Origin of the sequence: Empedobacter sp. UBA5036, assembly GCF_002415215.1 — a bacterium.
GTDB classification, from domain to species: Bacteria; Bacteroidota; Bacteroidia; order Flavobacteriales; family Weeksellaceae; genus Empedobacter; species Empedobacter falsenii_B.
In genome coordinates, this window is sequence record NZ_DICC01000019.1 from 1 (window position 1) to 57,671 (window position 57,671).

Genomic DNA, 57,671 nt, shown 5'->3' on the forward strand with positions numbered 1-57,671 from the left:
CTAATAACCATTTACCAATAATAATTAACTAATAAACAATGAAAACACATAAAGATTTAGAGGTTTGGAAGCTTGCAATAGATTTTGTTTCAGAGATATACTTAATAACAAAACAATTTCCTGAGGCTGAAAAATTTGGTTTATCTACTCAGATGAGAAGAGCTTCTGTGTCTATACCAAGTAATATTGCAGAAGGTGCAGCACGCCAATCGGATAAAGAATTTATACAGTTTTTATACATTTCATTAGGTAGTTCAGCGGAATTAGAAACACAATTAATTATCGCTTTTAATTTAAATTTTATTAAACAAAATCAATTAGATCAATTAATTTTGAAGCAAGAACAGATTGCTAAAATGTTAAATGGTCTTATAAAATTTATAAAAAATAAGAACTAGAGGCTAGTGACTTGCGAGGAGTAATTAGAGAGGAGTGACTAGTAACCAGTAATTAGTAACTAATAACCATTTTACCAATAACCAATTCATTATTAACTAATAACTAACAATTATGACAAGATTATTCGACATATTATTCTCTTTTTTTGGTCTACTATTTTTATGGCCAATCGGAATTATACTATACATTATCGGTTTATTCGATACAGGTTCACCTATTTTTATGCAAGAAAGAGTTGGGAAAGGTAAAAAACCATTTAAACTGATTAAGTTTCGTACAATGGATGTCAATACTAAATCGGTTGCGTCACATTTAGCATCTCCAGCACAAGTTACAAAATTTGGTGCTTTTTTACGTAAATCTAAATTAGACGAATTACCTCAATTAATTAATGTATTAAAAGGAGATATGAGTTTAGTTGGAGCGCGACCTTGCCTTTTTAATCAAAAAGAATTAATTGCTGAAAGAGAAAAAAGAGGTGTGTTTAATTATTTACCAGGAATTACAGGTTTAGGGCAAGTGAATAATGTAGATATGTCAACTCCTGAAAAATTAGCGGAGTTAGACGCTGAAATGTACCAAACATTATCTATAGGAAGTTATTTTAAATACATTTTGGCTACCGTTACAGGAAGTGGACAAGGTGATGCTGTAAAGAAATAACATGATATAATAAAATAGATAAGGCTCCATTAGGAGCCTTTTATATGTTGACTAATTTAAAAAATTCATATAACTTAATTTCTCGTGCCTCGCAAATTCTTAAAATTGTTTTTAAACTGATATTGTAATTTTCATCTTCTTTAATTAATCTTACAGTCTTTTCATCAATTCCATGAGAAGTTGCAAAAGAAAGGTTACTTTGACTATCTGCTAACCAATTGTCTCTTATAAACTCTACAATTTTTCTGTTTTTATCTTTCATTTAGACAAATGAAAGAGTTATTTAAAAAAATAATTCGGATTTATATCCGAATGTCGAATATTATTATTATATTTGTTATCAGATAGTTAAAAAATAAAGTAAAAATACTTTTATCTCGCATTGGAAAACTGGTAATTTTTGTAGCAACGAGAAAATAAGTAAATTTGCTCACGACCTAGGCGTGGGCTCTCTTATTGTTCCTTTGGGTATGCCAGTACCTCTAATGCTTTAAGAAGAGTTCCATGCCTTTCTTGTTTTTGGTCGTTTTCTTCCATCACATCCGCATAGAACTTCATATAATATGCTTGGTTTTATTCCTCTACAAATCAAGTAAAGTACTCTCTCTAAATATGTATTTCTTATAATAGAAATGCACAGATGGTTATTCGATTCAGTTAGAATTGTAAGATGTATATAGTAGATGTTAGATATTAGTATTGAGATTTTAGAATTGTAAAATGTAGTAGTTGTGATGTATAGTGTAAAATGTAGAAAGTATTATGTATTAAGTACAAAGTAGATGTTAGATTTGAGAAATTAGATTTGAGAAATTAGATTTGAGAATTTAGATTCGAGACGCGAAATTCGAAATTCGAGGTGCGGGATTTGAAAATTTATATGACAATGAATTTGAATATTGAAAAAAGATGAAGAAAATGTCATATGATTTGGAGGCGAGTGTCAAAAAGTTGAAAGTCATGGTTAAAATGTTTTACTGTTTGCGTAGCAAATGATTTAAAATATTGAATGGCTGAAACTTATTTTGACCGTCGAAAATCAAAGACAAGAGTTTTTTGATTACTTTTTTGCTCATAAAAAAGTGATAGAAAGTATTTTACATTCATTTTTATTCATGGGTTATTATTGTTTTCAAATGAATTCATATGCCCTTCGGGGAAGTCTTGACACAAAAACGAACCAAAAAAGTCAAGACCGCGATTTTCGACGTTCAATTCCCATTTCACGCACTAAAAAGATTAAATGATTCGCATACGCTCACTAATCTTTTTTACGCTTGTTTCAATGGATTGAAGCTCGTCTGCAAATCGTATGTCGCTTTGGAATTTGTTGTTAAAAGGGATTTGAATATTGAAAAAGGAATTAAAAAAATCCGACGATTTAGGATCGAAATGCAATTCAACTCTAAATTATTGGAATAAAAAAAGTTGGAGTGTCTGAGTGGAGCGAGTTGCCAACTTTATGGAAATAATTTATTTAGTTGAATCATTGAGAGACTACTGTCGGCATCTTTTTTTGTTTCGTTTTTTGGATGAGCAAAAAATGAAAGTAATAGATTTCTCGATACATCAAAATAACAAGGAGATGAGGTTCTGAACATAATTCCGAGAATAAGAGGATAATTAGTAGTTATTTATTTATTGCTTTTTATTCATGAGTTATTATTGTTTTTAAATGAATTCATATACCCTTCGGGGAATTCTTGATAAAAAAACATTTGAAATTAAAAGGAGAAGCTCCAGTGGAGCTTAGGTATATTACTTTTTGCTTGATCAAAAAGTAATCAAAAAATCAAGTCTATGCTTACAAGTCGGTCAATAACGGCTATTCGCTAAATGCTTTAGAACATTCGCATATGAAATGCGAACATAAATCATTTTTAACGCTCACTACGCCGAATTGACGCTCGACTTTTCAGCAATGACAGTTTATAAATTCATTGTTGAAAGTGGATTTGAATATAATAAGAATAAATACGTAGAACGTTAAACTTAGACCGTAAACCGTAAAAACAAAGTTGGCGCGATGTACAGGAAAAGGAGTGGCTTTTAAAACTAATGTTGAATTAAAAAACGATGTAAAATTATGAAAGAGTAAACAGATTCACACTCTATCCCCCGAAGACACCATAAGAAGAAAGTAAATGATCTTCATAAAATGATTAGTGTTAATTTTTTTCATTTATTAATGTAATTTTTAAAACTTGTTGGAGGGGGAATTTTGGGTGTAACTTAAAAAGTAGTGTAAAAACAATATTTATTCATTTTTTATTCATGGGTTATTATTGTTTTTAAATGAATTCATATGCCCTTCGGGGAAGTCTTGACACAAAAACATTTGAAATTAAAAGGAGAAGCTCCAGTGGAGCTTAGGTATAAATTGTTACAAGTTGATTAATAATTATATGTTCATTTTTTATTCATGAGTTATTATTGTTTTCGAATGAATTCATATGCCCTTCGGGGAACCTTGATGAAAAAACATTTGAGATTAAGAGGAGAAGCTTGATAAGCTTCGGTATATTACTTTTTGCTTGATCAAAAAGTAATCAAAAAGTCAAGACTGCGATTTTCGACGTTCAATTAGCATTTCACGCACTAAAAAGATTAAATGATTCGCATACGCTCACTAATCTTTTTTACGCTTGTTTCAATGGATTGAAGCTCGTCTGCAAATCGTATGTCGACTCTAAAATTCGTTGTTATAAGTGAATTAGAATATTGATAATAAAAAACACGTAAAACGTTGAGCGTATTACGTAAAAAAATAAACCCCTTTCCCCAAACAAAGTTGGCGCGATGTACTGGAAAGGATGGCTTTTAAAACTAATGTTGAATTAAAAAACTATGTAAAATTATGAGAAAATTTTACTTCAAATTCAGTAGGCAATTGTATGCTGAACTACTGAGATTATTTTGTGCTATACCTTTATATGCACAAATAAAAACCATGACTGACATGGTAAATGAAATTCGGACCTTAGTGGTGGATATACTACTAGTAGGAAGGAGAAATAGTGAACAAAATTATTAAGCGATAAAGACTCACATTTAATTCCCCGAAGACAACTTATAAGAGAGTGAATGATCTTCATAAAAGTAGTGTTAATTTTTATTTCATTTATTAATGTAATTTTTAAAACTGTCCAAGGGGAATTTGTGGGTTTATGCCTGATTTCATAATGACAAAATTCGTTGTCAAAATCGAATTAGAATTTTAATTAGAAAAAACACGTAAAAGGTAAAACGTAGAACATAAAACTTGATAAAAAACATTGTGGTTAGATAAATTAAATGTTAAAAAGAGTTAAAATCCTGTATCGTTGTATATCGAAAATGACACTTTTCTGTATTGGTTGTGTATCCGCGCTATATCCATTCTGTATCCATTGTATATGCGTTCCGTATGGTTTGTTCGAGGTTCGTGTATCGGAAGGGATTGTTAAGATGTAGTATGTATTAAGTAAAAAGTACAGATTAGATGTGAGAATTGTAATATGTACAATGTAAAAAGTATGATGTATTTGAGGTTGAGAATGAGGTTCTGAAGATAATTTATGATAATAAGAAAATGATTATATGTTCATTTTTGTCTTGACACAAAAACATTTGAGATTAAGAGGAGAAGCTCCAGTGGAGCTTAGGTATAGTGCTTACAAGTCGGTCAATAATGGCTATTCGCTAAATGCTTTAAATCATTTATGAAATGCGAACAGTAAATCATTTTTAACGCTCTTTACGCCGAATTGACAATCGACTCTTCAGCAAGGACGTTTTTAGAATCCGTTGTTATAAACGAATTTGAATGTTTAAATAGGAATAAAAAAAAACGACGATTTAGGATCGAAATACAATTCTACTCTAAATTATTGGAATAAAAAAAGTTGGAGTGTCTGAGTGGAGCGAGTTGCCAACTTTATGGAGATAATTTAGTTAGTTGAATTACCTGAGCCATACCATGGCTCCTCCTTTTAATTTCAAATGTTTTTTTAGATGAGTAAAAAAATGAAAGGAAGAGCTTTTTCGACAAGCTAAGAATACCAACAAGATGAGATTCTGATACAAGCCCAGAATGACAAAATCTGTTTTTAAAAATGAATTTGAATATTAATAAGAAAAAAGACGTTGAGCGTATAACGTAATGCATCACGTAAAACATAATTAAAAACCACCTTTATTTATGCTAGAAAAAGAATATGAATTATTGAAAGAAGGCGATCCCAAAGCTTTGGAGCAAATCTATTCACGACATAAAAGACTACTTTTTTGGATTGGTAAACAAATAATTGATGATGAATTTGTTGTAGAATGTTTGGTACAAGATGCTTTCCTTAGATTATGGGAATATCGAGATAACATAGAAAGACCTGAACATATCTTTTATTTCACGCGACTTGTTTTGAAACAAAGTTGTTATTCGCATTATAGAAGATCTAAAAATAAATTTTTTAGGTCAGTGCATTCATTAGATAGTTACGAGAATTATGAGAATTATTTGACTGTATACGATCCTTTAGAGGTTGAAGAAACCATAATGGATAAAGTAATACATGACCAACATTATGAAGAAATTAGAAAAATATTACCCTTATTAAGTGGTGAAAGAAAACATTTGATTGAACTCTGTTTGAAATATGGATTCAGATACAAAGCGATTGCCAATGCAATGGGGAAAAGAGTTTCAGAAACGAGCAAGGAGATTAGAAGTGCGATAGAGGATGTTAAGAACCTTATAAATAGTCATGATGTATTCGTGTCTAAAAAAGAAATAGTTTCTGAGGAAAAGGAACAAAATCAAATGACCGAAAAACAATCGTTGATTTTAAAGCTTCGATTCGAGAAGAAACAATCGTTTACAACCATTGCTCAGACATTAGAACTTTCTCAGAAAGAAGTGCACAATGAATTTGTAGTTGCTTATAAATTGACACAACAAAACAAGTTTAAACCCCTAAATAACTGAATATGGAAAATTCTACAGTTTTTTTAACACGTAAAATACAATTAATTGCTGATTTACCGACTCAAGAAGAACGAAATGAAGTTTTGAGTACGCTTTATAAATGGCAAAATAGATGTTTTATAGCGGCTAATTTGATTGTTTCTCATTTGTATGTGCAAGAAATGGTGAAAGATTTTTTTTATTTCTCTGACGGAATCAAATATAAATTAGTAGACGAAAACAAAGATGAAGATGGTATACTCAAATGTTCACGGTCGACTACGATCTATCGTGTGCTCTCAAAACGTTTTAAGGACGAAGTTCCAATGTATATATTGTCTAGTTTGATGAATACGTTATACCTATCCTTCAAGAAGGATTGTGTCAGGTATTGGAAAGGTGAACTTTCATTAAAAATTTTTAAACGAGATATAGCAATTCCTTTTAATATAGCGAGGATAAGTAAATTCTCGTATGATACAGATAAAAAATACATTTATTTTAAACTTTATAAAATACCTTTTAAAACGTATCTTGGAAGAGATTATATTGATAATTATAAGCTATTGGAGCAAATAGTAAATAAAGAAATTAGAATTTGTAGATCGCATATTAAATTAGAAAAAAATAAAATATTTTGGGTATTCACTGTAGAAATTGAAAAAGAAAAAAATCAATTACAACCCGATATTATTGCAGAAGTTTCTTTGTCGTTGGAATATCCGTTGGTTGTAAAAATAGGTAGATCTCAGCTAACCATTGGTAGCAAAGAAGAATTTTTATATAGAAGATTAGCGATACAAGCTTCTCGTAAAAGAATACTAAAAGGAGTGCCTTATTGCAAAGGAGGGAAAGGAGAAGTAAGAAAATTAAAAATAGCAAAAAAATTAAAAAATACAGAGAGTAAATATGTTCATCATCGGCTACATGTTTACAGTAGAATGTTAATTGATTTTTGTGTTGAAAAAAAAGCAGGAACGATAGTTATTCTAGATCAAGAAGAAAAAATAGAAATTGCCAAAGAAGAAAGATTTGTCCTAAGAAACTGGAGTTATTATGAACTCATTAATAAAATAAAATATAAAGCTGATAAAGCAGGTATTGAGCTTATAACAGCTTAAACCATAATTTAGGAGGGTGATTTGTACACCCATAGGGTGAGGTGATTGTTAACGCTCATCAAATGTGAAAAACATATACAAAGGGGGATTTTTGAGATTTTATTGAAACTTGCTAGATACTCCCAACATAAAGGCAGGATAAAGGCAGGATAAAGGCAGGATAAAGGCAACATAGTGGCAGTAGGGTGGCAGTAGAATATTTGTAAAAGGTTTTTGATATGGGATTTACGATGTAAAATGTTTTTATGAACAATTAGATATGAGATATGAGATTCTTTGAAAGTTCTGAATGACAAGGAATTTGAATGTTTAAAAGGAAATTAAAAATCCGACGATCCAGCAGCACATTATCGTCAGTCTAAATGGCGTTTGAAAAACGTTGCATCGAAGACTTAGACGATGGATAATGAATTAGAAGATTGGCATTAAAACTCTTACGTTAAGAAAATGTTTGAGAGTGTATTAATAAGTTTTTTTATTTTATAAAGTTTTTATGATTAACTAATGAAGTTATAATTATAGTTTTATGTTAAATTTGAACTATTAATACAACTAACCAAATGCAAACTAAAATCTGGCTTTCATCTCCGCATCTTTCAGGAAATGAAATGAAATATATTCAAGATGCTTTTGATAAGAATTGGATCACATCCATAGGTGATAATATTGACGGATTTGAGTTTGATATTCAAAAAGTGTTGAATACATCAAATCCAATTGTTGCATTAAATAGTTGTACATCAGTTTTACATTTAGCTCTTATATTGCTAGGAGTGAAGAATGGTGATGAGGTAATCTGTCAATCGATGACATTCTCAGCAACAGCAAATCCAATTGCGTACCAAGGTGCAACGCCTGTTTTTGTAGATTCGGAAAAAGATACATGGAACCTTTGCCCAATTGCATTAGAAGAAGCAATTAAAGATCGTATTGCAAAAGGAAAAACACCAAAAGCAATTTTAGCAGTGCATTTGTACGGAATGCCATATAAATTAGACGAAGTACATGCTGTTGCTGATAAATATAACATTCCTGTGATAGAAGATGCTGCAGAAGCATTAGGTTCTACTTTCAAAGGTAAAGCTTGTGGAACGTTCGGTCGTTTTGGAGCCTTATCATTCAATGGGAATAAAATTATTACAACTTCAGGAGGTGGAGCGTTAGTTTCCCACACACAAGAAGATAAAGATAAAGCGGTATTTTTAGCAACACAAGCACGCGATAATGCACCTCATTATCAACATTCACATATTGGGTATAATTACCGTATGAGTAATATTACTGCGGGTATCGGTCGTGGACAAATGGAAGTTCTACCAAGTAGAGTGGAAGCTCGTCGTGCAATGAATAAATTCTACCAAGAGTTATTTGCGGATATTGATGGCGTAACGGTATTTACAGAACCAAGTTCTGACTATTTCTCTAACCATTGGTTGTCAGCAATTTTAATTGATCCAAAAGTAGCAGGGAAAACGCGTGAAGATTTACGTTTAGCTTTCTTAGAAGATGATATCGAATCTCGTCCGTTATGGAAACCAATGCACATGCAACCTGTTTTCGCAGATGCACCTTATTATGGAGGAAAAGTAGCAGAAGAATTATTCGAAAACGGATTGTGTTTACCTTCTGGTTCTAATTTAACAGATGCAGAACGAGAAAGAATTGCAGCAAAAGTAAAAGAAGTATTTGGGAAATAATTTTCAACAATATAATACAAATCAAATCCTCTTAAGTTTCTTAGGAGGATTTTTATTTATAAGAATTAGACGTTTTTAATAAAAGTACTCGAATAATTTGTTATAAGTTGATTATCGGTTAAATTTGTAATCAAATTGATCAGAAATTATGATTGACCAAATCAAACAATATATTGAAGAAGTAAAAAACTTCCATTCAACAAATGCTGCTGAAATTGAAGAATTCAGAATTAAATTTTTAGGAAAAAAAGGAATTTTAACGGACTTGTTTACACAGTTCAAATCTGTTCCGAATGAACAAAAAAAGGAATTTGGTCAAGTTGTGAATGAATTAAAAACATTGGCAACAGAAAAATCAACTGTTCTTAAAAATGAAATCTCAAACGAAGGAAAAACTGATTCTTCTTTAGATTTAACGCGTCCTGGAGAGCCTTTTACATTGGGATCTCGTCATCCAATTAACATTACAAAAAATCGTATTATCGAGATTTTTAATCGCATTGGGTTTAGTGTTTCTGAAGGTCCAGAAATCGAAGATGATTGGCACAATTTTACCGCGTTAAATTTGCCAGCGTATCACCCTGCGAGAGATATGCAAGATACATTTTTCATCGAAACTGATCCAGATATTGTGTTGCGTACGCATACATCGTCTACGCAGATTCGTCATATGGAGAAAAATCAACCGCCAATGCGTTTCTTAGCGCCAGGTCGTGTTTACCGTAACGAAGCGATTTCGTCTCGTTCGCATATGATGTTCCACCAAATTGAAGGTTTGTATATCGACGAAGGTGTTTCGTTTGCAGATTTGAAACAAACTTTAAGTTATTTTACAACTGAGTTATTTGGTAAATCTGAAATTCGTTTACGTCCGTCATATTTCCCATTTACAGAGCCTTCTGCGGAGGTTGACGTGTATTGGGGATTAGAAACAGAAACTGATTATCGTATGACAAAAGGTACAGGTTGGTTAGAAATTATGGGATGTGGAATGGTAGATCCTAACGTTTTGCGCAATGTAGATATCGATCCTGAGAAATATTCGGGTTATGCATTCGGTATGGGAATTGAGCGTATCGCGTTATTATTATACCAAATTGGGGATATCCGTTTGTATACAGAAAATGATAAACGTTTCTTAGAGCAATTTCAATCGGAGTTATTCTAAGATAGAAAATATTATAAACAAAAAATCCTGTTCAATTGAGCAGGATTTTTTTATTGGAATAATGTTTTAAATAATATATTAGAGATTATATCCTTTAGTTTTAATTTTCATAAAAAAGCATTTAGAAATTGTCATGCCGAGACATCACTCTATTTATTTACAAAGTAATAATTAATGTAATCGTCCTATTAAAAATGGCCTTAAATCTATGACGTTAAGAAAATAATTGAATGTAACGTTAAAAAGATTTTAGCCTGTAGGGTTTTTAAAATCTTTAGTGAAATGAAAGTATTTTTAGTCTAATAGATTTACAGCCTTGACTTTTTGGTTACTTTTTAGTCAAGTAAAAAGTGACATAAAATATAAGGAATATCTAATTATATGATGTGTTTAATTTTCATAAAAAAGCATTTAGAAATTGTCATGTCAAGCTTGTTGAGACATCTCAATTATTATTTAAGTATTGATTTAACATTTTTCTTATCAATTTGTTGATTGTTGACTTCTACAAAATAATCTTGTTGCCAATTTTGAGTTTTTTGAGCTTGTTTGTTTTCAGGTTTAACCCAATTTGGATATACTCTAAAACCTCGTTTTCCATCTTTTTTAATTGAGGTTAAAATATGTTTTTCAATTAAAATTGATGTCGGAAAAATATAAAAACCTAGTTTCGAATCTTCTTCTGTAGCAATAATATAATAATCAAATACATCATTTTCGTTGAAAGACTCGGTGTGTTTAGCGGCATTTCGTTTCCATAACGTTACAAATTGACCAACTTTTTTAGGGGTAATTTTCGCTTTTCTAAATTTGAATGATAATTCTTTCACTTCGAAATTATAACCAACATATTCGTCACATTCTGCATCTTTTTCAAGAGTTGAAATGGATAAATTCATTGCTTTTAGAACAAAATATTCGAATTGTTGAATAATTTCAATCATTTATTTCAATTGTTGATAGAAGTATAAATCATAGGTTGGAAATAAATTTGGATAGAAAATTTTTCCTAAATCATTCAAAATAATATCTGGACGAAGGATTCCTTGTTCAAAATAATCATTCGAACCTTTTGCATTCATTCGTTTGTTGTAAGCATATACATTTCCTTTCTTAAACGCATCAAACCACGCATAATTTGGATAAGAAGCTTTCATTTCTGCCAACGTATTTACGTTTGTTACATTAATCCAATAATTTGCAGATTTTCCAGCTGTATAAACTTCTTCAAATGTTAAGCTCAAACTATTTTCACCTGTTTTATTCTTGAAAATATAATTTCCTTTCGCATCGTCTATTAATTTTGCTTGCAACAAATCATTTGTCGGAACGTACCAAATATCGCCATACATTGTATTCACAATTGTTGAAACATTACCTTGACCGTTGGTTTGAATGATATTTTTGATGGAGTCGTAATTATTTTTAACCGTTTCTACACGCTTTTCAGCTTCTGTATCTTTTCCGAATAATTTTCCGAAAACCTTCAAATATTCAACTTGTCCCAATGGGTTTTGCTCTTTGTATTCATCTAAATACAATACTTTTATTCCATTTTGTTCCAATTGTTGATGAAATTTTGCCAAAACAGGATTAGAACTTGCAATAATCAATTGTGGTTTATTTTTTAAGATAATTTCTGTGAATAGTTCGTTTGAATTTCCAACTTTCAAGATTGATTTATTTGCGATTCCTTCTGCTATTTTAGGATTGTAAATAAAATCTGCATCGCAAACTCCTTTGATTAAATCAAGACTTCCTAATTGATCTAAAAACGTCACGGCAGATGAAGTTTCTACCATCACAGTTTTGATTGGCAAGTCTTTTTTATCAAATGAAATCGTATTTCCAGAAGATTTTATCGTGATTGTTTCGTTGTTTTCTTCGATAGAAATATTTTTTGCAAACTGAAAAGTTGTATTTTCTTGTTCAGTTTTAACAGCTTCTTTCGACTGTTTACAACTACTAATGGCAAGAAGAACGAATGAGGTTAGAATAAATTTTTTTATCATTTGGATTGAATTTAGAGCAGGCAAGTTAAGAAATAGGATGAAATCATAAAAAAATATTTTTGTAAGCAATTGATTCGTTGTAAATTAAATTAATGTTTAGAATTTTTCTTAAAAAGATTAGGTTTTTACGATTAAAGTGCTGTATATTTGCATTCGAAAATAAGGGAAAATACTTTCAATTATTTCAAACGGCCGAGTGGCGCAACTGAATAGCGCACTTGATTACGGCTCAAGAGGTTACAGGTTTGAATCCTGTCTCGGTCACAAAAATGCTCAGCGTCAATCGTTGAGCTTTTTTTATGAATGTTAAATTCTATTGTTATCAATAAAAAAGTCCATCTACAAATTGTAAATGGACTTTTTGGATTTTTATTATTTCTTTCTGAAGTAAACTTCAACTGGAACTCCTTCAAAATTGAATTCCTTTCTCAATTGATTTTCGATAAATCGTTTGTAAGGATCTCTAATATATTGCGGCAAGTTACAGAAAAACGCAAATTGAGGCGTTTTTGTAGGTAACTGCGTTACATATTTGATTTTGATGTATTTTCCTTTTACTGCAGGTGGAGGTGTAATCTCGATAATCGGTAACAAGGTTTCGTTTAACTTACTTGTTTTGATACGACGACTACGATTCTCGTAAACTTCGATAAATGTATCAACAGCTTTCAAGACACGTTGTTTTGTAAGAGCCGAGATAAACAACACAGGAACGTCTGTAAAAGGCGCAATACGTTTTAGAATAGCATCTTTGTATTCTTTCATTGTATTGGTTTCTTTCTCCAATAAATCCCATTTGTTGATTAAGATAACAACACCTTTTCGGTTACGTTCTGCTAAATAAAGAATGTTCAAATCCTGTGCTTCAATTCCACGTTCTGCATCAATTACTAAGACACAAACGTCACATTCTTCGATTGCACGAACCGAACGCATGACAGAATAGAATTCTAAATCTTCGCTTACTTTTCCTTTTTTACGCATTCCAGCAGTGTCTACCAAAACAAATTCGTGTCCAAATTTATTGTACAACGTTTCGATAGAATCACGTGTTGTTCCTGCGATATCGGTTACAATATTACGTTCTTCACCTAATAATGCATTGATTAATGTAGATTTTCCAGCATTTGGACGACCTACGATTGTAATTTTAGGTAAACCTTCGAATGGATCAATGTGTTGTTCTTCTGTAAAACAATCTACCACATCATCTAATAATTCACCTGTTCCACTTCCGCTCATTGCAGCGATTGTGTACATTTTTTCGAATCCTAAGTTATAAAACTCATAAGAATCGTCTAAATTTTTGTTGGTATCGACCTTATTCACAACTAAGAATGTAGGCTTCTTAGTGCGTCTTAAAAGGTTGCCAACTTCCTTATCCATATCCGTTAAACCAACTTGATTGTCTACCATGAACAAAATTACATTTGCTTCATCGATAGCTAATTCAACTTGCTTGCGGATCTCTTCTTCAAAGGTATCATCTGAACCAACGACATACCCTCCGGTATCGATTACGGTAAACTCTTTTCCATTCCAATCAGATTTTCCATAGTGACGGTCACGTGTAACACCAGAAGTGTCATCAACGATAGCTTGTCTTTTTTGGATCATTCTGTTGAAGAACGTAGATTTACCAACGTTTGGTCTTCCTACAATTGCAACTATATTTGACATTTTGCAAAGGTATAATTTTTAGAATTATTTTTTACATTAATTTTTTGATTGAGAAAGTATTGTAAATAAAAAAGGTTAGATAAACTCTAACCTTACTCAATTTTTATTTTACAACTTTAAGAAGTTCTTTTTCAGCAACCACTTTTCTAAGTCCAGAACTTGAGAAACGGTGGTCTCTTGAATTGTAGTACAATTCGATTCCTTTTTCTTCACAATATTTACGTCCTGTGAAGTTTTTGTCTTGGTATTCAATCCCTAAAATACGCACATCAATTTTGAAAGATCTCAAAACATCTTCCAAGTCTTCTTCAGTTGCATAAGGAACAATTTCATCGACGAATTTGCAACCTTTGAGCTGAATGTAACGCTCTACAACAGTTTGTGTCGGTTTGTTTTTTTCTGGTCGATCTAATGTTGGATCTGTTTGTAAACCTACAATCAAATAATCGCAATGTTGTTTTGCGTCTTCTAGCATTTTGATATGTCCCGCATGAAGCAAATCAAAAGCACTAAATGTAATTCCGATTTTCATAGTCAATCAGTTTAGTCTTTTATAATTAGTTTTTATTAATCTTCAGATGATCGGTTGTAATCATCTTCAATGCGAATGATGTCTTCCTCACCAAAATACGTACCATGTTGAACTTCGATAAAAATTAGAGTCTCATTACCTATGTTCTGAATACGATGTTTTGCTTTTAATGGAATAATAACGACTTCACCTGCTTTGTATTCATATTCTTTATCATCAAGTGTTACCATTGCAGTACCCTGAACAATTGTCCAAACTTCTGCACGATGATTGTGGTATTGGTAAGACAAACGCCCGCCAACATTCACTTCTATTCTCTTCAATTTATATATATCGGTGTCCTCTAATACATAGTAAGAACCCCAAGGTCTATTTCCTATTTCCATGTTTTACGCAATTTACGGAATATTTAGATGCAACTCTAAAATACTCGATGAATAAATTGTTATGTTCATTCAAAAAAAAAACCTCAAACACATGCTTGAGGTTTTATAAATGTGGTGGTGCCTCCAGGAATCGAACCAGGGACACAAGGATTTTCAGTCCTTTGCTCTACCAACTGAGCTAAGGCACCGTCATTTTGGATTGCAAATATAAGAAGGTTTGTTTATCATTTCCAAAATTATTTTTAAATATTTTCTGTTAATTTTTTAAGCAGTTGATTTTTATTCATTTATTTTTATAAAAAATTACGAATTGGTAACAAATGGAATGGTCAATCACACTTTTGCACATCTGGAATTTTATCAAAGAATGGTATTGGGTTCCGCTTACAATCCTTTATATAATGGTGATTGTTACTATTTTGATCGAAAATCGAAACCCAACAAAAACAATTGCATGGATATTAGTGATTGTTTTTCTGCCATTTATCGGAATAATTCTATATTTTTTCTTTGGACAGAAATTCAAAAAAGATCAATTTTTTAGTCGAATAGATAAAAATCACCAAAAAATCATCAATGAAAAATGGACTGAAATGGATCAATTTGTTCAAGATGATTTAGATAAAGTAAATACAAGAATAGGTTCGTTGTCACAGGTTTATCGTTATTTAAACAATGCAAGAGTTGCTTATCCTGCAACAAATAATAAAGTAAAGTTGTTGACAAATGGAGAAGATAAATTCCCTCTTTTTTTAGAAGCTTTACGAGAAGCGAAAGATCATATTCATCTTGAATATTACATTTTTGATGAAGATCATATTGGAAATGAAATCATTGATATTCTGATTGAAAAAGCTAAAAATGGTGTAGAAGTTCGTGTAACTGCGGATGATTTTGGTTCACCAAAACTGAATAAACATCAATCAAGATTTGATGGAACAGGTGTGGAATTTCAAACATTTTTACCTGTTCGATTTTCTTCTTTGGCAAATTCTAATTACCGTAATCACCGCAAAATTTTGATTGTTGATGGTAAAAAAGCATTTGTAGGCGGAATTAACATTAGTGATAAATACATTAATCAAAATGGTGTAAAAAGCCCAAATAATAAGGTTTATTGGCGTGATACTTCTGTGATGATTGAAGGCGATTCTATCAATAGTTTGCAATTGCATTTTTATCTAAATTGGATGATGACGGAAGGCAAAAAGTATAATATTTCTGATCCAAAATATTTTTATTCAAGTAAAGAAAAGAACGATTTTTCAACGGTTAGTTTTGGACTTTCTTCACCAGGAAGTGATTTACATTCGGCAATGGAAGCCATGGTTTTGGCAATTACTTTGGCGAAAAAGAAAGTGCAATTGTGCACGCCATATTTTATACCAAGTGACGAATTTAAGACAGCGATGATGATTGCTGTTTCGAGCGGAGTAGAAGTGGAGTTGATTATACCTAAAAAAGGCGATTCTATTGTAGTGCAACAAGCGTCATTATCATTCCTAAAACCTTTGATGAAGCGGGGTGTAAAAGTTTATTTATACGAAAAAGGATTTATTCACGCCAAAACAATAACGGTTGATGATAAATTGGCTTTTATTGGAACAGTGAATTTAGATTATCGTAGTTTTATGATTAATTTCGAGATTACTTCGGTGATTGAAAACACGACGTTATTGCAACAAATGAGTGCTCAATTTGATATAGATAAAGAGGATTCAGAATTATTAACTCTTGAAAAATGGGAAAATAGACCTTGGTATTACCGTGCATTTGCATCAATTTGTAGATTGTTAGCACCGATATTGTAAATATTTATTACATTCGATTTTAGATCAAGGTAATATGAAAAAGCTATCTTTATTAACAATTGGAAAAATTGCTATAGGTGCAGTTCTAGCTTATGGTTTTCTAAATTTTATAGATCAACCAGATGTTATGATTGAATCTTTTAAAACTGGATTTTTAGAAGGAATCTTAGGAAAATAAAACAAAAACCTCCACTTCAATTAAAGTAGAGGTTTTTGTTTTTTATTGATTTTTAAAATCTTCGATTTCTTTTCTAATTTCTTCGTATCGACTTCTCAAATCGTCCGAAATATTATTCGGGATATCTTTAATTTTCTTCAATTGTAATGAAATAAAAATCGCAAATAATCCGGTAGAAATAACTGCTAATCCTAGCCATGCAACAGCTGTTAAACCTGCTAATTGTGGAGATGATAATAAAATAAGCGAAATGATTAATCCAATAATAGCTAAGAACAGAGAAATTCCCCAATCTTTTACGCCATAATTTTTTAGGTCGAAAGCATAACTAATTCCAGAAATTGAGCGGAATAAAATTAAAAATCCAACATAATAAGCAAAAACTTCTAAACTTAGAATTGGATTTACAACTAACATAAATCCAACAATAGTTGTAATAATTCCATATGTCAATGTCCAGCCCCAACTATCAATTTCATCTTTGTTCGAAATGGAAAAGATAATTTCTGAAATTCCTGAAAATAAAAACGAAACTGCAAAGAAGACTGAAAGTGCTACATATGATGCAGTAGGAAATGCAAAACAATAAATTCCTAATCCAACAAATAGTAATCCTATGATAAGTAAAATCCACCAATATTTGATAGAATTTTTAATTGATTTGTAAAAAGTACGTGCCATTTTGAAAATTGATATTTTAAATTATGCTCTTAAATTTAAGAAATTTTATAATTAAAAGCATTCTTTTTTGAGTAATTTATAATGAAATTAGATTTCTTAAAATTCAGGATTTATTTCATGCCAGAATAAAATTAAAATACCCTTAACTTTGAAGTTCGCTTAAAAATCAACGAAAATGAAGTATGGAATAGAGGCGGCTTCTATCTACGTTCCGCATATATATTTACCAATAAAAGATTTAGCAATTCAGCGTAATATTGATCCTGATAAACTTGAAATTGGTTTAGGTTTAAAGAGAATGTCAGTTTTAGATGTTCACGAAGATACAGCAACTATTGCTGCGAATGCTTTGTTGAAATTGATTACAGATTTTAATGTTAATCCAAACGAAATCGGACGAATTTATTTAGGAACAGAAAGTGCTTTGGATGGAGCAAAACCAACCGCAACTTATGCAGTACAATTGGTAGAATCTGTTTTGGCAAATCAATTTGGAGAACGACCTTTTAGACATACAGATGTTGTGGATATGACGTTTGCGTGCGTGGGTGGAGTAGATGCGATGCACAATTCTATCGATTATGTTCGTGTAAATCCAGCTAAAAAAGCAATTGTAATTGCAGCCGATTATGCAAAATATGGTTTAGAATCGACGGGAGAATATACGCAAGGTGCTGGTGCAGTAGCGATGTTAATCTCGAATCAACCAGATTTGATTGCGTTTGATAACAATTGGGGAATTGGAATGGAATCTGTTTTTGATTTCTTTAAACCACATCAATCAACTTCTGATGAAGCGATTTTGAATGCTTTAGGAACAACAAAATCTGAAATCGAAATCTTTTCTGATGAACCCGTTTTTGAAGGGCAATATTCTAACGAATGTTATAAAAACAGAGTTAGAGAAGCTTATTTCAACTTTAAAGATGAGGCTAAAATAGAAGGTAAATTGTACGAAAGTTGGCGATATATTGCTTTTCACTTGCCTTATGCATTTCAAGGAAAAAGAATGTTTTCGGATGTTTTTGCATTAGAAAATGATCAAGATAATTCGAATGATAACTTGAAAGTTGTTTCAAAATCGGATGAATATAAAGCCTTAATCAAAGAAAAAGTAGAACCAACTCAACGTGCTTCTTCTGAGATCGGAAATATGTACACAGCTTCAGTTTTTACAGCATTTTTATCGGCTCTACAAGTAAGCGCAGATAGCAATGAAGAATTAAATGGAAAAACAGTTGGTTTTATTGCGTATGGTTCTGGATCTAAATCGAAAGTTTTTCAAGGACAAATTGGTGAAGGTTGGAAGAATGTGATGAATAAAATGGATTTGTTCACTTATTTAAATAAAAGAGAAGCAATTTCTTTTGAACAATACCAAGATTTACACAATAAAAATCTGAAAACATCAATCAATGCTTCAAAAGGATTTGCTTTAGATCGCATTGAAACTGAAATTCCAGATTTGAAAGGTGCAAGATATTATACTTTTAAAGGATAAAATATAAAAAAATCGCTCATTTGAGCGATTTTTTTATACTATTTTCTGCTTCCATTTCCCTCGTTTAAAGAGAATAAATGCTAAAATTGCAATAAACGTTTCCGAAACAGGAATTGCTATAAAAACGCCTTCTTCTTTTAGGTTGAAATGATACGTTAATACATACGTTAATGGAATTTGGAATAACCAAAATCCAACAAAATTAATGATCGTTGGTGTCATCGTATCTCCAGCGCCGTTAAAAGCGTTCATCATCACCATTCCAATTCCGTATAATAAGAAACCAGTTGCAAGAATGTACATTCCTTCTTTTGCAACAAGTTTGATATGCGCTTCCGTTGTAAAAATTGAAACTAAATAATTACTCAATCCATAGAAAATAATACTTACAATCAACATGTAAATGATGTTAAATTTCATGGTCATAAGGACTGATTTTTCTGCTTTTTCGGGATCTTTATTTCCTAAGTTTTGACCAACTAAAGTTGCCGCAGCATTGCTCAATCCCCAAGCAGGTAACATAAAAAACATCATCAGTCGTAAAGCTGTTTGATAACCAGATGAGGCAATTTCTCCACCAGATTGAGCAACAATTCGCGCAAGAATAATCCAACTACAACTAGCAATAATGTATTGTACAATAGCTGGTACTGCAATTTTTACAATATTGATAATTAGTTTAGATTTTGGAACGAAATAACTCCATTTGATTTGAATTAATGAATCTTTTTTCGTTAAACCATACAATTGATAAACCACACCACCACTTCTACCAATTGCAGTAGCTAAGGCTGCTCCTTCTAATCCCATTTCAGGAAAAAAGAACCATCCGCGAACAAGAATTGGACACAAAATAATATTGATTCCGTTAGCTAACCACAAACTTTTCATCGCAATTGCTGCATTTCCAGCTCCGCGAAAAATTCCGTTAATCAAGAATAATAACACAATTGATAAACAACTTGCCATCATTATTTTAGTGAAATTCTTCCCGTATTCTGCGGCTTGTTCGGTTGATCCCATCCAAATCAATAAATCTTTGGAGAATATAAATCCGAAAATACTCAACAGAATTGTAATGATTATCGATAATAAAATTGCTTGCGAAGCACTTTCCGAAGCTTTTTCGGGTTTCTTTTCACCAATTCTTCGTGCAATAATGGCAGTTGCAGCCATACTTATTCCGATTGAAATCGAATAAACAATTGTTAATAAAGATTCTGTAAGACCAACGGTTTGTATGGCGAAAGCGCTTTCTTTTAAATGTCCTACAAAATATAAATCGACCAATGCAAAGACAGATTCCATCACCATTTCGAACATCATCGGAATTGTTAATAGAAATACTGATTTTTTGATTGGTAACGCGGTTAAATCTAAGTTTTCGCTTGAAAAAGATTGTTTAATCAACGAAAAAATAGACCCAATTTTGGCTGTTAAAGACTTTTCTACAGTCATTTTTTTGGTTTTAAAAAAATTAAAAATACTGGATAAATTTTTAAATCAAAATGAATTAAACGTTAAGTTGCCGCGAAGTTTTAAGTATTCATTTCAATTAAAATCTGAGAGGATTTTGCGCAAATTTAAATCATTTTTTTCAATACCAATTTATCTTTTTGATTTTATTATCTTTACCAAAACAGCTATAATAGAGAGAAATGAAAAAAACTGCTTTTATTTTATTTAATGTTGCCCTTATGGTAGGAGTGAATGCACAGAGTTATAAGAAAAAGTATCCAGATACAAAAAAAATTGATCATGTTGATACGTATTTTGGAGAGAATGTACAAGATCCATATCGTTGGTTAGAAGACGATTTGTCTGAGGATACGAAGAAATGGGTGATCGAACAAAATAAAGCAACTTATGCTTATTTGAATGAAATTCCATTACGTACACAATTGAAAAAATCGTTGACGGATATCTGGAATTATGAGAAAATTTCGACTCCTTTTAAAGAAGGAGATTATACGTATTACTACAAAAATGATGGTTTACAACAACATTCAGTTTTGTATCGTAAATTAGGTGAAAACGGAACGGAAGAAGTTTTTTTAGATCCGAATAAATTCTCGAAAGATGGTTCTGTTTCGTTGGCTGATGTTAGCTTTTCTAAAGATGGAAGCTTAGTTGCCTATTCTATTTCAGAAGGTGGATCGGACTGGAGAAAAGTAATTGTTTTGAATGCAAAAGATAAAACACAAGTTGGAGAAACATTGATTGATGTTAAATTCTCTGGAACAGCTTGGAAAGGAAACGACGGTTTCTACTATTCGTCTTATGATAAACCAAAAGGATCTGAATTATCTGAGAAAACAGATCAACACAAATTATATTACCACAAATTAGGAACAGCTCAGAAAAAAGATCAATTGATTTTTGGAGGAGCAGAAACACCTCGCCGCTATGTTGGTGCTTATTTGACAGATGATGAACGTTTCTTAATCATATCTGCAGCCAATACAACAACAGGAAATGAGTTGTATTATCAGGATTTGTCTCAAGCAAATAGCCCAATCAAAACGATTGTGAATAATTTTGATACAAATACTTCTGTGATTGATAACGATGGAGAGACTTTCTACATTTTTACAAATAACAAAGCACCAAACAATAAAGTAGTTAAAGCAACTATTTCTGATTTGAGCGAAGCTGCTTGGAAAATAGTTATTCCAGAAACTGAAAATGTATTATCTGTTTCTACAGGAGGAGGTTATTTATTTGCTAAATACTTAAAAGATGCAATTTCGGTTGTAGAGCAATACAAATATGATGGATCAAAAGTTCGTCAAATTACATTGCCTGGAGTTGGTTCTGCATCAGGATTTGGAGGGAAAAAATCAGAGAAAGAAATCTATTTCGGATTTTCAAATTATATCACACCTTCTACAAGTTACAAGTACAATGTAGAATCAGGTTCTTCAGATGTTTACATTAAACCAAATGTGAAATTTAATTCAGATGATTACATTTCTGAACAAGTTTTTTATACGTCAAAAGATGGAACAAAAGTTCCGATGATTATTACGTATAAAAAAGGATTGAAGAAAAATGGTAAAAATCCTACAATCGTTTATGGATACGGAGGATTCAATATTAGTTTAACGCCAGGATTTAGTCCAGCAACTGCTGCTTGGATTGAAAATGGTGGAGTTTACGCTGTTCCAAACCTACGTGGAGGTGGAGAATATGGTAAAAAATGGCACGATGGAGGGCGTCAATTCAATAAATTGAATGTTTTTAATGATTTTATAGCAGCAGCAGAATATTTACAGAAAAACAACTATACTTCGCCAGATTATACTGCATTATCAGGAGGATCTAACGGAGGATTATTAGTTGGAGCAACAGAAACAATTAATCCAAAAGTAGCAAAAGTAGCATTGCCTGCGGTTGGTGTTTTGGATATGTTACGTTATCATACATTTACTGCTGGTGCAGGTTGGGGCTATGATTACGGAACAGCTGATGATAGTAAAGAAATGTTCGAGTATCTAAAAGGATATTCACCAGTTCACAATGTAAAAGAAGGAACATGTTATCCTGCTACATTAGTCACAACAGGAGATCATGATGATCGTGTAGTTCCTGCGCATTCGTACAAGTTTGCGGCAAATTTACAAGCGAAACAAGCGTGTGATAATCCAGTTTTAATCAGAATTGAAACGAAAGCTGGTCACGGAGCAGGTCGTTCGACAGAAGTTGTGATCAATGAAACAGCTGATAAATATGCCTTCACTTTGTGGAACATGGGAATCAAAAAATTGAAATAAAAGATTAATTTAATTCAGTCAAAACCATCTGATTATTCAGGTAGATTTTTTAATTTTATAGGATTAAAAATTTTAAAAATAATGAACACAAAAACATACGCAGCGTTTAATGAAACTGATCCATTAGCGCCACACACAATAGAACGTCGACATTTACATGCGAAAGATATTTTTATAGATATCGAGTATTGTGGAGTTTGTCACAGCGATATTCATACAGCGAAAGGCGATTGGGGAAAACCAAATTATCCAGTTGTTCCAGGGCACGAAATTATTGGTCGAGTAAAAGAAATTGGTTCTGATGTAACAAAGTTTAAAGTTGGAGATTTGGTTGGAGTAGGTTGTATGGTAGAATCTTGTCAACATTGTCATTCTTGCGACGAAGGTTTGGAGCAGTATTGTGAAAATGGTTTTACAGGAACGTACAATTCTAAAAACTCGAAACATGGTGGAATCACTTACGGTGGTTATTCAGAAAACATCGTGGTAGAAGAAGATTTTGTGCTTCACGTACCCGAAAATATCGATGTAAAAGCTGCTGCGCCATTGTTGTGTGCGGGAATTACAACGTGGTCGCCTTTGCGTCACTGGAATGTAAAATCGGGCGATAAAGTTGGTGTAATCGGTCTTGGAGGTTTGGGACATATGGGCGTTAAATTTGCAAAAGCAATGGGTGCACATGTTGTAATGATTACAACATCCGAATCTAAAGGTGAGGATGCAAAGAAACTTGGAGCTGATGAGGTTTTGATTTCGAAAGATGCAACACAAATGAAAGCGCATGCAAATTCATTTGATTTTTTATTGAATACAATTCCTGTAAAACACGATGTTAATCCATATTTACAATTATTAAAATTAGATAAAACAATGTGTATGGTTGGAGCTATCGAGCCTTTAGATGCTGTTCACGGAGGTTTATTGATTATGAAACGTCGTAATTTAGCAGGATCTTTAATTGGAGGAATCAAGGAAACACAAGAAATGTTAGATTTTTGTGGAGAACATAATATTGTGTCTGATGTCGAAATGATCGATATTCAAAATATTAATGAAGCATACGAGCGAATGATGAAATCTGATGTGAAGTACCGTTTTGTGATTGATATTAAATCATTGAAAGAATCTTAATCTTAGATATAGAAACAAAAAAATCCGCTTAACGAGCGGATTTTTTTTTGAGTTTTTAAGTTCTATTTCGCAACAGAATCTTTTGTTGTTCCTGCTGGATTTACAGTTTTCGAAGAATCTACCGTAACTCCTTCTACAGAATCTGCCGAAGGAATTTCTGCTTTTTCAACATTTACAGAATCTTCAATAACTGTTGTTGGTTCTCCTACACTTGTTGGTTCTTGTTTACAAGAAATTGCTGTGAAAGAAATCGCTGCGAAAGCGAATAACGCTAATTTTTTCATTTGATTTTTTTGTTTAATCTATTCTACAAATTATTTTTTCTCTGTTGTTGTAGTCGTAGTTGTTTCAACTTTTACAGGAGTTTCTTTTACAACTGCCGAATCTTTGATAACAACAGAATCTTTTCCTACAGAGTCAATTTTTACAGAATCTTCGATTGTTGTAATCGTGTCATTTTTTACTTCTGTTTCAGTTTTTGTTTCTTTCGATCCAAATAAATTACAAGATGTTAAACCAAATGCAGTTCCGATTACTCCTAATACGATTACGTTTAATGCTAATTTTTTCATAACTTTAATTTTTTAAATGTTTAATTTATTTTTTGTTTTTGTTGATTTTTTCAATCATTTTGTTGAACCAAAGTTAAGCTGATATCAAAGTTTTTCGAAGCAAAATAGTTGTAAGATGATTGTAATCCAATCATTGAATATTCAACAAATGTTTTACAACAAAAGAAATCATTTAACAACGCATTAATAAAGAAATACAACTCAACATATCAAAAAAATTATTTTATTTGTAGTTGTATTAAAGGACAATTTGTAAAATTAAAATTATTTTACAAAATACTGAAAACCAATTTTATAAATTTTATTTTTTGAGCAAATTTACAGATATAGAAATTTTCGAAATTCTGAAAAAAACGATTTCAAATCGATTTTTGGAAGAAAATTCTGCTCAATCCGAAAATATCTCCGATTGGAAGGGGCAAGAAATTACATCTTTCCAAGACGATTTATTCAATAAAACCAGATCTACCGTTAGCGAAAAGTGGTTTTATACGTATTTTAAGTCAGATTTTCAGAAGCTTCCGCGTATTGATATGCTCAATCTTTTGGCGCAATATTGTGGATATAAAAATTGGGCACACTTTCTTAATGTTCAGAAAATAGAACATTTTGGTCCAAATAAAGCTGAAGAATCGACGATTGAAGCAAAAGAAAACGAAAATTTTTCATCAGAACATATAACTCCAGAAGAATCTGAAATAGAGATTCAAGCAGAAGTTAAACCATCAACAGAAAAAGAAATAATTCCTGCAAAAGAGGAAGCTGTTAAAATAAAACCCAAGCTAAAATTGATTTCGATAATAGCAGCTGCTGTTGTTTTGTTGAGCGGAATTGGAGCAACTATTTATTATTCAATTTTTGGTCAGCGCGAGTACGAATTTTGTTTTGTAGACTCGGATAGACAAGCTGCAATTACCAATTCTGTTGAGGTTACAATTATTAGAGATGGTTTTACACCACTTTATTTATCGACCAAAACAGGTTGTATCAAATTTGAATCGCAAAAAGATACAATCAAGATGTTTGCGAGTTCACCTTACTATAAACAAGATACGTTTAGGGTTAATTTGCATCAATATAATCAGCCAGAAATGCTTTTGTTAGAGCCAGATGATTATAAGATTATGCTGTATTATTATTCGAATTCAGCAAAAGATTTGAAACAACGAATTTCTAAGCTAAATCAAATGATTGCGGATGATGCGTTGATTTATCAAGTCTATGACAATGATTTTTTTGGTGTAGAGATTCTTTCGAAACAACAATATATCAATTTAGTTACTATGCCTACGACGTCGTTAAAGAATTTTTCTTTGATCGAATCGGAAAGGAAAAATGGAAAAATTGTGAAATTAAAATTTAAAATCCAGCAAGATGAGAACGATAAGTAAAATAGTTCAGTTTAGCATGATATTGCTGATGAGTTTTTGGATGATATTTTCGTGCAAAGACGATAAATATAAAGGAGATTACAACCCAGAAGCGATAAAAGGTTACAAAAACGAGGCATCGACAGTAAGTAGTAAAATGGATTCGGTAGAAGCTGTAAATTTTATTGCAAAGCAGAAATTGCGCGAGTTTTTTGAGCTTTCGGCGTTGGCATCTAACACCAATGATACGGTTGTTGATAGCTTGTTGAGAGATCAATTGTTGTCTTATTTTCCTAAAAAAGATACGACCGAAATATTTTCGTTATTGAGAGAACTTCGTTCGAAAAAAGTTACATTTACTTCCGTTTCTAAATTTGCAATTTTACCAAAAGATTCGATTACACCAGACTCTATCAAGCGAATTGCATATACAATTAATTATTTCAATTCGGATAAAAAGTTAATCGAAACCAATAATCATGTTGGTGTATTTGTGCTAAAACAAGAGCCGATCAAATTTCAACGAGAGTTTAAATTCTATTTCAGAACGTTAAATGAAAAACAAGACTCAATTCAGAAGGATTCAATTTCGTCTGGAGTAATACAAAAATCAAGAGGAAAATCGCCGAAATAAGCGTCTTCAATATATTCAATAGGTCTAAAATAAGTTAGACCTATTTTTTTTGAATTAGGTTTACATCTTGCCAAAAACTTATCATAATATCCGCCACCGTATCCGACGCGATTTCCTTTTTTATCGGCAACGAACATTGGAATAAAAATAACATCAATCGCTTTTGAATCAATTTCCGAATACTGAGTGGGTTCTGGAATTTGAAGTGAATTTAAAATCGTTTCGAAACCTTTTTCTACTTTACAATTAATCATATCATCGCCAACAACCAATGGTAAAACCACCTCTTTTTGCTGTTGAAATAGCCAATTTATGATCGGATAAGTATTGATTTCGTTGTTTTTTTCGATAGGTAAGAAAATATGAAAAGTCTGATCTGTAGAAAAATCCAATTGTTTGATGTGTTCAAAAATTTGCTCACTGAAACTATTCACTTCTTCTTTGGTGAATGATTTTCTTAACGTTCGGTAATATTTTCTAGCTTCAGACTTTGTCATTTCTTCGTAGTTTGATACGAAGTTAAGAAATTATTAAAGTAAAAAAGTAGAGAGTAAGAAATTCAATTAATTCAGAAAAACTAATACAAAAATAAAACAAGCGATTGCCATAAATAACAATAAGTTAACAGGTTTTACTTTCATTTTACTAAACAAAGACTTTTTGTAAGTTTTGTGAATTCTCTTCGGTTTTGACATTTTTAATTTCGTTATCAATTCTATTATCTAGATGCAAATATGGTAAAAAGGTTGCTTATAAAAAATGCGGGAAACCGTAATTGTCTTTTATGTGGTTGTGTATTAATCCAATAAATTTTAAAAATAAAAAAATCCATCAAAATTTTGATGGACTTTTTATATAGCTAATGTTTTAATCTATATTTCTTTTACTGTAATTATATTTACAGGGCAAGCTTTGGCAGCACGTTCGCAATTATCTACGATAGAATGATCAGGATCTTTCAACGTGTGGAAACCTTTTTTATCAATTGCTTTTAATAAAACAGATTTACCGTCTTTTTTTGACATTCTGAATCGTTCTGGTGCTAACTCATAACAATAGTTGCATCCGATGCATTTATCGCGCTGTAACGTAATAATGACCATTGATAACTATTTTTTAATGAGAATAAGCGCCTTCTTCAACACTATTTTGTTGCGTTCCTGGCTCTTCTACTTTTACTAATTTGTATAATTTATCAGAAGGACGAATTCTAAATTCCATCGGAATTGTAATCGAATCACCTTTTTTAGCTGTATCAGATTTTACATCTTCCACCATCATTTCTGTAACCACCATTTCTTTGGCTCCAGTTGTTGGTCCTGTTACTAAAATCAAATCTCCAACTTTCAAATCATAGGCATCAATTACAAATTGACCAATGCTTGGTTTTGGGAAGAAATGAACACCTTTTCCGATATAAACTTTTTTCTGAGTTGCCATAGAACCTGGAACAGCAGACCATTCTCCCAATTTTTGACCTAAATAATATCCAGACCAAAAACCACGGTTATAAACAGTTTGCAATAATCCCATCCAGTAATCCACTTTTTCTTTCGAATATGTTTTATCCGCAATAGAATCAATCGCTTCTCTATAAGCACGAATCACAGTTGCAACATATTCTGGAGCACGTCCACGACCTTCAATTTTCAATACTTTTACACCAGCATCAACCACTTCATCCAAAAATTCCATTGTACAAAGGTCTTTTGGCGACATCATGTATTCGTTATCTAATTCGATTTCGAAACCAGATTCTTGGTCGATTACGGTATATTTTTTACGACAGTTTTGTTTACAAGCTCCACGATTTGCAGAAGAATTGTGAGAATGTAAGCTCAAGTAACATTTACCTGAAACAGCCATACACAATGCTCCATGACCGAAAATTTCAATTTCAACTAAATTTCCACTTGGTCCACGAACATCATCTTTGATAATCTGTTCACAAATCTTTTTCACTTGTTTCAAACTCAATTCACGAGACAATACCATTGTATCAGCAAACATTGCATAGAATTTTACTGTTTCGATATTCGTAACGTTAATTTGTGTCGAAATATGAATCTCAATCCCAATTTGTCTTGCATAGGCAATAACCGATTGATCCATTGCAATAACAGCCGTAATATTAGCTTCTTTTGCTCTGTCCAATAAGTTTTTGATTAAAGATAAATCGTGATCGTATATAATTGTATTTAAAGTAAGGTAAGAACGCACACCTTTTTCCTCACAACGTTTTACGATTTCTGGTAAATCGTCCATTGTAAAGTTTATTGATGCTCTCGCACGCATATTCAACTGCTCAACTCCGAAATATACAGAATCAGCTCCATTATCTAAAGCTGCTTGTAACGATTCGAAATTCCCAGCAGGAGCCATCAACTCCATTTTTCCATCTTTGGTCATACGAAAATTCTGATTTTAAGGTGCAAAGGTACAACAAAAAATACAAGTGATTAAGTTATTTATATTCAAGTTAAATTTTTGAAAATGAATTTACTTTGAAGTTTGAGCAAGTTTTTAGCATAATATTTGTTGTCAAACAATAATATGATATACTATGAAAAAAATTATTTTATCAAGTATTTTAAGTGTTGGTTTATTTGCTTCTTGTGCTTCAACTAAAGAATTGAAACAAGGAGAAGAATTGTTAACAGTTGCTCCAGAAACAAGAGAATGTACCGCAGGAGTTGTATGATGGTAAAAGAAGCAAATGCAGCTGAGTGGCAATATTTTTATAATAAGATTGAAGGATTTAAGCATGAACCAGGTTATGAATATCAAATTATTGTTTCAAAATCTGAAATTGAAAATCCACCAGCAGATGCATCTTCATTAAAATATAAGTTAGTAAAAGTTGTAAGTAAAAAATTAGCAACAATGAAATAATTTGAATCTACTTCAAAGAATTTCGAGTAATTTTGTAAAATGTTAATAGAAAGTCTTCAAAATCCAAGGATTAAAAACTTGCTGAAATTGCAAGAAAAATCGAGAGAACGTAAAAATCAAGGTTTATTTATTGTGGAAGGAACACAAGAAAATGAATTAGCTGTAAAAGGTGGTTACGAAGCGGTTGAAATTTATATTTGCGAAGATATTTATAACAAATCAATTGATTTTGGACAGGCAAAAGTATTTACAATTACCAAACAAGTTTTTGAAAAGCTTGCGTATAGAAAATCGACAGGCGGAATTATCGGTGCCTATAAAACGAAATCTTCGACATTAACGGATTTACAATTACCAGAAAATGCGTTGGTTGTTGTTTTGGAAGCTGTAGAAAAACCAGGGAATCTTGGTGCAGTTTTACGAACTGGAGATGGAGCAAAAGTAGATGCTGTAATTGTTTGTGATGAAACAGTTGATTTTTTCAATCCGAATGTGATTCGTTCTTCGGTTGGAACATTGTTTACCAATCAAATTGCATCGGCGAGTAAAGAGGCTGTTTTGGATTTCTTAAAGTTGAAAAATATTCAAGTGGTTTCAACATTTTTGAGAGATGAAACAAAGAATTTATACGAGACTGATTTTACAAAATCATCTGCGATTATTTTAGGAACTGAAGCAACAGGACTTTCGGATTTTTGGGCTGATCATTCAGATTCGTTGATTAAAATTCCGATGTTAGGTTTTGTAGATTCACTGAACGTAAGTAATGCTGCAGCGATTTGTGTTTACGAAGCAGTGAGACAAAGACAATAAGAGATATAATATTAAAAATAAAAGCCACTTCGAAAGAAGTGGCTTTTATTTTTTTAAGTTATCAACCAAATTTTTTCATGCGCTTTGCAGCCTCATTCAACCAAGGTTGATAATTACAGTGTTTTTGTATCGCTTGATAAATTCCGTTGCTATTCGGATCTTTTGGATCAAGTTCATAGATTAATGAATTAATAAATCCGTTTTTTATCGATTGACTTTTGATGTTTTCCAATAAAGTATCTGGGGAAAGACCTTGATATAATTTTTCTTGTAAGTTTGTTAAGACAATATTACGGTAACTCTGATACGTTCTATAATCCTCGTCATTATCTAAATCAATTTTGTCTAATTCTGTCAAAAAATTAACGGGTAATTGTTGTGAAGCAGGATTGTAGTAAGTGTACGAATCCTTGTATATGTACAACAAATTGATAAAATCGTAATTTAAATTCGTTTTTTCTGTTTTGATGAATGAAGAATTAACTTCTAATTTTTCTAAATTTTCGAAAACTTTTTGATGAAACTTTTTGATTTGATTTTTGAAATCTGGCGGAGCAAGTTTAAATAATTCGGTATGTTCAGTTAAGAATTTATCCGTTTTAAAACTTTTGTCAACCAAATAATTGTTTCGATTTTTTCCTATTCCAGAGAATTTGAAATTATTCTCCAAATGTTTTAAATCTGTATTTAGAATCAAACTATCACCTGGAATCAAATAAATTGTAAACTCTTCGCGCTCGATAGAAAGTGTTTTGTAGCCTTCGTCAACTAACTGAAGAGTATCCGAAAAGTTTCCATCAAAATCTAAAGCAAAAGCTTTTTCACGATTATTCAATAATAGATAAATGCTATCTGTTTGCGCATTTGCGATTCGTCCACTAAAGTAGACAAGTTCACCTTTTTCTTTTTTAGGCGAACAACTGTAAATTGTAATTAAAAGTAGTAGGAGAAATCTCCACAACGTCTTCATTTTCATTTTTCTCTCTGCCTCACAAAAGTAGAAAATTATTCTTCGTTTTGATGAATTTCGAAGTAAGAATCTATCTTAAAATTTTCTGGTTTATTTGCTGCCGCAACTGCCAATTTATCAGCTTCTTCGTTCCAATGATGTCCAGCATGACCTTTTATCCATTGAAATTTTACGCGATGAATTTTATAAACCTCTAAAAATCTTTTCCACAAATCAGCATTCTTCTTTCCTTTGAAATTCTTTTGCACCCAACCAAAAACCCAACGTTTTTCCACAGCATCTACCACATATTTAGAATCCGTCACAATGGTAATCTCCGTGTTGGTAAACTTTAGCGTTTCCAAAGCCGTAATGACTGCCAACAATTCCATTCGATTATTCGTTGTTAATCGAAAACCTTGAGAAATTTCTTTTTTGACTTTTTTCTCGGTTTCCAACAAAATACAACCAAATCCTCCTGGACCAGGATTTCCCAACGACGAACCGTCTGTATATGCTACAATCGCCATGTTTTATGGTTTGTAGTTTAACATTGTGTCAATTGTTTGACGCGCAACAAAATGATAATTTGGACGTGCATCTTTGTAAATATTCTTCGCTAAATCTAATTGATTAGATTCTTTTAAAGCTAAATATAAAGGTTCTAAAAATTTACGACGACCAACATTTACCAAGAATTCTTTCGCATTTGTGTTGACTTTATCGTAATGCATTAAAAATGCTTTTTCGAACCAAGCACATTCAATTTCTGGATTTTTTGAATTTGTAAAATCATAAATAGCATCCAAATAAGCTAAATCTTCTTTTGTGTTTTTAGTCGTATCAATTTGACGAATAAAATGAACCCATTCGTTTGTAGATTTCGTAGATATCGCCACTTTTTTTGGTGCAACTTTATTTCTTCCGTTTGTAATATCTTGCTGTAATTGTGCTTCTGCTAAATCGAATAATTTTGAAGTAGGTTTTTTCAAATCTTTTGGCCAACCTATGTTATAAATCCATTCTTGAACAAAAGAATCGTCTCCATTTGTTAAATTAGCTTTCAAATAATCAACAAATTTTTCTGTTGTCATTGTTTGGAATGCATGCGAAGAAAAATATTGATTCAAGAATTTATCAAACTTTTCACGACCATATTTATCTTCTAACATTTTCAAAAATAAATAACCTTTATCGTATGGAACATCAGAAAAAGCATCATCAGGATTTGCTCCTTTCATGTTCACTTTTAATGAAGTATATTTTTCTGGAATATTTTTCATCGACGTTTCCAAATCTTGAAAACCGATTACCGAAATCATATCCGCATAATCTTTTCCTTCTAATTCTTCCATGATTCGACGCTCAAAATAAACTGTAAATCCTTCGTTCACCCAGAAATCATCCCACGTAGAATTCGTTACTAAATTTCCAGACCAAGAATGAGCCAATTCGTGTGCAATCAAATTTGTCATCGAACGATCACCTACAATTGCAGTTGGCGTAGCAAACGTTAAACGCGGATTTTCCATTCCACCAAAAGGAAACGAAGGCGGTAAAACCAATACATCAAATTGTTCCCAAGGATATTTTCCGTACAATTTCTCGGCAGCAGTTACCATTTTTCCCATATCGGAAAATTCCCACGCAGCAGCTTTTAACAAACCAGGTTCTGCATAAACACCCGTTCTGTTGTCGATTGATTGATATTGTACATCTCCAACAGCCAAAGCAATCAAATAAGGTGCAATTGGTTGTGGCATTTTGAAGGTGTAAACACCTTCGGTATTTTTTTCTTTCGGATTGATTGCACTCATCAAAGGCAACAAATCTTTTGGTGTTTTTACTTTCGCATCGTACGTTAAACGAACACTTGGTGTATCCTGAATTGGAATCCAAGAACGTGTTAAAATTGCTTGTCCTTGAGACAATAAAAACGGATGTTTTTTATCGTGTGTTTGTTGCGGATTTAACCATTGTAGAGCATTTGCATCAGGCGAAGTTTTGTAGAAAACTTTTACAATTGTATCATTTGGCGTAACATCAATGATTAAGGCTTGACCTTTAATAGAATCTTTTTCCCCTAGTTTGTATGTTGTTTTTTTTCCATTCGCTAATAAAACTGAATCAATTATTAGTTTTTCGGTATCTAAAATCAATTGTTTTGCTTGATTATTTTCGAATGTATAAGCCGCAGAACCTTTAATTTGATGCGTATCAAAATCGGTTTCGATATCCAAACTCAAATGTTTGATGCGAGCTTTATCTAAATCAGCAAAAGTTTGATTATCCTTTACTTCAGTTTCTGTGCTAGAAGAGATTTGTTTATTGCAACTAACCGCCGTTAAAGCCGTTCCTAATGCGATATAAACTAAATTTTTCATTGTTCTAAGTCTTTTAATATTGTGTTGTAAGCAGCTTCTTTCAGCGCCACTTTATCTTTTTTAACGTCTAAATCTTTGGTTTCGAAAGTAGCTAATAATCGAACTTTTATTTTTCCTGGATATCCTCTAAACCAATTGAATGGGAACATTTTATTCAATCCATGAATCGCCAAAACAGCCAAAGGCGTTTGTGTTTCAATAGCAATGTTAAACGCTCCATCTTTGAAAGGATCCAAATAAATCTTGAATTCTTTGTTGTTTGTTACACCACCTTCTGGAAAAATAAAAATACTCAGATTTTTGTCTAATTTTTTCTTTGCTTCTGGATAAACTAGTGCTTTACTACGTACACTTTTTCGGTCGACAGGAATACAAATTCGTTCGAATATTCTTCCAAAGATAGGGATTTTAAGCAATTCTGCCTTGCCAACAAATACGATTGGATGATGTTTTAGAATCGTCAACATCAACATAATATCCATCACAGAAGTATGATTAGCTATAAAAACATAATTTTCTTTCGGATCGAGTGGAACAAGTTTTTTGTAATCTATTCTGAATCCTGTTCCATACAACACAAATTTGCCCCAATATCTAATTAACGGATAAATATATGGGAATGTTTTTTCGAAACTTGCCAAAGGTAGCACGATAAAAACACCAATTGTTAGGACATAAATTGCGGCTAATAAAATCATCCAAATGCGCCAGATAAGGACGAAAAAACCTGTGATGTATTTCATTGAGTTGGTTTATTGGAGTAAAGATATGGAGAAAATGAAAACTAAACCTATGTTCCTATTTTTTCAAAAACCTCAAAATAGCTTCATTCAATACTTTTGGCTGTTCAAAAGGAACATAATGCGTTGAATTTGGAATGATGAATAATTCTGCTTTTGAAATATTTTGTTGAATTTCTTTTGTATGACTCTCTTTTACTTCATCTTTTTCACCAGCAATAACCAATACAGGATTTTGAATTTTATTTAATTCATTTTTTGTGATATTTGGTTCATTTAACATTAAGTTGATTAAACGTAAATTGGTGTTTTCGGAAGGCTTATTTGCTAAACTTTTCAAACTCCCAATCAGTTCTTCGCTTACTCCATTTGGATTAAGAACTGCTCCAATTGTTACAATTTTATTAACTAATTCAGGATATTTAGAATTAAAAATTAAAGCTGTATTTCCACCATCACTCCAACCAATAAGATTGACTTTATTTAAATTAAGTTGCTGAATTACTTGAAATAAATCATTTGCAAACTCTTCATAAGTGTAAGGTGTATTTGTCAAATCGGTACTTCTACCTTGTCCGCGCGTATCAAGAACAATTACTCGATAATGCTTCGCAAAAAATGGAATTTGTTGATAAAAATCCTCAATACTTCCATTATTTCCATGCAGAAATATCAAAGGCTCACCTTCTCCATATTCTTCATAATAAATCTTCGCATCGTTTATATCAACATATTTTCCTGACTTATTTTTTCCGTAAATCGACCTTTTAGCTTTCTCTTTATGCTGATAGTATGAAATCAATTCTTGTGTTTTTGTATCAATTTCTTCAGACTTTTCCTCATTTATAGTTAATCTATCTTTTGAGTATAAAACTTCTAAGTTAGCGATAAAAACGCCTGCAGAAGCTTCCCAATTTCCTTGACTTTGATACCTAAACAATAAATCCTTTGCTAAAGATTTTTTAGCAGAAATACCAAAAACAAAATCTTCTTGATCAAGTTTTTTATAACGAACTAATTGTAATGTTACAGCAATTTGCTCTACATTTTTGAATCGAAATTTATAAGGAGTTAAATCAATTTTTTGCCATGCAGTTGTAGAAGTTTTATAAATAATATTCTCATCTAAAAGCGATTCTGTTGGTAAACCATTTTTAAATGCGTAAATATTAACTTTCAAAGTGATTTCTTCGTATTTAGAACTTGGAATAATATGAAAATTAAATGCGTTTAGTTTTGTATTTGGGTAAATTTCAAAAATATTTCCTTGTTCAATTGTTGGTACATTTTCATCAAACATTTTAGAAAAAGTAAGCATTGGACGAGTTTTTTGACCAATTATTTTTTCTTTCATTTTTTCTGTTTTCAGTGTCACCTCTGACAATGAAATTGATTTTTCAGTTAATATAACAACAGAACTTTGTTGAATATCATGAACCGATTTTGAAGTTAAATTATAACCTGACGCATCAAAAACTAAATGAGTTTTAGTTAAATTTTCGGGAATTTCGATAGAAAATTGACCATTTTCATCTGTAATTGCTCCAACTTCTGAATTTTCTATTCCAATAGAACAGTATGAAATTGGCAAATTATTACTGTCTTTTACAGTTCCTTTCACTTGAATTTGGGCTTGAACGATTGTACAAATACTTAAAATTAATCCAAAAAAATAGTTGCTCATGACTTTGTTGTTTGCTATATGACGCATTGTTTTTAAAAAGGTTACATTAATCGTTTATTAATTATTTCATAAAATTTTCATCTAAAACGTTATCGTAATAATATTGGTTTTGAGATGAGCATGAAATGATTAAATTTGTTAAGGAAAGAATACTAAAAATATTATGGCTTTAAATACAATCAATCCAACAACTACGAATGCTTGGAATGCGTTAGAGAAACATTTTCAAACGATTCAACATACGTCAATCAAAGAATTATTTGCTCAAAATGCAAATCGTTTTGAAGAATTTTCGATTCAATATCCTTCGTTATTAGTCGATTATTCGAAAAATAGAATTAATGCAGAAACGATTCAACTTTTGGTTGATTTAGCGAAAGAAATGGATGTTGATACGGCAATTCAGCAAATGTTTGAAGGAGATGTCATCAACGTAACAGAAAAACGTGCAGTTTTGCATACAGCTTTGCGCAATCGTTCTGATGAAGAGGTTTTGGTTGAAGGAAAAGATGTGATGCCTCAAATTAATGAGGTCTTAGATCAGATGAAATCTTTTTCGGAAAAAGTAATTTCGGGTGAATGGAAAGGTTTTTCTGGTAAAGAAATTACAGATGTTGTTAACATCGGAATTGGTGGTTCAGATCTTGGACCTGTGATGGTGACGGAAGCGTTGAAACATTATAAAACTCGTTTAAATATTCATTTTGTTTCGAATATTGATGGAACGCATTTAGCAGAAACTTTTAAAGAAATAAATCCTGAAACTACATTATTTATTGTTGCTTCAAAAACTTTTACGACGCAAGAAACAATGACAAATGCTTTTTCTGCAAAAGAATGGTTTTTGAATTCTGATGCGCAAGAAGCTGATGTAGCGAAACATTTTGTAGCGTTATCAACCAATGCAGAAGGCGTTGCAAATTTCGGAATTGATACGGCAAATATGTTTCAGTTTTGGGATTGGGTTGGCGGTCGTTATTCATTGTGGAGTGCGATTGGTTTGAGCATTGCTTTGGCAGTTGGTTTCGATAATTTCGAAGAATTGTTAGAGGGAGCGCATGAAATGGACGTGCATTTCAAAACAGAAACTTTAGATCAAAATATACCAGTTGTTTTAGCGCTTTTAGGAATTTGGTACAACAATTTCTTTGGTGCAGATTCGGTTGCTTTGTTGCCTTATGAGCAGTATTTATCGCGCTTTGCAGCATATTTTCAGCAAGGAGATATGGAAAGTAATGGTAAATATGTTGGTCGTGATGGAAAAAAAGTAGATTATGAAACGGGACCAATTATTTGGGGAGAACCAGGAACAAATGGACAACATGCTTTTTATCAATTAATCCATCAAGGAACAAAATTAATTCCAGCCGATTTTATTGCAGGAGCTAATTCGTTGAATGTTTTAGGCGACCATCATGCAAAATTATTATCAAACTTTTTTGCTCAAACAGAAGCTTTAGCTTTTGGAAAAGATGAAGAAACGGTTGTTGCTGAATTAGAAAAAGCAGGGAAATCGAAAGAAGAAATTGATTTCTTAACTGCTTTCAAAATTTTTGAAGGAAATCGTCCTACAAACTCAATTTTATATCAAGTATTGACTCCAAAAGTTTTAGGAAATTTAATTGCGATGTACGAACACAAAATTTTTGTGCAAGGTGTTATTTGGAATATTTTCTCTTTTGATCAATGGGGAGTAGAGTTAGGAAAACAATTAGCAAATGTGATTTTACCAGAGTTAGAAAATGATGAACAAGTTACTTCTCATGATGCTTCTACAAATGGATTAATCAATGCTTATAAATATTGGAGAAAATAATTTATCAATATAATTACTAAAAAATCCGCTCAATGAGCGGATTTTTTTATGAATTTTTGTGACCAGTTTCTTTTAAAAATAAGGTTAGAATAATGGCAATAAATATTCCAATGATCCAAAACCAAATTGCTTGATGATAATGTACAGTTTTATCTGTAACATTTACAATTTCGTTTCCATATAATTTAGCAAAAACAGGATTAACTAGAGAAGTTACACCAAATGTCAAAAAGTTTTGAACTCCAGTTGCAGAGCCTTTTACATAATCTGGATTAGCTTCTTTGATAACCGAATATGGGATCATTGCGACTCCAGAGAAAAGCCCAAAAATGAAAAATGTAACTTTTATTGGAATTAAATCTGAAAGATAAATGAGTTGTAAAAACATCAGGATCATTCCGATACAACCAAAAAGAATAACAGGTTTTCTTTTTCCTATTTTATCCGTTATATAACCCATTAATGGACATCCAACTACCCAGCCTAGTGACGCCATAGCAGCAGTCATAGCAGCATTGTGAGCATCAAAACCTAAGTCTAATTTGAAAAAAGGAACAGCCCAAGTCATGGCAAAAATTGTTGTCGGTATAAATAATAATCCAGAAATAATACCAGTTAACCAAGAATTTGGATTGCTGAAAATAATTTTGAAAGGTTCAATAAAAGAGGTTTGTTTACTTTTTTCGATCTCTTCTTCAGACGATTTTGGAGTTATGAACAGCATTGCTACAGCTGGAATTATACATAAAACTCCAGCAATTATCCAAAATGTTTTATATCCAAAACCATTTTCTAATAATGGCGCAACCACAAATTGTCCTGCCGCTCCACCAAGCATTCCTATACATTGAGAGAAGCCTATTGCTGTTGCTAAAGATTTTGATGAGAATCCTTTGGTTGCTAAATAGACACAACCAGGAAAAGCAAATGCGCTACCTGCTCCTTGTAATAATCTGCCTGTTGTTCCAGCGAATTGGGAGGAAGCGATAAATAAAATACATCCTATTCCGAGTATAAAACATCCTGCAAACATCGAATATCTTGCACCAAATTTGTCTAAAAATATTCCAGCAATTAAAGCGAATATCGAATAGGTGTAATAATATGTTCCAATGAGAGAAACTAAATTTTCTTTAGAAATGTTGTAATTCTGAGCCAAATCTGTGATCATTAATGAAGGCGCAGAACGAGTTGCGTAATCAATGAAATAAAAGATTAAGCCTAAAACCCATGCAATGATGAAAAGTTTTTTACTTGATTGTGTGATAGATGATGATTGATTCATTATAAATCTTTTAAATGTTTATAATTGGATTTAATCGTTTCCATTACCTCATTCATTTTTCCACCTAACATTAGTTTCGCCATAGATTTTGTCATTCCAATCATTTGATCAAGATCTACTTTTGGAGGCATTGCTAAAGCGTTTGGATTTGTAAATACATTTAATAAATACGGTCCATTATGAGCAAAAGCTCTTCCGATTGCATCAGGTAAATCATCAGGATTTTTAACCGATTCGCTTTCTATTCCCATTGCTTTTCCAATCAAAGTAAAGTCAGGATTTTCCATATCTGTTTCATTGTCAGGTAAACCAGCAACTTCCATTTCCAATTTAACCATTCCTAATGTTCTATTATTAAAAATAATAAGTTTAACAGGTAGATTATATTGTTTGATGGTTGCTAAATCTCCTAATAACATTGAAATTCCACCATCACCACACATCGCAATAATTTGTCTGTCAGGATATGCCATTTGTGCACCAATCGCTTGAGGCATTGCATTTGCCATAGAACCATGATTAAAAGATCCTAACATTTTCCTTTCCCCCGTACCCGTTATATAACGTGCTCCCCAAACACAACACATTCCTGTATCAACTGTAAAAATAGCATCTTTTGTAGCTAACTCATCTAATAAATAAGCTGCATATTCGGGTTGAATGGCATTTTCTTTTCCTTTTTCATGAACAAATGTCATTTTGCTTTCAAGAACTTTCTTGTACATTTCTAATTGACTATCCAAAAAATCTTTGTCTTGCTTAGGTTCTAATAACTCAATTAATTCGTTAATTGTTTCTTTTGCATTTCCGACTAATCCTAAATCAATTTTAGCTCTTCGTCCAAGTTTAGAGCCATCTGAATCAATTTGAATGATTTTTTTATCTGTTGGAATAAAATCTTTATAAGGAAAATCGGTACCAATCAAAATAATTAAATCAGCTTTGTGCATAGCATGATAAGCAGATGGTTGACCAAGTAATCCTGTCATTCCTATTTCATTTGGATTATTGGGTTGAATACTCATTTTTCCTTTGAACGAATATCCAACTGGAGCATGCAAATGACGAGAAAGTTTTATAACTTCTTCATTTGCTTGAGATGCGCCAATTCCACAGAATAAGGTAATATTATTAGCATCATTTATAATAGAAGCAGCTTCTCTTAATTCAGTTTTATTTGGAGTAATAATAGGTTGATTGAAATAGAAATTCGAGGTATAATTACTTTCAACGGCTTCCATTTCTGCAATATCTCCTGGAAGTCCAATAATTGCAACATCTTTTTTTGAAATAGCATGTTGTATTGCTGTTTGTACCATTCTAGGAACTTGTTCTGCTCGAGTAATAATTTGATTATAACAACTACAATCATCAAAAAGTTTAATAGTATTCGTTTCCTGAAAATAATCTGTACCAAATTCTATTGTAGGCAGAGTAGAGGCAATTACAACTAAAGGAGTTCTTGATTTATGCGCTTCATAAACTCCGTTAATCAAATGTACATGACCAGGACCAGAACTTCCAGCGCAACATCCAATCCCATTCAATTCTGATTCGGCAGTAGCAGCTATTGCTCCAGCTTCTTCATGTCTTACATGAACCCAATCAATTTTGTCACTTTGTTTAACTGCAATATTAAAAAAATTGAGACTATCACCAGTTACTGCATAAACACGTTTTATATTCGCTTTTTCTAGTAATTCTACAATTTGATGTGCTACATTCTTTCCCATAATAAAGTATTTTTTTGATTGTGACTAACAAGTTATGAAATTATAGAATGAAAATATTTGGAATAAGTGTTAAATATTTGAACAATAAATTTTTGTAAAATAAAAAAGCCTGTTAAGAAACAGGCTTAAAATTAACACATGAGGACAAAATTTACTCTACTAAATCTTATACGATTAATATAATTCAATATTTGTGCCAATATTATATTTGACATATTAAATATTTAATTTATTTAACCGCTTTTATTTTTCCATTCATTGTGGCAAAATGACCAGGGAAAGAACATAAGAAATCGTATGTACCTTCTTCTAAAGTAAATTTGATTTGATCATTTTCTTTACCACCTAACAATTTTGTGTGCGCAATAATTTCTGATTGTAATTCGGTCGGAATATAATCTGTCGCCTTAGCAGAAGCCGCTGTATTTGCAAAAGCAGAAACATCAGAACCTGGTTTTAACAAAATAAAATTATGTCCCATTGCTTCTTTTGACATTTCACCAGCATTCATTAAGATTAAAGTTACTTCTTCACCAGCTTTTACTGTAAATTCAGTTTTATCGTAGCGCATATCATCACTCGCTTTCAAAACAATATGATTGTTTGTAGCAGGCGTAGCTGTAGAAGTTTCAGCATCTTCTGATGGAGCTGTACTATAATCTATTTCTGGTTGAGTTGATTCATCTTTCTTAGAATCTCCGCAGCTCATCATCAAAATTGCCGCGAAACTCATCAAAGCTATTTTTTTCATTATTTCAATTTTTTGTTTGATGTAAAAATAATGAAATTCAGTAACTTAAAAAAATTTACTCAGTCTAAATAGAACTGATTTTAAACAGATAAATTTCTAAGGAATATCCAAATATTTGTGTGTTTGTAAAGAATAACGCCATTTTGGATTTTCTTTTACATATTCCACAATCAATGGAAGGTTTTTGTCGCGTTTGCTCCACTCTGTTTGTAAGAAAAGCGTACAATCTTTTCCAACTCGAGCAGCTTGTTCTTCAGCAAATTGAAAATCGTGATTATTGAACACAATACATTTCAATTCATTTGCAGCTTCGCAAACTTCGTCTAACGGCAACATTAATTTCTTAGGAGAAAGACAAACCCAATCAATTTCTCCGCTCAACGGATAGGCACCCGAAGTTTCAATATGGATTCTTGCACCTTTTTCGTGTAGTTTTTTTGTCAAATAAGTCAAATCCCACATTAAAGGTTCTCCTCCTGTAATGATGATTGTTTTGGCTTGAGAAGTTGCCAAATCCACCAATTCATCCACATTAGTTAAGGGATGCTTTTCAGCATCCCAACTATCTTTTACATCGCACCAATGGCAACCAACATCACAACCTCCTAATCGAATAAAATAAGAAGCCACACCTGTGTACATTCCTTCACCTTGAATTGTGTAAAAATGCTCCATAACAGGCAATAATTTCCCTTCTTGTATCAATTGTTGTTCTTCTGCAGTTGTTGATGCAATGTGTATCATAATTTTATTTTTTGTTGTTGTATGCCAACAATGTGTTTTTTAATAACATAGCGCGTGTCATTGGTCCAACTCCTCCTGGAACTGGCGTTATCCACGATGCTTTTTCTTTTACATTATCAAAATCTACATCACCAGCTAATCTAAATCCTCGTGGATTAGTTTCGTCATCAACGCGTGTAATTCCTACGTCAACGATAACCGCTCCAACTTTTACCATATCAGCTTTTAAGAAACCAGGAACACCTAATGCAGTGATCACAATATCAGCTTCTTTTGTAAATTGTTCTAAATTTTGAGTTTTCGAATGAGTTAATGTTACTGTACTGTTTCCAGGATTTCCGTTTTTACTCATCAAAATACTCATTGGGCGACCAACGATGCGAGAACGACCAATCACAACTGTATGTTTACCAGCTGTATCAATGTTGTAACGCTCTAACATTTCCATAATTCCGTAAGGTGTAGCAGGTAAAAATGTTTCCATTTCTAACGCCATTTTACCAAAATTCATCGGATGAAAACCATCTACATCTTTCTTAGGATCAATTGCATTGATAACCGCTTCTTGATCGATGTGTTTTGGTAATGGCAATTGCACGATAAACCCGTCCAATGTATCATCATTGTTCCATTTTTCAATTTCTGCAATCAAATCTTCTTGAGAAATTGTATCAGGCAAACGTAATTCTGATGACTCGAAACCTACAAAATGACAATCCTTGATTTTATTGTCAACATAGGTCTGAGAAGCACCATTACTTCCTACTAAAATTGCACCCAAATGTGGTACACGAACTCCTTGGTCCTTGTAATTCTGCACCAGCTCCTTGATCTCTTGTTTGATCTCTTTTGCCAGTTTAATACCGTCTAAAATTTGCATTGTTTTGTTGTGTTTGCGCAAAGATACGGACAAATTGGAAAATAAATCATTAAGTTTTGAGTTGATGATTTTCTGATTAAATAGAAAAACCACTTCGTTGTGAAGTGTTTTTAGCATTATTGATATTTTTTCTGCGCTTCTTTTAAGTAATTAAAAACTTGTGTTGTGTTCATTTTTTTGGAATTCGTGTTAAAAATAAACATGCCCGTTTCGACATTGAAATAATAATCTTTTTCTCCATTTTTCAATTGAAACCATTCCAAGAAACCATTTGTAAGATTAACACCAATCCAATTGATTTGTGAAGTTTTCAAGTCAAAAATAAAATTATCATTCGGATTATTTGTGGTGATATAATGTATTTTGTCGTCCAAAACATATAAAATACCACTTCCTTGAAACGCTTTCATTTTAAAGAATTTTGATTGTTGATTTCCAAAGTTATAACGCAAAACTGCTTTGAAATCAGCATTTGTAGGAACTTGTGCTAACAAAGCATTTTGTTTCTTTTCGCGTGATTTACTTGCCCAAAAAGCAATTCCAAAAATTAACAAAAAAGGCAAAATACAACAAAGTAATGAGATAATATTATCCATAGTAGATTGATTTAGGTTGTGTTAATATACAAAAAAAGCTGTTAGTTTTCTAACAGCTTTTTTGAAATTTTATAAAGTTTGATTTTATTACAAATTACTCATTTTTTCTTCCACTACTTTTCGTTCTTGTGCAATCAAATTATCTTCTTCTGTCGGAAATTGAAAAATTCCAGAATTGATACTTTCAATGCGTGTCAAGACTTCGAAAGAAGCTTTTGCTTTTGTGATATCTTCTCGATTTAGATAAATACGAATAGCTTTCATAAACGTCAAAATATTTTTCTTTTTCAATTCATCAGCTAATAAAAATTGATCGCGTTCTTCGTTTGTTTCCAATAATGTTGATAAACTATTATCATCAATCTTGTAATACGATTGTAACATTTGATTGAAAATAATCAAAAAACCTTCATCAGCATTTCCAACTTCTAACGAAATGATTCGAGCCAATTTTTTGTTTAATTCTTGAATATATTTTGAAATAAAATCTTGTTTAATCATCTTAATCTAATTTTTTAGACAACTTTTCGAAAGTTTTTTTTGCGTTTTTATCTTCGTATAAAATCTTATGAACAGCGTTGATAATTGGCGCTTTTATTTGGTATTGCTCATTCATAATTGCCACACCTTTTGTCGCATAGTAACCTTCGGCAACCATATTCATCTCCAAAATAGCAGATTTTACGGTGTAACCTTTTCCAATCATATTTCCGAACATTCGATTTCGTGAAAAGAACGAATATCCTGTTACTAACAAATCGCCTAAATAAGCCGAATCGTTAATTTTACGCTTCATTGGACTTGCAGTTTTTAAAATATGATTCATTTCTCGAATCGCATTACTCATCAAAACTGCTTGGAAATTATCTCCATAACCCAAACCATGCGCTATACCTGCTGCAATCGCGTAAATATTTTTCAATACCGCGCCAAATTCAGTTCCGTAAATATCGTTTGAAAGTTTCGTTTTGATAAAATCACATGCTAAACAATCCGCAACAACTTGTGCTTTGTTTTCGTCTTGCGCCGCAATTGTTAAATAAGAAAGACGCTCCAAAGCAACTTCCTCAGCGTGACAAGGACCACTTACAATTCCTAATTGTTCTTCTTTTACATCGAATTTATCAAACAAATATTGTCCAACCAATTGATAATGATCTGGAATAATTCCTTTGATTGATGTTACTACAAATTTATCTGTCAACGGAACAGTTAATTTACTCAAACAATCGGCAACGTAAATAGATGGCACAACCAAAAAGATTATATCCGAATTCATGACAACTTCGTTGATATCCGTTGAAATTTTAAGCTTTTCTGACTTAAATTCGACATCAGTTAAATAATTTGGATTATGTCTATTTCGCTCTAAATATCCTTTTACGTATTCATCTTTTACCCACCAGTTGAAAGTTTCAAGGTTTTTATTCAGCATTTTTGCAATCGCAGTTGCCCAGCTTCCATTCCCTATTAATCCAACTTTACGATTAGATAACTCTATCATAATATATGTATTGAATAGACAAAGTTAATTAATTTGTAGCTTAGGTATTTTGAATTTTACGAAAAGAAACTCAATTTTGTAAAAATTTTAACGACTTTGTATAAAAAGCTTTTTAGTGAGACCATTATCTACGGTATTGGCTCTATATTGCCGAGGGTAATTATTTTAGCATTGAATTTTTTTATTATCAAGCAAGTTGATAATTCAGATTTTGCAATGTTTTCTCAATTATATTCTGCGGTTTCTTTCCTGAATGTCATTTTAACATTTGGTTTCGAGACTGCATTTTTCCGTTATGCAACCGAAGAAGGAATGTATCAAAAAGTGTTGAATACAGCTTTTTGGTTTATGGTGATGAGTTCTACTGCAATGCTCGTTTTAGTTTTTCTTTTTTTACAACCTCTGGCAGATTCTGCAAATTATAGCGATCACCCAGAATATATTTTGTGGTTTGCGTGGATTGCTTTTTTTGATGCAATTTGTGTGATCCCTTTTGCAGTTCTACGTTTTAAAAATCGACCAATATTATATACAACAATTCGCGTAATTCAGAATGTTTTTCAAGCAGTTTTGACAATTGGTTTGTTGTATTATGTTTCGAAAGATTTTATGCTAGGTTTAGGTTTTGATAATGCGATTTCCTATCCTTTTATAGCGAATTTATTAGCGAGTATTTTAGGATTTGTATTATTAATAGGCGTTGTACGTCATGTTCAATTCAAATTTGATCAATCACTTTTCAAACAAATGTTTTTGTACGGTTATCCGATTATGATTGCTGGTTTGGGGTATATTTTAAATGAAAATTTCGATAAATTAGTTCAACGACAATTAATAGATCCAGCAGCAGCGGGTTCTTATGGCGCTTGTTACAAATTAGCAACATTAATGACGCTTTTCGTAACAGCTTATCGAATGGGAATAGAACCATTTTTCTTTAAAGTTGCCAAAAAAGGAGATGCAAAACAGACATACGCGAATATTTTGTTCTTTTTCAGTATCATTTGTAATATTGTAATTCTTGGAATTTTAGCAAATATTGACTGGATTAAGAAAATATTTGTTCCAAATTCAACGTATTGGAATGCTTTAGATATTGTCCCAATTATTTTAATTGCGAATTTATTTTTCGGAATTTATTATAACCTTTCAACATGGTACAAAGTAACGGATAGAACAAGTATCGGAACTATAATTTCATTGGTTGGTGGTGCGATTACTATTATTTTGAATGTTTTTTTATTGCCAAAATATGGTTTTATGGTTTCTGCCTGGACAACTTTATTGGCGTATGGTGTAATGATGGTGATTTCGTACATTTGGGGTCAGAAAGTTTATCCGATTCCGTATAAAGTCAATAAAATTGTACTTTACATGGGAATTGCAATTGCTTTAGCATGTACAAATTATTACATTCTCGATTCTAATTTGATTATTGGTAATCTGATTCTAATCGTGTACATTGCGCTTATTGCGTTTGCGGAAAAAAACACACTTAAAAAACTAAGAAAATAAAGATGAAAGTAAAAGTTATCAACATCTCGAAACACGCTTTACCAGAATATAAAACAGCTTTATCGGCTGGAATGGATTTAACTGCTAACATTGATGCACCAATCGAATTAAAACCTTTGGAAAGAAGATTAATTCCAACAGGATTGAGCATTGAGCTACCAGCAGGTTACGAAGCACAAGTTCGTCCTCGTAGTGGAATGGCGTTAAAATATGGTTTAACTTGTTTGAATTCTCCTGGAACAATCGACGCAGATTATCGTGGAGAAATCGGTGTTATTTTAGCGAATGTTTCTAACGAAGCAGTCACAATCAACGATGGTGAACGTATTGCACAATTAGTAATCGCAAAACACGAAACGGTTGAATGGGAAGAATCTAATGCATTAAATGAAACTGAACGAGGAGCTGGAGGTTTCGGAAGTACAGGAAAACAATAAATATTTTTTTATCATTCTGAGCTTGTCGAAGAATGTAAAAAAGAATTAATCCAATCATAAAATATCAATCTAACAAAAAATATTTTTAGAAATAAAATGAAAATTATTATCCCAATGGCAGGACGTGGTTCACGTTTACGCCCTCATACATTAACAACACCAAAACCATTAATTCCAATTGCTGGAAAACCAATCGTACATCGTTTGGTAGAAGATATTGCAAAAGTTTGTTCAGAAAAAATTGACGAAATTGCTTTTGTAATTGGTGATTTTGGAGCTGAGGTTGAAGCTGATTTAATTGCAATTGCAGAAAAATTAGGAGCAAAAGGAACAATTTGTCATCAATTGGAGCCGCTTGGAACAGCACATTCTATTTGGATGGCAAAAGAAGCTTTGGATGGACCAACGGTTGTGGCGTATGCAGACACATTATTTCGTGCAGATTTCAAATTAGATATGGAGTCGGATGGGGTTGTTTGGGTAAAACAAGTTGAAAATCCATCAGCTTTTGGCGTTGTGAAATTAGACGATAACAGTGTTATCACTGATTTCGTAGAAAAACCAAAAGAATTTGTTTCGGATTTAGCAATTATCGGAATTTACTTTTTCCGTGATGGACAAAAGCTATATAAAGAAATCGAATATTTATTAGAAAATGATATTCAAAAAGGAGGTGAATATCAATTGACGGATGCATTAGAAAATATGCGTGCTGCGGGTGATAAATTTACGCTTGGAAAAGTAGACGAATGGATGGATTGTGGTAACAAAGCCGTTACTGTAGATACAAACACTCGTGTTCTTAACTTAGATAAAGAAGAATTTAAAGGAATTGCTGCATCAGCAACGGTTGACAATTCATTAATCATCGAGCCATGTTTTATTGGAGAAAATGTTGTGATTAAAAATTCGAAAATTGGACCTTTTGTTTCATTAGGAAATGGAACAGTTGTTGAAAACTCGAATATTGATAACAGTTTGATTCAAGAAAATTCAATCATCAGTAATGCAAATCTTACAGATACAATGATCGGAAACAATGCCAAATATTACGGTGTTTCGCGCAGTATCAGTTTAGGAGATTACTCAGAATTGGATTTTAAATCTCACGAAGCTTAATAAATTATGATCAAAAAATTAACGTATATCTTTTGTTTAGGAGTTCTTGCAACAGCTTGTAACACTCAGAAAGTAGCAAAAGTAGATAAAGATAATACAGAAGTTGTTTCAGCTTCTTCGAAAATTATTCAGCAAACCTTGTCAAAAAAAACATCATTCAAAGATTTAACGATTAAGGCAAAAGTAACGGCAGATTTAGAAGAAATTTCTGGAGATGTAAATGCTACAATTGCTGTGAAAAATGGACAAAAGATATGGGTTAATGCTACAAAATTTGGATTTACAGGTGCACGCGCATTGATTACGCCTGATGGTTTTTCGGCTTTTGAAAAGTTAGGTGGAACATATTATGAAGGAGATTTTTCTATTGCAAATAAATTATTGAAAGTTGATTTTATCGATTATCAAAAATTACAAAATTTGATGTTAGGAAAAGTTTTCGTTGATCTTAATCCTACAGATTATACAGCGACTTTTGCGAATAATCAATATACGATTACATATAATAAAAATCAAGCGATTGCGACTTCTCCAAAAGAAGGCGAATATATACAAACATATGTTTTTGATAATGGTTTCCGATTGAAAGAAGCACATCTGAAAGATCCAAAACGAAAAATGGAAGTTGATTTGGCTTACGACAATTGGGTAAAAGCTGGAGCAGAGGAATTTCCGAAAAATGTTAAAATTATTATAAAAGAGAAAAAAACGCGTCAAATAGACTTGGAATATAATAGTTTTACGTTTCAGGAAACGAACACACCGTTCTCAATTCCAGATGGGTATAAGAAAAAAGAAATAAAATAATGAAGTTTGTTTTATCAACTGTACTTTTAACGTTGTCATTATCAGTGTTTGCGCAGGTTCCGTACAATAAAGCGAACTTACAAAAACAGAATGCTCAGCTTAAAAAAGAGATTATAAACTTAAACAAACAACTCGAGGTTAATAAGCAAAATTCGAAGTTAAATGTTGATTTTGTGCAGAATTTGACGAAAAAAATTCAGGTACAAACAAAATTAGTTAACAACTTATCGAAAGAAAAACGCTTTATCGAGGACGAAATTTATTTAACTCAATTAGAGATTAATAAACTTTCGCGCGAGTTGGTTGAGCTAAAAAAAGACTACAAACAGGTTTTGGTTCGAGCATATAAGAACAAATCTGTTGAAAATAAATTACTTTTTGTGCTTTCTTCTAAAAGTTTGGGAGAAGCATATCGTCGTATCAAATATTTAGAAAAATATTCGGCTTTTCAATTAGGACAAGCAAATGAAATTATCGGTAAACAAACTGATATTCAGACGAAAAAAGCAAAAAAAGAAAAAGCGAAAGACGAAAAAGAAAAAGTACTTTCTCAGCAAACTTTGTTTAGTCAAAATCTTGAAAAAGAACGATTAACAAAAGAGAAAGCGGTCGAAGAATTCCGTAAAAACGAAGGTGTTATTGCTGCTGAAATTAATGCAAAAGAAGCACAACAACGCCAAATTGATGCACAGATTAAAGCAATTATTGAAGAAGAGATTCGACAAGCAAAGATTCGTGCAGAAAAAGATTTAAAAGATTGGAACGAAGCTAAACGAGGAAATACAATTGCATCTTATAATGAGTATTTAAGAGATAACCCAAAAGGAGATTATGCGAAATCAGCTCGTACAGCTATTTTAAGAATTGAGAATGATGCCAAAGCATGGAATATTGCACGTTCAGCGCATACAAAACAAGCGTATCAATCTTATTTGAATCATCATCCAACAGGAAGTTTCGTATCTACAGCAAAAACAGAAGTTGCTAAATTTGAACAATTAGAACGCGAAGCAGAAGCTGAACGTCAACGCATCATTGCTCAACGTAAAGCAGAAGAAGATGCTCGTCTAAAAGCTCAAAAAGAAGAGGATGCTCGTAAAATTGCGGCTGCAAAAGCAGAAGCTGAGCGTAAAGCGAAGATAGAAGCTGAGCAGAAAGTTGTTGTAAAAGTGCCAGAAAAAGAACGTGTTGTAAAAGTAGATGCAGTAAAACCAGCTGAGACTTTTGCAGAACGTCCAGATTCTGAAGGTATTTCGGGAGAATTCTCATCAAACAAAGGTCGTCTACCTTGGCCTGTTGATAAAGGAACGGTTGTAAGTAGATTTGGTTCTAATTCTCATCCAGTTTTATCTAATATTACAACGCAAAATAGTGGTGTTGATATTTCAACTTATCGTGGTGCACATGCACGCGCTGTTTACGAAGGAACTGTTCAAGCTGTAATGAGTGTATCTGGAAATGGTAAATCTGTATTGGTAAGACATGGTTCGTATTATTCAGTTTATACAAACTTATCAAGTGTAAGTGTTTCGAAAGGTGATGATGTAAAACGTGGTCAGTCTTTAGGAATTATCTATACAAGTGGAGATGGAGAAACAATCATGAATTTCCAAGTTTGGAGCGGAACAACAAAACAAAATCCTGCTTCTTGGGTAGCGGGAATGTAATAAATTAATTATATATTTGCATTAAAATCAATTCAGTATGGGATTAGGAGGTAAAGAATGGATCGTAATCGTACTTGTTGTGTTATTATTATTCGGAGGAAAGAAAATTCCTGAATTAATGAAAGGATTAGGTTCTGGATTAAACGAATTCAAGAAAGCAACAAAAGATGATAACAAATCAGAAGCTACAGAAAGTACTTCTGACAAAAAAGAAAATTAAAATATATTTTTAATTAGATAATAGAGCATTGTAGTTGCGTATACAATTACAATGCTTTTATTTTATAAACTAAAACAAAACATGAAATTCACAGATAAAGCTTGGTCTATTTTTAATCAAAGTATCAATGATTATCACAAATATGATGATGTAAATCGTCAAATCGAAAATCCATATAGCGAAGAAGATTTAATCGCTCATTTATTGTATAAAAAAAATTGGATTGATACAGTTCAGTGGCATTTAGAAGATATTATTCGTGATCCACAAATTGATCCTGTTGAAGCGCTAAGTTTAAAACGTTGGATTGATAAATCAAACCAAGAACGTACAGATATGGTAGAATATGTGGATAGCTGGTTTTTACAACAATATGCGAACGTTGACGTAAAAGAAGATGCAACTTACAATACAGAATCTCCTGCGTGGGCTGTAGACCGTTTTTCTATTTTATCGCTTAAGGTTTATCACATGAAACAAGAGGTAGAACGTGAAGATGCAACTCCAGAACATAAAGCTGCTTGTCAAGTGAAATTAGATGTTTTGAATCAACAACATCAAGATTTATCAACTGCGATTGAAGAATTGTTGGCTGATTTTGAAGCAGGTAAAAAATACATGAAAGTGTATAAACAAATGAAAATGTATAATGACGAGGATTTGAATCCAGTTCTTTATGCAAACAAGAAATAATTTTCAGAAAAATTAATAAAATATAGAAAACTCATCTTTTTTGGATGAGTTTTTTTATTGCGTACAAATATGTTAATTTCATCTAATCAAAATATTAGAATGAAAAAACTGAAATTTATTACTTGCTTTACCTTATAATCAACCTAAAAATTAACACCAGAAGAATTTAAAAAGCTTCAAACTAAAATTTTAGAATAATTATAAAGTTGAAATTACCTCGTATTGAAAAATATGAGGTAATTTTATAATTACTGTAAAATTTCACACATGAAGAAAAATTATTTCAAACCCTTACTTTTAGGAATAAGTTTATTCTCGATTTCGGTTTTTGGTCAACAAGAAAAACCAAAATACGATTATCAAGAAGCTTTCAAACCATTTTTTTATCAGAATAATGCAACAGAAACTCGTTCGGCGAGTGGAAAACCAGGTCATAATTATTGGCAAAATCGTGCAGATTATAATCTGAATGTTAGTTTGAATGAAGAAAAAAATGAAATTTCGGGAACATCTGAAATTACATATACCAACAATAGTTTTGATGATTTAGACTTTTTGTGGTTACAATTGGATCAAAATTTATTCAAAAAAGAATCTCGAGGAAGTGCTTTATTACCGATTTCTGGAAGCCGTTATGGTGATTCAACTTCTGAATTTGAAGGAGGTTATAAAATTAAATCTGTTCAAATAGACGGAAAAGAAGCGAAATACACTGTTTCGGATACACGCATGCAAATTGATTTGATTAATCATTTGAAAGCTCGTGGAGGAAAAACAAAAATAAAAATCGAATATTCATTTGTTTCACCAGATTATGGAGCCGATAGAATGGGTGTAGAACCAACTAAAAATGGAAAGATTTTTACGATGGCGCAATGGTTTCCTCGCATGGCGGTTTACGATGACATCATGGGATGGAATACATTACCATACTTAGGACCAGGAGAATTTTATCTGGAATATGGAGATGTAACAGCAAATATTACAGTTCCGTCTACGCATTATGTGGTTGGTTCAGGAGAATTATTGAATGAAAACGAAGTCTACTCGAAAGAAGAAGTGAATCGTTGGAACAAAGCAAAAGCGAGTGATAAAACCGTTATTATTCGTTCTGCTGATGAGGTAAACAAAGCGACAAAAGTTGCAAAAGGAACAAAAACGTGGAAATTTAAAATTCAGAATACACGTGATTTTGCTTGGGCTTCATCATCTTCGTTCATCTTAGATGCAGCAAAAATTAATCTTCCAAGTGGTCAAAAATCGTTGGCAATTTCGGCTTATCCAGTAGAAAGTGACGGAAATGATGCTTGGGGAAGATCGACAGAATATACAAAAGCTTCTATTGAGCATTACTCGAAACAATGGTTAGAGTATCCTTATCCAGCGGCGACAAATGTGGCAGGAAATGAGGGTGGAATGGAATATCCTGGGATTGTTTTTTGTCATATGACTTCGAAAGGTGAAGGACTTTGGGGTGTTACAGATCACGAATTTGGACATATTTGGTTCCCGATGATTGTTGGTTCTAATGAGCGTGTTCATGGTTGGATGGACGAAGGTTTTAATACGTTTATCAATGATATTTCGACGAAGAATTTCAACAATGGCGAATATTACAAAAAGCAATCTGCACAACGAATGGCGGGTTATTTATTCAGCGATAATCTTGAGCCTGTAACGACTCAACCAGATAATATGCGCGAAAGAAATATCGGTGCATTGTTGTATTATAAGCCAGGTGCAGGAATGAAAGTTTTGCGTGAAACAATTTTGGGTGAAGAAAAATTCGATAAAGCATTGCGCCAATACATCAAATATTGGGCATATAAACATCCAACGCCAGAAGATTTTTTCCGCACGATGGAAAATGTTTCAGGAGAAGAATTATCTTGGTTTTGGAGAGGTTGGTTTTTGAATAAATGGACAATTGATCAAGGAATTAACAGTGCAAAATATGTAGATGGAGATTACAAAAAAGGCTTGATTTTGAAAGTTGAAAATTTTGGACAATTACCAATGCCAACTACTGTTCAAGTGAACTTTAAAGATGGGACTTCTCAAGAAGTTAAATTACCGATTGAAGTTTGGAAACGTAATACAGAATGGACATTCAAAGTGCCTTCAACAAAAGAAGTTTCGATGATTAAATTGGATCCAAATGGAGCTTTACCAGATATTGATTTGAAGAATAATACATTCAATATGGCGGATGCAAAACCTGTTGAAAAGGTTAATCCAAAAGAATACGAAGGTACATTTACGAATAAACAAATTAATTCAGAATTTGTGTTGAAAGCTGAAAACGATAAATTGAAATTAGTTTTTGGTGGACAAACTATTCCATTAGATTATCAAGGTGATAGTAAATTTGTGAATGAACAAGGCGGTTTGGAGTTGACTTTTGCAAAAGATAAAAAGACATTTTCTGTAGAAGAAGCTGGACAAAAGTTTGAGTTTACAAAGAAGTAAATTTGTTCTAAATTTTCATACTGAACCCGTTTTAGCATCACATCATAAAATATAAAAAACCACTTCATAAGAAGTGGTTTTTTGTTGACTATTATTTTTGAGATGTACCTTCTGGTTTAAGATATAAATCGAAGTAATCTGTAATTTTTTGCATCAAATGAACGCGATCTTTTCCACGAACATTATGCTCATGTCCAGGATAAACAAAATAATCCATTTGCATACCATTTTTCACTGCTTCGCGAATAAAATCAATCGAATGTTGCCAAACAACCACATTATCTTGCGCTCCGTGAATCATCAATAATTTACCTTTTAAGTCTTTTACACGGTTAATTAAATTCGTGTTTTTGAAACCTTCAGGATTATCTTGTGGCGATTCCATGTAACGTTCTGTGTACATAATTTCGTATTGTGTCCAATCTAAAACTGGTCCACCAGCAACACCAACTTTGAAAACATCAGGCTTACGTAACATAAAAGAAGTAGTCATAAATCCACCATAAGACCAACCATGAATTCCCATGCGTTCCGCATCTACGAAAGGCAAAGTTTTCAAGAAATCAACACCTTTCATTTGGTCATTCATTTCTGTAGTTGCTACATTTCCGTGAATCGCTTGTTCAAATTTAAGACCTCTATTCGCCGATCCGCGTCCGTCCATTGTAAATACAACATAACCTTTTTCCGCTAAATGATCGTACCAAAGATTTCCTGTTGCAGGAAAACGATTTGTGATTAATTGCGCGTGAGGACCATTGTATAAATAAACGATAACGGGATATTTTTTCGAAGAATCAAAGTTTGTTGGATAGATTAATTTTCCATACAAATCTGTTCCATCATCTGCTTTTAACGTTACATTTTCAACTTTCGCTGTATTGTAATTTGCCAAAGGATTTTGAGCATTTAAGATATTTTGTTTGAATTTTCCGTTTGCATCCAACACATCAATTTTACGAGGCGTGTTATCATTACTCCAATTATCAATTGCATATTCTCCGTTTGTTGAAACCGAAACATTGTGCGTTCCTGCATCAGTTGTTATTTTACGCAATTTTCCATTTTCCCAATTCACCGCATATAAATGACGATCTTTCGGAGAATCTTTTGTTGTCATGATTAAGAATTCTTTTTTCTTCGCATTTTCTCCAACAAGATCTGTTACAATCCAATCTCCTTTTGTGATTTGGTTTAATAATTTTCCGTCTGTATTGAAACGATACAAATGCATAAAACCATCGCGTTGCGACCACCAAACAAACTCGTTCGTTTTTCCTGGAATAAAATGCAATTCGTTTTGAGGTTCTACATATTTTGCATCATCTTCTTTGAATAATGTTTTAATCAATTTCCCTGAAACTGCATCATATTGATTCAATTCCATGTGCTTTTGATTACGAGAAAGTAAAGCAATATAAATATGTTTTTCGTCTGGCGACCACGTAACCGAAGTTAAATAATGATCTACTTCTGGGTGAGTTTCTAAGAAAGTCGTTTTTTGAGTGGTTGGATTATAAACACCTAACGTAACCGTATGATTTTTTGTTCCAGCAAACGGATATTTGATATTTTTGTTCACTGCAGGTTGTACCGACCAATCGATAATTGGATAATCTGTAACCGCTGTTTGATCCATTCTATAAAATGCAACTAAATTCCCTTTTGGAGAGATGAAAATTCCTTTGTGAATCCCGAACTCATTTTGATGAACCGATTTTCCATTCACTATTTCATATTTTCCGTCTTTGGTAATTTGATGTGTTTTTCCAGCTTTATCAACAAAAAATAAATTGTTGTCAATTACATATCCAACTTGATTATTCGTCGCGTCAAATTCTATATTTTCTGCATTGTCAGGTAATTTCAACCAATCGTTTTGTTGACCAGCAGTTGTAATTGTTTTGTAACCTGTTTTTGTAGAAAAATAAGCTTGCTTATCATTGATCCAATTCAAAGAAGGAATTCTTTTATTCTCAAATTGAGAACTTCTAAAAATTGTATCAGTTTTAAGAGATGGAACTTCTTTCTTGATTAAAGCTTCTCCGTATGATGTTTTTACATTTTGCGTGTACGCATTTTGATTCGGAATCCATTGAACTTGATTTAGATTTTCGATACGTAAATTCGTCGATAATCCAAGTACAGCATCTTCCATTGTGACATTCTTTTTCTGAGCAATTAAACTCGCGCTCATTAAAAGTGTAGTCAATAAAATTGTTTTTTTCATGTGTGATTTCTATTTCAAATATTGCCCAAGTGCTTCTAAGTTTTTCTTTTCATTCCCAATAAAAATTTTGTCTCCATCTACCACGACAGGACGTTTTAGGAAAGTATAATCTGATAAAATATAATTTTTGATATCATCTTCAGAAAGCTGTTGATCTTTCAATCCTAATTTTTTGTAATTCTGTGCACGACGTGAAAATAGAGCTTCGTAGTTGCCAGCTAAATTCTTCATTTCTTCTAATTCTTCTGCTGTTATCGCAGTCGATTTTATTTCATGCAAATCAAAACCTGTAAAATCAAACTCTTTCATAATACGTTTGCACGTATCGCAAGTTTTCAAAAAAAATATTTTTTTCATTTCTCAAAATCTTTGGTTTTGTAAAGATAAATAAGTTTCATCGTTTTGCAGAATGATAAAGAATTTTGTCAAAATATATTTCAAATCGATAAAAAACTATCTTTGCAAGTATGGAAGAAACTAATTTTTTGCGTTTAAACAAATATATTAGCGATAGTGGTTTTTGTTCGCGTCGCGAAGCAGATCAATACATCGAAAATCGTTTGGTACAAATTAATGGACGAGTTGCTAAAATTGGGCAATTTGTAGGACCAAATGATGTGGTGACTGTAAAAGGTGTCGAAATAGAACCGCGCGAAAAGGAGCATGCGGTTTATATTATGCTGAATAAACCTGTGGGCGTTACGTGTACAACAGATCCTACAGATCCAGATAATATTATCGATTTTCTTTCGTTTGGAGAACGAATTTTTCCGATTGGTCGTTTAGATAAAGATTCGCAAGGATTGATTTTATTGACAAGCGATGGTGATATTGTGAATAAGATTTTACGTGCTGGAAATAATCACGAAAAAGAATACATTGTAACCGTTGATAAACCAATTACGGATGAATTTTGCGAACGAATGTCGAAAGGTGTTCCGATTCTTAATCAGGTTACGAAGAAATGTAAGATCGAAAAAATAAGTACAAATGTTTTCAAAATTACATTGATTCAAGGTTTGAATAGACAGATTCGTCGTATGTGCGAATATTTTGGATATGGTGTAAAAAAATTAGAACGTGTTCGGATTATGAATTTAACGTTGAATGTAGGAATTGGTCAACATCGAGATTTAACGGCAGAAGAATTAGCAGAAATCAATCGCTTGACGAAAGATTCGGAAAAACACGAAGAAAAGAAACCAGCTTCAAAATCAAAAAAATCATCAGCGAAAAAAACAAAAGAAATTTCTCCAGATTTTAAAGATTCGAAAGGAAAATCAATTAAAAAGCCAGTAAAAAAATCAACAACTCAAGCCAGAGTAGGAAAAAGTAAACCACCTACAAATACGAAAGGAGGTAAATTTGGTAAAAGAAGATAAAATCAAAAGACGAATATTTTTCGTCTTTTTTTATACATTTTAGTCAAAACTAACTTCTATCATGTCATTTTACCAAAGATTCAATATCTTTATAAAGTAAAATCTTAAAA

Annotated in this window: 54 protein-coding genes and 2 tRNA genes; 27 read left to right on the forward strand and 29 right to left on the reverse strand. The window is 32.2% G+C overall.

Features of this window, described 5'->3' with window-relative positions; genetic code table 11:
* Positions 1-38 precede the first annotated feature (38 nt).
* A complete protein-coding gene (locus tag B4J88_RS02615; RefSeq protein ID WP_291066243.1) occupies positions 39-398 on the forward strand; it encodes a four helix bundle protein in 360 nt (119 codons plus the stop codon).
* Between the two features lie 112 nt (positions 399-510).
* Positions 511-1,062, forward strand: a complete 552-nt coding sequence (locus B4J88_RS02620) for a sugar transferase (RefSeq protein ID WP_291066245.1) — start codon at positions 511-513, stop codon at positions 1,060-1,062.
* Between the two features lie 40 nt (positions 1,063-1,102).
* On the opposite strand, the gene B4J88_RS02625 is transcribed toward B4J88_RS02620, so the two are convergent.
* The gene (locus B4J88_RS02625; protein WP_125113434.1) at positions 1,103-1,324 is read right to left on the reverse strand and encodes a hypothetical protein; all 222 of its coding nucleotides are present in this window, start codon (positions 1,322-1,324) and stop codon (positions 1,103-1,105) included.
* A 3,918-nt stretch (positions 1,325-5,242) separates the two neighbouring features.
* Between B4J88_RS02625 and B4J88_RS02630 the strand changes: the two genes are divergently transcribed.
* From B4J88_RS02630 to B4J88_RS02645, 4 genes are all read left to right on the forward strand, one after another.
* Positions 5,243-6,025, forward strand: coding sequence for an RNA polymerase sigma factor (locus B4J88_RS02630; RefSeq protein ID WP_291066248.1), 783 nt, complete (start codon positions 5,243-5,245; stop codon positions 6,023-6,025).
* Between the two features lie 2 nt (positions 6,026-6,027).
* Complete coding sequence (locus B4J88_RS02635) at positions 6,028-7,125, forward strand: hypothetical protein (protein ID WP_291066250.1); 1,098 nt, start codon at positions 6,028-6,030, stop codon at positions 7,123-7,125.
* A gap of 560 nt (positions 7,126-7,685) precedes the next feature.
* Positions 7,686-8,822: a DegT/DnrJ/EryC1/StrS family aminotransferase gene (locus tag B4J88_RS02640; protein ID WP_291066252.1), complete on the forward strand. Its 1,137-nt coding sequence runs from the start codon at positions 7,686-7,688 to the stop codon at positions 8,820-8,822.
* Between the two features lie 148 nt (positions 8,823-8,970).
* Entirely contained in the window at positions 8,971-9,990 is a 1,020-nt protein-coding gene (locus B4J88_RS02645) for a phenylalanine--tRNA ligase subunit alpha (RefSeq protein ID WP_291066254.1), read from the forward strand.
* Positions 9,991-10,442: 452 nt separating this feature from the next.
* On the opposite strand, the gene B4J88_RS02650 is transcribed toward B4J88_RS02645, so the two are convergent.
* Positions 10,443-10,934, reverse strand: a complete 492-nt coding sequence (locus B4J88_RS02650) for a MepB family protein (protein WP_291066256.1) — start codon at positions 10,932-10,934, stop codon at positions 10,443-10,445.
* Positions 10,935-12,002, reverse strand: coding sequence for an ABC transporter substrate-binding protein (locus B4J88_RS02655; RefSeq protein ID WP_291066258.1), 1,068 nt, complete (start codon positions 12,000-12,002; stop codon positions 10,935-10,937).
* 190 nt (positions 12,003-12,192) lie between these two features.
* Here B4J88_RS02655 and B4J88_RS02660 point away from each other — a divergent pair.
* Positions 12,193-12,266, forward strand: a tRNA-Arg gene (locus B4J88_RS02660).
* Between the two features lie 108 nt (positions 12,267-12,374).
* Here B4J88_RS02660 and der read toward each other — a convergent pair.
* The 4 genes from der to B4J88_RS02680 form a co-directional block, all read right to left on the reverse strand.
* Positions 12,375-13,682 (reverse strand): ribosome biogenesis GTPase Der, encoded by a 1,308-nt coding sequence (der, locus tag B4J88_RS02665; protein ID WP_280049488.1) that lies wholly within the window; start codon positions 13,680-13,682, stop codon positions 12,375-12,377.
* A 103-nt stretch (positions 13,683-13,785) separates the two neighbouring features.
* On the reverse strand, positions 13,786-14,214 hold the full coding sequence (locus tag B4J88_RS02670) for an adenylyltransferase/cytidyltransferase family protein (protein WP_180905607.1): 429 nt from the start codon (positions 14,212-14,214) through the stop codon (positions 13,786-13,788).
* Positions 14,215-14,249: 35 nt separating this feature from the next.
* The gene (locus B4J88_RS02675; RefSeq protein ID WP_038336510.1) at positions 14,250-14,600 is read right to left on the reverse strand and encodes a phosphomannose isomerase type II C-terminal cupin domain; all 351 of its coding nucleotides are present in this window, start codon (positions 14,598-14,600) and stop codon (positions 14,250-14,252) included.
* Between the two features lie 112 nt (positions 14,601-14,712).
* A tRNA-Phe gene (locus tag B4J88_RS02680) sits at positions 14,713-14,788 on the reverse strand.
* 132 nt (positions 14,789-14,920) lie between these two features.
* Between B4J88_RS02680 and cls the strand changes: the two genes are divergently transcribed.
* The gene (gene cls / locus B4J88_RS02685) at positions 14,921-16,411 is read left to right on the forward strand and encodes a cardiolipin synthase (protein ID WP_291066259.1); all 1,491 of its coding nucleotides are present in this window, start codon (positions 14,921-14,923) and stop codon (positions 16,409-16,411) included.
* A 34-nt stretch (positions 16,412-16,445) separates the two neighbouring features.
* The gene (locus tag B4J88_RS02690) at positions 16,446-16,589 is read left to right on the forward strand and encodes a hypothetical protein (protein WP_181816261.1); all 144 of its coding nucleotides are present in this window, start codon (positions 16,446-16,448) and stop codon (positions 16,587-16,589) included.
* Positions 16,590-16,631: 42 nt separating this feature from the next.
* Here B4J88_RS02690 and B4J88_RS02695 read toward each other — a convergent pair whose 3' ends face one another.
* Positions 16,632-17,270, reverse strand: a complete 639-nt coding sequence (locus B4J88_RS02695; RefSeq protein ID WP_291066261.1) for an HdeD family acid-resistance protein — start codon at positions 17,268-17,270, stop codon at positions 16,632-16,634.
* Positions 17,271-17,445: 175 nt separating this feature from the next.
* Here B4J88_RS02695 and B4J88_RS02700 point away from each other — a divergent pair, with 175 nt between their 5' ends.
* On the forward strand, positions 17,446-18,771 hold the full coding sequence (locus tag B4J88_RS02700; RefSeq protein WP_291066263.1) for a hydroxymethylglutaryl-CoA synthase family protein: 1,326 nt from the start codon (positions 17,446-17,448) through the stop codon (positions 18,769-18,771).
* A 33-nt stretch (positions 18,772-18,804) separates the two neighbouring features.
* On the opposite strand, the gene B4J88_RS02705 is transcribed toward B4J88_RS02700, so the two are convergent.
* Positions 18,805-20,229: an MATE family efflux transporter gene (locus B4J88_RS02705; RefSeq protein ID WP_291066265.1), complete on the reverse strand. Its 1,425-nt coding sequence runs from the start codon at positions 20,227-20,229 to the stop codon at positions 18,805-18,807.
* Positions 20,230-20,429: 200 nt separating this feature from the next.
* On the opposite strand from B4J88_RS02705, the gene B4J88_RS02710 reads away from it, so the two are divergent.
* Entirely contained in the window at positions 20,430-22,544 is a 2,115-nt protein-coding gene (locus B4J88_RS02710; protein WP_291066267.1) for a prolyl oligopeptidase family serine peptidase, read from the forward strand.
* Positions 22,545-22,625: 81 nt separating this feature from the next.
* Positions 22,626-23,675, forward strand: coding sequence for an NAD(P)-dependent alcohol dehydrogenase (locus B4J88_RS02715; protein ID WP_291066269.1), 1,050 nt, complete (start codon positions 22,626-22,628; stop codon positions 23,673-23,675).
* Between the two features lie 62 nt (positions 23,676-23,737).
* Here the strand turns inward: B4J88_RS02715 and B4J88_RS02720 are convergent, their stop codons facing one another.
* Complete coding sequence (locus tag B4J88_RS02720; RefSeq protein WP_125349179.1) at positions 23,738-23,959, reverse strand: hypothetical protein; 222 nt, start codon at positions 23,957-23,959, stop codon at positions 23,738-23,740.
* Positions 23,960-23,989: 30 nt separating this feature from the next.
* On the reverse strand, positions 23,990-24,247 hold the full coding sequence (locus B4J88_RS02725) for a hypothetical protein (RefSeq protein ID WP_038336554.1): 258 nt from the start codon (positions 24,245-24,247) through the stop codon (positions 23,990-23,992).
* A gap of 308 nt (positions 24,248-24,555) precedes the next feature.
* Between B4J88_RS02725 and B4J88_RS02730 the strand changes: the two genes are divergently transcribed.
* Both B4J88_RS02730 and B4J88_RS02735 read left to right on the forward strand, forming a co-directional pair.
* Positions 24,556-25,638 (forward strand): hypothetical protein, encoded by a 1,083-nt coding sequence (locus B4J88_RS02730; protein WP_291066271.1) that lies wholly within the window; start codon positions 24,556-24,558, stop codon positions 25,636-25,638.
* Positions 25,622-26,251: a hypothetical protein gene (locus B4J88_RS02735; protein ID WP_291066273.1), complete on the forward strand. Its 630-nt coding sequence runs from the start codon at positions 25,622-25,624 to the stop codon at positions 26,249-26,251. The genes B4J88_RS02730 and B4J88_RS02735 overlap by 17 nt, the downstream gene beginning before the upstream one ends.
* On the opposite strand, the gene B4J88_RS02740 is transcribed toward B4J88_RS02735, so the two are convergent.
* The 3 genes from B4J88_RS02740 to B4J88_RS02750 all read right to left on the reverse strand — a co-directional run bounded on the left by B4J88_RS02740 (position 26,191) and on the right by B4J88_RS02750 (position 28,660).
* A complete protein-coding gene (locus tag B4J88_RS02740; protein WP_291066275.1) occupies positions 26,191-26,748 on the reverse strand; it encodes a 5-formyltetrahydrofolate cyclo-ligase in 558 nt (185 codons plus the stop codon). The two genes, B4J88_RS02735 and B4J88_RS02740, sit on opposite strands and share 61 nt — an antisense overlap.
* A gap of 375 nt (positions 26,749-27,123) precedes the next feature.
* The gene (locus tag B4J88_RS02745; protein ID WP_291053483.1) at positions 27,124-27,354 is read right to left on the reverse strand and encodes a ferredoxin; all 231 of its coding nucleotides are present in this window, start codon (positions 27,352-27,354) and stop codon (positions 27,124-27,126) included.
* Between the two features lie 13 nt (positions 27,355-27,367).
* The gene (locus B4J88_RS02750) at positions 27,368-28,660 is read right to left on the reverse strand and encodes a peptidase U32 family protein (RefSeq protein ID WP_038336270.1); all 1,293 of its coding nucleotides are present in this window, start codon (positions 28,658-28,660) and stop codon (positions 27,368-27,370) included.
* Between the two features lie 154 nt (positions 28,661-28,814).
* On the opposite strand from B4J88_RS02750, the gene B4J88_RS02755 reads away from it, so the two are divergent.
* The 3 genes from B4J88_RS02755 to B4J88_RS02765 are packed head-to-tail and all read left to right on the forward strand — an operon-like array spanning position 28,815 to position 29,956.
* On the forward strand, positions 28,815-28,952 hold the full coding sequence (locus B4J88_RS02755) for a hypothetical protein (protein WP_291066277.1): 138 nt from the start codon (positions 28,815-28,817) through the stop codon (positions 28,950-28,952).
* Entirely contained in the window at positions 28,949-29,143 is a 195-nt protein-coding gene (locus B4J88_RS02760) for a DUF4377 domain-containing protein (RefSeq protein WP_291066279.1), read from the forward strand. The genes B4J88_RS02755 and B4J88_RS02760 overlap by 4 nt, the downstream gene beginning before the upstream one ends.
* A gap of 39 nt (positions 29,144-29,182) precedes the next feature.
* Positions 29,183-29,956: a TrmH family RNA methyltransferase gene (locus B4J88_RS02765; RefSeq protein WP_291066281.1), complete on the forward strand. Its 774-nt coding sequence runs from the start codon at positions 29,183-29,185 to the stop codon at positions 29,954-29,956.
* A 61-nt stretch (positions 29,957-30,017) separates the two neighbouring features.
* On the opposite strand, the gene B4J88_RS02770 is transcribed toward B4J88_RS02765, so the two are convergent.
* From B4J88_RS02770 to B4J88_RS02790, 5 genes are read right to left on the reverse strand one after another with little or no spacing between them, the layout of a single operon-like run.
* Positions 30,018-30,932 (reverse strand): hypothetical protein, encoded by a 915-nt coding sequence (locus B4J88_RS02770; RefSeq protein ID WP_280049256.1) that lies wholly within the window; start codon positions 30,930-30,932, stop codon positions 30,018-30,020.
* 29 nt (positions 30,933-30,961) lie between these two features.
* Positions 30,962-31,435 (reverse strand): ribonuclease HI, encoded by a 474-nt coding sequence (gene rnhA, locus B4J88_RS02775; RefSeq protein ID WP_038336544.1) that lies wholly within the window; start codon positions 31,433-31,435, stop codon positions 30,962-30,964.
* Positions 31,436-31,438: 3 nt separating this feature from the next.
* The gene (locus B4J88_RS02780) at positions 31,439-33,289 is read right to left on the reverse strand and encodes a M1 family metallopeptidase (RefSeq protein WP_291066283.1); all 1,851 of its coding nucleotides are present in this window, start codon (positions 33,287-33,289) and stop codon (positions 31,439-31,441) included.
* On the reverse strand, positions 33,286-34,032 hold the full coding sequence (locus tag B4J88_RS02785) for a lysophospholipid acyltransferase family protein (protein WP_291066285.1): 747 nt from the start codon (positions 34,030-34,032) through the stop codon (positions 33,286-33,288). Before B4J88_RS02785 ends, B4J88_RS02780 begins: the two co-directional genes overlap by 4 nt.
* 55 nt (positions 34,033-34,087) lie before the next feature.
* Positions 34,088-35,713, reverse strand: coding sequence for an alpha/beta fold hydrolase (locus tag B4J88_RS02790; RefSeq protein ID WP_280035179.1), 1,626 nt, complete (start codon positions 35,711-35,713; stop codon positions 34,088-34,090).
* Between the two features lie 163 nt (positions 35,714-35,876).
* Here B4J88_RS02790 and pgi point away from each other — a divergent pair, with 163 nt between their 5' ends.
* A complete protein-coding gene (gene pgi, locus B4J88_RS02795) occupies positions 35,877-37,529 on the forward strand; it encodes a glucose-6-phosphate isomerase (protein WP_291066287.1) in 1,653 nt (550 codons plus the stop codon).
* A gap of 46 nt (positions 37,530-37,575) precedes the next feature.
* On the opposite strand, the gene B4J88_RS02800 is transcribed toward pgi, so the two are convergent.
* The 8 genes from B4J88_RS02800 to B4J88_RS02835 all read right to left on the reverse strand — a co-directional run bounded on the left by B4J88_RS02800 (position 37,576) and on the right by B4J88_RS02835 (position 45,022).
* Positions 37,576-38,814 carry an MFS transporter gene (locus B4J88_RS02800; protein WP_291066289.1) on the reverse strand — a complete coding sequence of 413 codons (1,239 nt, stop codon included), beginning with the start codon at positions 38,812-38,814 and terminating at the stop codon, positions 37,576-37,578.
* Positions 38,814-40,547 (reverse strand): thiamine pyrophosphate-dependent enzyme, encoded by a 1,734-nt coding sequence (locus tag B4J88_RS02805; protein ID WP_286495849.1) that lies wholly within the window; start codon positions 40,545-40,547, stop codon positions 38,814-38,816. The genes B4J88_RS02800 and B4J88_RS02805 overlap by 1 nt, the downstream gene beginning before the upstream one ends.
* Before the next feature lie 229 nt (positions 40,548-40,776).
* The gene (locus tag B4J88_RS02810) at positions 40,777-41,298 is read right to left on the reverse strand and encodes a plastocyanin/azurin family copper-binding protein (protein ID WP_291066291.1); all 522 of its coding nucleotides are present in this window, start codon (positions 41,296-41,298) and stop codon (positions 40,777-40,779) included.
* A gap of 96 nt (positions 41,299-41,394) precedes the next feature.
* Positions 41,395-42,042 (reverse strand): 7-carboxy-7-deazaguanine synthase QueE, encoded by a 648-nt coding sequence (locus tag B4J88_RS02815; protein ID WP_052217917.1) that lies wholly within the window; start codon positions 42,040-42,042, stop codon positions 41,395-41,397.
* A gap of 4 nt (positions 42,043-42,046) precedes the next feature.
* Positions 42,047-42,922: a bifunctional 5,10-methylenetetrahydrofolate dehydrogenase/5,10-methenyltetrahydrofolate cyclohydrolase gene (locus tag B4J88_RS02820; protein ID WP_125349219.1), complete on the reverse strand. Its 876-nt coding sequence runs from the start codon at positions 42,920-42,922 to the stop codon at positions 42,047-42,049.
* 116 nt (positions 42,923-43,038) lie between these two features.
* A complete protein-coding gene (locus B4J88_RS02825) occupies positions 43,039-43,518 on the reverse strand; it encodes a hypothetical protein (protein ID WP_291066293.1) in 480 nt (159 codons plus the stop codon).
* An 87-nt stretch (positions 43,519-43,605) separates the two neighbouring features.
* On the reverse strand, positions 43,606-44,019 hold the full coding sequence (locus B4J88_RS02830; protein ID WP_291066295.1) for a hypothetical protein: 414 nt from the start codon (positions 44,017-44,019) through the stop codon (positions 43,606-43,608).
* Position 44,020: 1 nt separating this feature from the next.
* On the reverse strand, positions 44,021-45,022 hold the full coding sequence (locus tag B4J88_RS02835; protein ID WP_038336564.1) for an NAD(P)H-dependent glycerol-3-phosphate dehydrogenase: 1,002 nt from the start codon (positions 45,020-45,022) through the stop codon (positions 44,021-44,023).
* A gap of 96 nt (positions 45,023-45,118) precedes the next feature.
* Between B4J88_RS02835 and B4J88_RS02840 the strand changes: the two genes are divergently transcribed.
* The 8 genes from B4J88_RS02840 to B4J88_RS02875 all read left to right on the forward strand — a co-directional run bounded on the left by B4J88_RS02840 (position 45,119) and on the right by B4J88_RS02875 (position 53,949).
* Complete coding sequence (locus B4J88_RS02840; RefSeq protein WP_291066297.1) at positions 45,119-46,537, forward strand: lipopolysaccharide biosynthesis protein; 1,419 nt, start codon at positions 45,119-45,121, stop codon at positions 46,535-46,537.
* Positions 46,538-46,539: 2 nt separating this feature from the next.
* The gene (gene dut, locus B4J88_RS02845) at positions 46,540-46,974 is read left to right on the forward strand and encodes a dUTP diphosphatase (RefSeq protein ID WP_038336568.1); all 435 of its coding nucleotides are present in this window, start codon (positions 46,540-46,542) and stop codon (positions 46,972-46,974) included.
* 96 nt (positions 46,975-47,070) lie between these two features.
* On the forward strand, positions 47,071-48,093 hold the full coding sequence (locus B4J88_RS02850) for a sugar phosphate nucleotidyltransferase (protein WP_280045870.1): 1,023 nt from the start codon (positions 47,071-47,073) through the stop codon (positions 48,091-48,093).
* Positions 48,094-48,099: 6 nt separating this feature from the next.
* Complete coding sequence (locus tag B4J88_RS02855; protein ID WP_219034666.1) at positions 48,100-48,900, forward strand: DUF4292 domain-containing protein; 801 nt, start codon at positions 48,100-48,102, stop codon at positions 48,898-48,900.
* Complete coding sequence (locus B4J88_RS02860) at positions 48,900-50,567, forward strand: murein hydrolase activator EnvC family protein (RefSeq protein WP_291066299.1); 1,668 nt, start codon at positions 48,900-48,902, stop codon at positions 50,565-50,567. The genes B4J88_RS02855 and B4J88_RS02860 overlap by 1 nt, the downstream gene beginning before the upstream one ends.
* 37 nt (positions 50,568-50,604) lie before the next feature.
* A complete protein-coding gene (gene tatA / locus B4J88_RS02865; protein ID WP_038336575.1) occupies positions 50,605-50,787 on the forward strand; it encodes a twin-arginine translocase TatA/TatE family subunit in 183 nt (60 codons plus the stop codon).
* A gap of 81 nt (positions 50,788-50,868) precedes the next feature.
* On the forward strand, positions 50,869-51,480 hold the full coding sequence (locus tag B4J88_RS02870; RefSeq protein ID WP_125349200.1) for a DUF4254 domain-containing protein: 612 nt from the start codon (positions 50,869-50,871) through the stop codon (positions 51,478-51,480).
* A gap of 267 nt (positions 51,481-51,747) precedes the next feature.
* The gene (locus tag B4J88_RS02875; protein ID WP_221854110.1) at positions 51,748-53,949 is read left to right on the forward strand and encodes a M1 family metallopeptidase; all 2,202 of its coding nucleotides are present in this window, start codon (positions 51,748-51,750) and stop codon (positions 53,947-53,949) included.
* A 91-nt stretch (positions 53,950-54,040) separates the two neighbouring features.
* On the opposite strand, the gene B4J88_RS02880 is transcribed toward B4J88_RS02875, so the two are convergent.
* Together B4J88_RS02880 and B4J88_RS02885 are read right to left on the reverse strand one after the other, a co-directional pair.
* Positions 54,041-56,179, reverse strand: a complete 2,139-nt coding sequence (locus tag B4J88_RS02880) for a S9 family peptidase (RefSeq protein ID WP_291066302.1) — start codon at positions 56,177-56,179, stop codon at positions 54,041-54,043.
* Between the two features lie 9 nt (positions 56,180-56,188).
* Entirely contained in the window at positions 56,189-56,536 is a 348-nt protein-coding gene (locus B4J88_RS02885) for an arsenate reductase family protein (RefSeq protein ID WP_038334703.1), read from the reverse strand.
* A 110-nt stretch (positions 56,537-56,646) separates the two neighbouring features.
* Here B4J88_RS02885 and rluF point away from each other — a divergent pair, with 110 nt between their 5' ends.
* On the forward strand, positions 56,647-57,561 hold the full coding sequence (gene rluF / locus B4J88_RS02890) for a 23S rRNA pseudouridine(2604) synthase RluF (protein WP_038334704.1): 915 nt from the start codon (positions 56,647-56,649) through the stop codon (positions 57,559-57,561).
* Positions 57,562-57,671: the final 110 nt, after the last annotated feature.

Bases quoted from the DNA above. Each gene is read 5' to 3' on its own strand.
- B4J88_RS02615 (WP_291066243.1), top strand. From the start codon at position 39: ATGAAAACACATAAAGATTTAGAGGTTTGGAAGCTTGCAATAGATTTT.
- B4J88_RS02830 (WP_291066295.1), bottom strand. From the start codon at position 44,019: ATGATTAAACAAGATTTTATTTCAAAATATATTCAAGAATTAAACAAA.
- B4J88_RS02675 (WP_038336510.1), bottom strand. From the start codon at position 14,600: ATGGAAATAGGAAATAGACCTTGGGGTTCTTACTATGTATTAGAGGAC.
- B4J88_RS02635 (WP_291066250.1), top strand. From the start codon at position 6,028: ATGGAAAATTCTACAGTTTTTTTAACACGTAAAATACAATTAATTGCT.
- B4J88_RS02640 (WP_291066252.1), top strand. From the start codon at position 7,686: ATGCAAACTAAAATCTGGCTTTCATCTCCGCATCTTTCAGGAAATGAA.
- rnhA (WP_038336544.1), bottom strand. From the start codon at position 31,435: ATGGCGATTGTAGCATATACAGACGGTTCGTCGTTGGGAAATCCTGGT.
- B4J88_RS02720 (WP_125349179.1), bottom strand. From the start codon at position 23,959: ATGAAAAAATTAGCGTTATTCGCTTTCGCAGCGATTTCTTTCACAGCA.
- B4J88_RS02780 (WP_291066283.1), bottom strand. From the start codon at position 33,289: ATGAAAAATTTAGTTTATATCGCATTAGGAACGGCTTTAACGGCGGTT.
- B4J88_RS02860 (WP_291066299.1), top strand. From the start codon at position 48,900: ATGAAGTTTGTTTTATCAACTGTACTTTTAACGTTGTCATTATCAGTG.
- B4J88_RS02850 (WP_280045870.1), top strand. From the start codon at position 47,071: ATGAAAATTATTATCCCAATGGCAGGACGTGGTTCACGTTTACGCCCT.
- B4J88_RS02870 (WP_125349200.1), top strand. From the start codon at position 50,869: ATGAAATTCACAGATAAAGCTTGGTCTATTTTTAATCAAAGTATCAAT.
- B4J88_RS02725 (WP_038336554.1), bottom strand. From the start codon at position 24,247: ATGAAAAAATTAGCATTAAACGTAATCGTATTAGGAGTAATCGGAACT.
- B4J88_RS02885 (WP_038334703.1), bottom strand. From the start codon at position 56,536: ATGAAAAAAATATTTTTTTTGAAAACTTGCGATACGTGCAAACGTATT.
- B4J88_RS02820 (WP_125349219.1), bottom strand. From the start codon at position 42,922: ATGCAAATTTTAGACGGTATTAAACTGGCAAAAGAGATCAAACAAGAG.
- B4J88_RS02880 (WP_291066302.1), bottom strand. From the start codon at position 56,179: ATGAAAAAAACAATTTTATTGACTACACTTTTAATGAGCGCGAGTTTA.
- B4J88_RS02790 (WP_280035179.1), bottom strand. From the start codon at position 35,713: ATGAGCAACTATTTTTTTGGATTAATTTTAAGTATTTGTACAATCGTT.
- pgi (WP_291066287.1), top strand. From the start codon at position 35,877: ATGGCTTTAAATACAATCAATCCAACAACTACGAATGCTTGGAATGCG.
- B4J88_RS02745 (WP_291053483.1), bottom strand. From the start codon at position 27,354: ATGGTCATTATTACGTTACAGCGCGATAAATGCATCGGATGCAACTAT.
- B4J88_RS02800 (WP_291066289.1), bottom strand. From the start codon at position 38,814: ATGAATCAATCATCATCTATCACACAATCAAGTAAAAAACTTTTCATC.
- B4J88_RS02755 (WP_291066277.1), top strand. From the start codon at position 28,815: ATGAAAAAAATTATTTTATCAAGTATTTTAAGTGTTGGTTTATTTGCT.
- B4J88_RS02670 (WP_180905607.1), bottom strand. From the start codon at position 14,214: ATGAAAATCGGAATTACATTTAGTGCTTTTGATTTGCTTCATGCGGGA.
- B4J88_RS02760 (WP_291066279.1), top strand. From the start codon at position 28,949: ATGATGGTAAAAGAAGCAAATGCAGCTGAGTGGCAATATTTTTATAAT.
- B4J88_RS02770 (WP_280049256.1), bottom strand. From the start codon at position 30,932: ATGAAAATGAAGACGTTGTGGAGATTTCTCCTACTACTTTTAATTACA.
- B4J88_RS02815 (WP_052217917.1), bottom strand. From the start codon at position 42,042: ATGATACACATTGCATCAACAACTGCAGAAGAACAACAATTGATACAA.
- B4J88_RS02630 (WP_291066248.1), top strand. From the start codon at position 5,243: ATGCTAGAAAAAGAATATGAATTATTGAAAGAAGGCGATCCCAAAGCT.
- B4J88_RS02705 (WP_291066265.1), bottom strand. From the start codon at position 20,229: ATGACTGTAGAAAAGTCTTTAACAGCCAAAATTGGGTCTATTTTTTCG.
- B4J88_RS02620 (WP_291066245.1), top strand. From the start codon at position 511: ATGACAAGATTATTCGACATATTATTCTCTTTTTTTGGTCTACTATTT.
- B4J88_RS02825 (WP_291066293.1), bottom strand. From the start codon at position 43,518: ATGGATAATATTATCTCATTACTTTGTTGTATTTTGCCTTTTTTGTTA.
- B4J88_RS02655 (WP_291066258.1), bottom strand. From the start codon at position 12,002: ATGATAAAAAAATTTATTCTAACCTCATTCGTTCTTCTTGCCATTAGT.
- B4J88_RS02700 (WP_291066263.1), top strand. From the start codon at position 17,446: ATGAAGTATGGAATAGAGGCGGCTTCTATCTACGTTCCGCATATATAT.
- tatA (WP_038336575.1), top strand. From the start codon at position 50,605: ATGGGATTAGGAGGTAAAGAATGGATCGTAATCGTACTTGTTGTGTTA.
- B4J88_RS02805 (WP_286495849.1), bottom strand. From the start codon at position 40,547: ATGGGAAAGAATGTAGCACATCAAATTGTAGAATTACTAGAAAAAGCG.
- B4J88_RS02695 (WP_291066261.1), bottom strand. From the start codon at position 17,270: ATGGCACGTACTTTTTACAAATCAATTAAAAATTCTATCAAATATTGG.
- B4J88_RS02750 (WP_038336270.1), bottom strand. From the start codon at position 28,660: ATGACCAAAGATGGAAAAATGGAGTTGATGGCTCCTGCTGGGAATTTC.
- B4J88_RS02810 (WP_291066291.1), bottom strand. From the start codon at position 41,298: ATGAAAAAAATAGCTTTGATGAGTTTCGCGGCAATTTTGATGATGAGC.
- B4J88_RS02690 (WP_181816261.1), top strand. From the start codon at position 16,446: ATGAAAAAGCTATCTTTATTAACAATTGGAAAAATTGCTATAGGTGCA.
- rluF (WP_038334704.1), top strand. From the start codon at position 56,647: ATGGAAGAAACTAATTTTTTGCGTTTAAACAAATATATTAGCGATAGT.
- B4J88_RS02710 (WP_291066267.1), top strand. From the start codon at position 20,430: ATGAAAAAAACTGCTTTTATTTTATTTAATGTTGCCCTTATGGTAGGA.
- B4J88_RS02875 (WP_221854110.1), top strand. From the start codon at position 51,748: ATGAAGAAAAATTATTTCAAACCCTTACTTTTAGGAATAAGTTTATTC.
- B4J88_RS02785 (WP_291066285.1), bottom strand. From the start codon at position 34,032: ATGAAATACATCACAGGTTTTTTCGTCCTTATCTGGCGCATTTGGATG.
- der (WP_280049488.1), bottom strand. From the start codon at position 13,682: ATGTCAAATATAGTTGCAATTGTAGGAAGACCAAACGTTGGTAAATCT.
- cls (WP_291066259.1), top strand. From the start codon at position 14,921: ATGGAATGGTCAATCACACTTTTGCACATCTGGAATTTTATCAAAGAA.
- B4J88_RS02650 (WP_291066256.1), bottom strand. From the start codon at position 10,934: ATGATTGAAATTATTCAACAATTCGAATATTTTGTTCTAAAAGCAATG.
- B4J88_RS02645 (WP_291066254.1), top strand. From the start codon at position 8,971: ATGATTGACCAAATCAAACAATATATTGAAGAAGTAAAAAACTTCCAT.
- B4J88_RS02740 (WP_291066275.1), bottom strand. From the start codon at position 26,748: ATGACAAAGTCTGAAGCTAGAAAATATTACCGAACGTTAAGAAAATCA.
- B4J88_RS02735 (WP_291066273.1), top strand. From the start codon at position 25,622: ATGAGAACGATAAGTAAAATAGTTCAGTTTAGCATGATATTGCTGATG.
- B4J88_RS02715 (WP_291066269.1), top strand. From the start codon at position 22,626: ATGAACACAAAAACATACGCAGCGTTTAATGAAACTGATCCATTAGCG.
- B4J88_RS02765 (WP_291066281.1), top strand. From the start codon at position 29,183: ATGTTAATAGAAAGTCTTCAAAATCCAAGGATTAAAAACTTGCTGAAA.
- B4J88_RS02625 (WP_125113434.1), bottom strand. From the start codon at position 1,324: ATGAAAGATAAAAACAGAAAAATTGTAGAGTTTATAAGAGACAATTGG.
- B4J88_RS02855 (WP_219034666.1), top strand. From the start codon at position 48,100: ATGATCAAAAAATTAACGTATATCTTTTGTTTAGGAGTTCTTGCAACA.
- dut (WP_038336568.1), top strand. From the start codon at position 46,540: ATGAAAGTAAAAGTTATCAACATCTCGAAACACGCTTTACCAGAATAT.
- B4J88_RS02835 (WP_038336564.1), bottom strand. From the start codon at position 45,022: ATGATAGAGTTATCTAATCGTAAAGTTGGATTAATAGGGAATGGAAGC.